The organism is Microbacterium sp. CH-015 (assembly GCF_049707015.1).
GTDB classification, from domain to species: domain Bacteria; phylum Actinomycetota; class Actinomycetes; order Actinomycetales; family Microbacteriaceae; genus Microbacterium; species Microbacterium aurum.
In genome coordinates, this window is record NZ_JBNAFJ010000004.1 from 166785 (window position 1) to 222188 (window position 55404).

At 67.6% G+C, this 55404-nt stretch carries 55 protein-coding genes and 1 pseudogene (2 of these 56 running past the window's edge); 22 read left to right on the top strand and 34 right to left on the bottom strand.

All coding sequences use genetic code 11. The features are described from left to right. Together ACPYN4_RS08655 and ACPYN4_RS08660 are read left to right on the top strand one after the other, a co-directional pair. A protein-coding gene (locus tag ACPYN4_RS08655) for a winged helix-turn-helix domain-containing protein (RefSeq protein ID WP_424446131.1) crosses the window boundary here: on the top strand, positions 1 to 151 show its 3' end. 560 nt of this gene lie to the left of the window's left edge; 151 of the gene's 711 nt are visible here — the last part of the coding sequence; the start codon falls outside the window, past its left edge; its stop codon occupies positions 149 to 151. An 80-nt stretch (positions 152 to 231) separates the two neighbouring features. Beyond that, complete coding sequence (locus ACPYN4_RS08660) at positions 232 to 1194, top strand: DNA-3-methyladenine glycosylase family protein (protein ID WP_424446132.1); 963 nt, start codon at positions 232 to 234, stop codon at positions 1192 to 1194. A gap of 8 nt (positions 1195 to 1202) precedes the next feature. Here ACPYN4_RS08660 and ACPYN4_RS08665 read toward each other — a convergent pair whose 3' ends face one another. The 5 genes from ACPYN4_RS08665 to ACPYN4_RS08685 all read right to left on the bottom strand — a co-directional run bounded on the left by ACPYN4_RS08665 (position 1203) and on the right by ACPYN4_RS08685 (position 5448). Continuing rightward, entirely contained in the window at positions 1203 to 1958 is a 756-nt protein-coding gene (locus ACPYN4_RS08665; RefSeq protein WP_076689469.1) for an ABC transporter ATP-binding protein, read from the bottom strand. Further along, positions 1955 to 3001: an iron chelate uptake ABC transporter family permease subunit gene (locus tag ACPYN4_RS08670; RefSeq protein WP_424446133.1), complete on the bottom strand. Its 1047-nt coding sequence runs from the start codon at positions 2999 to 3001 to the stop codon at positions 1955 to 1957. Before ACPYN4_RS08670 ends, ACPYN4_RS08665 begins: the two co-directional genes overlap by 4 nt. Continuing rightward, entirely contained in the window at positions 2994 to 3983 is a 990-nt protein-coding gene (locus ACPYN4_RS08675) for an ABC transporter permease (RefSeq protein WP_424446187.1), read from the bottom strand. Before ACPYN4_RS08675 ends, ACPYN4_RS08670 begins: the two co-directional genes overlap by 8 nt. Before the next feature lie 14 nt (positions 3984 to 3997). Next, entirely contained in the window at positions 3998 to 4987 is a 990-nt protein-coding gene (locus ACPYN4_RS08680; RefSeq protein ID WP_424446134.1) for a siderophore ABC transporter substrate-binding protein, read from the bottom strand. A 272-nt stretch (positions 4988 to 5259) separates the two neighbouring features. After that, positions 5260 to 5448: a hypothetical protein gene (locus tag ACPYN4_RS08685; protein WP_239281026.1), complete on the bottom strand. Its 189-nt coding sequence runs from the start codon at positions 5446 to 5448 to the stop codon at positions 5260 to 5262. 156 nt (positions 5449 to 5604) lie between these two features. Between ACPYN4_RS08685 and ACPYN4_RS08690 the strand changes: the two genes are divergently transcribed. Then, complete coding sequence (locus ACPYN4_RS08690) at positions 5605 to 6393, top strand: siderophore-interacting protein (RefSeq protein WP_424446135.1); 789 nt, start codon at positions 5605 to 5607, stop codon at positions 6391 to 6393. A 61-nt stretch (positions 6394 to 6454) separates the two neighbouring features. Here ACPYN4_RS08690 and ACPYN4_RS08695 read toward each other — a convergent pair whose 3' ends face one another. After that, complete coding sequence (locus tag ACPYN4_RS08695; protein ID WP_239281029.1) at positions 6455 to 7285, bottom strand: aldo/keto reductase; 831 nt, start codon at positions 7283 to 7285, stop codon at positions 6455 to 6457. A gap of 306 nt (positions 7286 to 7591) precedes the next feature. Here ACPYN4_RS08695 and ACPYN4_RS08700 point away from each other — a divergent pair, with 306 nt between their 5' ends. Continuing rightward, on the top strand, positions 7592 to 8761 hold the full coding sequence (locus ACPYN4_RS08700) for an RtcB family protein (protein WP_281651793.1): 1170 nt from the start codon (positions 7592 to 7594) through the stop codon (positions 8759 to 8761). On the opposite strand, the gene ACPYN4_RS08705 is transcribed toward ACPYN4_RS08700, so the two are convergent. After that, entirely contained in the window at positions 8758 to 9567 is an 810-nt protein-coding gene (locus ACPYN4_RS08705; protein WP_424446136.1) for a Cof-type HAD-IIB family hydrolase, read from the bottom strand. The genes ACPYN4_RS08700 and ACPYN4_RS08705 overlap by 4 nt on opposite strands. A 96-nt stretch (positions 9568 to 9663) precedes the next feature. On the opposite strand from ACPYN4_RS08705, the gene ACPYN4_RS08710 reads away from it, so the two are divergent. The 4 genes from ACPYN4_RS08710 (at position 9664) to pgi (ending at position 14266) form a co-directional block, all read left to right on the top strand. Next, complete coding sequence (locus ACPYN4_RS08710; RefSeq protein WP_315551155.1) at positions 9664 to 10962, top strand: sensor histidine kinase; 1299 nt, start codon at positions 9664 to 9666, stop codon at positions 10960 to 10962. Continuing rightward, positions 10950 to 11633, top strand: a complete 684-nt coding sequence (locus tag ACPYN4_RS08715; protein ID WP_424446137.1) for a LuxR C-terminal-related transcriptional regulator — start codon at positions 10950 to 10952, stop codon at positions 11631 to 11633. The genes ACPYN4_RS08710 and ACPYN4_RS08715 overlap by 13 nt, the downstream gene beginning before the upstream one ends. Next, complete coding sequence (locus tag ACPYN4_RS08720) at positions 11630 to 12508, top strand: hypothetical protein (protein WP_424446138.1); 879 nt, start codon at positions 11630 to 11632, stop codon at positions 12506 to 12508. Before ACPYN4_RS08715 ends, ACPYN4_RS08720 begins: the two co-directional genes overlap by 4 nt. Before the next feature lie 78 nt (positions 12509 to 12586). Continuing rightward, positions 12587 to 14266: a glucose-6-phosphate isomerase gene (gene pgi / locus ACPYN4_RS08725; protein WP_424446139.1), complete on the top strand. Its 1680-nt coding sequence runs from the start codon at positions 12587 to 12589 to the stop codon at positions 14264 to 14266. A 14-nt stretch (positions 14267 to 14280) separates the two neighbouring features. Here the strand turns inward: pgi and ACPYN4_RS08730 are convergent, their stop codons facing one another. After that, positions 14281 to 15375 carry a hypothetical protein gene (locus ACPYN4_RS08730; protein ID WP_281652558.1) on the bottom strand — a complete coding sequence of 365 codons (1095 nt, stop codon included), beginning with the start codon at positions 15373 to 15375 and terminating at the stop codon, positions 14281 to 14283. Positions 15376 to 15466: 91 nt separating this feature from the next. Between ACPYN4_RS08730 and ACPYN4_RS08735 the strand changes: the two genes are divergently transcribed. Then, positions 15467 to 16060: a TetR/AcrR family transcriptional regulator gene (locus ACPYN4_RS08735; protein ID WP_239281036.1), complete on the top strand. Its 594-nt coding sequence runs from the start codon at positions 15467 to 15469 to the stop codon at positions 16058 to 16060. 19 nt (positions 16061 to 16079) lie between these two features. Here ACPYN4_RS08735 and ACPYN4_RS08740 read toward each other — a convergent pair whose 3' ends face one another. After that, entirely contained in the window at positions 16080 to 16658 is a 579-nt protein-coding gene (locus ACPYN4_RS08740) for a helix-turn-helix domain-containing protein (protein ID WP_424446140.1), read from the bottom strand. On the opposite strand from ACPYN4_RS08740, the gene ACPYN4_RS08745 reads away from it, so the two are divergent. Together ACPYN4_RS08745 and ACPYN4_RS08750 are read left to right on the top strand one after the other, a co-directional pair. Further along, complete coding sequence (locus ACPYN4_RS08745; protein WP_281652559.1) at positions 16657 to 17973, top strand: SAM-dependent methyltransferase; 1317 nt, start codon at positions 16657 to 16659, stop codon at positions 17971 to 17973. The two genes, ACPYN4_RS08740 and ACPYN4_RS08745, sit on opposite strands and share 2 nt — an antisense overlap. A gap of 136 nt (positions 17974 to 18109) precedes the next feature. After that, positions 18110 to 19597, top strand: a complete 1488-nt coding sequence (locus tag ACPYN4_RS08750; protein WP_424446141.1) for a lipase maturation factor family protein — start codon at positions 18110 to 18112, stop codon at positions 19595 to 19597. A gap of 69 nt (positions 19598 to 19666) precedes the next feature. On the opposite strand, the gene ACPYN4_RS08755 is transcribed toward ACPYN4_RS08750, so the two are convergent. Together ACPYN4_RS08755 and ACPYN4_RS08760 are read right to left on the bottom strand one after the other, a co-directional pair. Further along, positions 19667 to 20368, bottom strand: a complete 702-nt coding sequence (locus ACPYN4_RS08755; RefSeq protein WP_424446142.1) for a YdeI/OmpD-associated family protein — start codon at positions 20366 to 20368, stop codon at positions 19667 to 19669. Next, positions 20368 to 21102 (bottom strand): NRDE family protein, encoded by a 735-nt coding sequence (locus ACPYN4_RS08760; protein WP_281652562.1) that lies wholly within the window; start codon positions 21100 to 21102, stop codon positions 20368 to 20370. The genes ACPYN4_RS08755 and ACPYN4_RS08760 overlap by 1 nt, the downstream gene beginning before the upstream one ends. 50 nt (positions 21103 to 21152) lie before the next feature. Between ACPYN4_RS08760 and coaBC the strand changes: the two genes are divergently transcribed. Continuing rightward, complete coding sequence (gene coaBC, locus ACPYN4_RS08765) at positions 21153 to 22364, top strand: bifunctional phosphopantothenoylcysteine decarboxylase/phosphopantothenate--cysteine ligase CoaBC (protein ID WP_424446143.1); 1212 nt, start codon at positions 21153 to 21155, stop codon at positions 22362 to 22364. 80 nt (positions 22365 to 22444) lie between these two features. Here coaBC and ACPYN4_RS08770 read toward each other — a convergent pair whose 3' ends face one another. Continuing rightward, positions 22445 to 24574, bottom strand: a complete 2130-nt coding sequence (locus ACPYN4_RS08770) for a glucose PTS transporter subunit IIA (protein WP_424446144.1) — start codon at positions 24572 to 24574, stop codon at positions 22445 to 22447. Between the two features lie 289 nt (positions 24575 to 24863). Between ACPYN4_RS08770 and ACPYN4_RS08775 the strand changes: the two genes are divergently transcribed. Further along, positions 24864 to 25808 carry a lytic transglycosylase domain-containing protein gene (locus tag ACPYN4_RS08775; RefSeq protein ID WP_424446145.1) on the top strand — a complete coding sequence of 315 codons (945 nt, stop codon included), beginning with the start codon at positions 24864 to 24866 and terminating at the stop codon, positions 25806 to 25808. A 189-nt stretch (positions 25809 to 25997) separates the two neighbouring features. Here ACPYN4_RS08775 and ACPYN4_RS08780 read toward each other — a convergent pair whose 3' ends face one another. Continuing rightward, positions 25998 to 26351, bottom strand: a complete 354-nt coding sequence (locus ACPYN4_RS08780; protein WP_315551172.1) for a hypothetical protein — start codon at positions 26349 to 26351, stop codon at positions 25998 to 26000. Between the two features lie 116 nt (positions 26352 to 26467). Between ACPYN4_RS08780 and ACPYN4_RS08785 the strand changes: the two genes are divergently transcribed. After that, positions 26468 to 26725, top strand: coding sequence for a type II toxin-antitoxin system Phd/YefM family antitoxin (locus tag ACPYN4_RS08785; RefSeq protein ID WP_076689429.1), 258 nt, complete (start codon positions 26468 to 26470; stop codon positions 26723 to 26725). After that, entirely contained in the window at positions 26713 to 27105 is a 393-nt protein-coding gene (locus ACPYN4_RS08790; RefSeq protein ID WP_424446146.1) for a type II toxin-antitoxin system VapC family toxin, read from the top strand. Before ACPYN4_RS08785 ends, ACPYN4_RS08790 begins: the two co-directional genes overlap by 13 nt. A gap of 21 nt (positions 27106 to 27126) precedes the next feature. Here the strand turns inward: ACPYN4_RS08790 and ACPYN4_RS08795 are convergent, their stop codons facing one another. Further along, positions 27127 to 27375: a hypothetical protein gene (locus ACPYN4_RS08795; protein ID WP_424446147.1), complete on the bottom strand. Its 249-nt coding sequence runs from the start codon at positions 27373 to 27375 to the stop codon at positions 27127 to 27129. Between the two features lie 630 nt (positions 27376 to 28005). On the opposite strand from ACPYN4_RS08795, the gene ACPYN4_RS08800 reads away from it, so the two are divergent. Further along, complete coding sequence (locus tag ACPYN4_RS08800) at positions 28006 to 29103, top strand: AIR synthase related protein (RefSeq protein ID WP_424446148.1); 1098 nt, start codon at positions 28006 to 28008, stop codon at positions 29101 to 29103. A gap of 193 nt (positions 29104 to 29296) precedes the next feature. On the opposite strand, the gene ACPYN4_RS08805 is transcribed toward ACPYN4_RS08800, so the two are convergent. From ACPYN4_RS08805 to ACPYN4_RS08835, 7 genes are all read right to left on the bottom strand, one after another. After that, complete coding sequence (locus ACPYN4_RS08805) at positions 29297 to 30082, bottom strand: ATP-binding cassette domain-containing protein (RefSeq protein ID WP_424446149.1); 786 nt, start codon at positions 30080 to 30082, stop codon at positions 29297 to 29299. Then, the gene (locus ACPYN4_RS08810; RefSeq protein ID WP_424446150.1) at positions 30079 to 31089 is read right to left on the bottom strand and encodes an ABC transporter permease; all 1011 of its coding nucleotides are present in this window, start codon (positions 31087 to 31089) and stop codon (positions 30079 to 30081) included. Before ACPYN4_RS08810 ends, ACPYN4_RS08805 begins: the two co-directional genes overlap by 4 nt. Next, complete coding sequence (locus ACPYN4_RS08815) at positions 31086 to 32063, bottom strand: carbohydrate kinase family protein (RefSeq protein ID WP_424446151.1); 978 nt, start codon at positions 32061 to 32063, stop codon at positions 31086 to 31088. The genes ACPYN4_RS08810 and ACPYN4_RS08815 overlap by 4 nt, the downstream gene beginning before the upstream one ends. A gap of 5 nt (positions 32064 to 32068) precedes the next feature. After that, positions 32069 to 33073: a hypothetical protein gene (locus ACPYN4_RS08820; RefSeq protein WP_424446152.1), complete on the bottom strand. Its 1005-nt coding sequence runs from the start codon at positions 33071 to 33073 to the stop codon at positions 32069 to 32071. Then, positions 33070 to 34137: an ADP-ribosylglycohydrolase family protein gene (locus ACPYN4_RS08825; RefSeq protein ID WP_424446153.1), complete on the bottom strand. Its 1068-nt coding sequence runs from the start codon at positions 34135 to 34137 to the stop codon at positions 33070 to 33072. The genes ACPYN4_RS08820 and ACPYN4_RS08825 overlap by 4 nt, the downstream gene beginning before the upstream one ends. A 36-nt stretch (positions 34138 to 34173) precedes the next feature. Next, complete coding sequence (locus ACPYN4_RS08830) at positions 34174 to 35166, bottom strand: sugar ABC transporter substrate-binding protein (protein WP_424446154.1); 993 nt, start codon at positions 35164 to 35166, stop codon at positions 34174 to 34176. Positions 35167 to 35271: 105 nt separating this feature from the next. Further along, positions 35272 to 36168 carry a GntR family transcriptional regulator gene (locus tag ACPYN4_RS08835; protein WP_424446155.1) on the bottom strand — a complete coding sequence of 299 codons (897 nt, stop codon included), beginning with the start codon at positions 36166 to 36168 and terminating at the stop codon, positions 35272 to 35274. Positions 36169 to 36281: 113 nt separating this feature from the next. Here ACPYN4_RS08835 and ACPYN4_RS08840 point away from each other — a divergent pair, with 113 nt between their 5' ends. Next, positions 36282 to 37124 (top strand): nitrilase family protein, encoded by an 843-nt coding sequence (locus tag ACPYN4_RS08840; RefSeq protein ID WP_424446156.1) that lies wholly within the window; start codon positions 36282 to 36284, stop codon positions 37122 to 37124. Then, complete coding sequence (locus ACPYN4_RS08845; RefSeq protein ID WP_424446157.1) at positions 37018 to 38205, top strand: M20 family metallopeptidase; 1188 nt, start codon at positions 37018 to 37020, stop codon at positions 38203 to 38205. The genes ACPYN4_RS08840 and ACPYN4_RS08845 overlap by 107 nt, the downstream gene beginning before the upstream one ends. 2 nt (positions 38206 to 38207) lie before the next feature. Here the strand turns inward: ACPYN4_RS08845 and ACPYN4_RS08850 are convergent, their stop codons facing one another. From ACPYN4_RS08850 to ACPYN4_RS08885, 8 genes and pseudogenes are all read right to left on the bottom strand, one after another. Beyond that, positions 38208 to 39209 carry a LacI family DNA-binding transcriptional regulator gene (locus ACPYN4_RS08850; RefSeq protein WP_424446158.1) on the bottom strand — a complete coding sequence of 334 codons (1002 nt, stop codon included), beginning with the start codon at positions 39207 to 39209 and terminating at the stop codon, positions 38208 to 38210. A gap of 9 nt (positions 39210 to 39218) precedes the next feature. Continuing rightward, positions 39219 to 40046, bottom strand: coding sequence for an ABC transporter permease (locus tag ACPYN4_RS08855; protein ID WP_424446159.1), 828 nt, complete (start codon positions 40044 to 40046; stop codon positions 39219 to 39221). Beyond that, positions 40043 to 40840, bottom strand: coding sequence for an ABC transporter ATP-binding protein (locus tag ACPYN4_RS08860; protein WP_424446160.1), 798 nt, complete (start codon positions 40838 to 40840; stop codon positions 40043 to 40045). Before ACPYN4_RS08860 ends, ACPYN4_RS08855 begins: the two co-directional genes overlap by 4 nt. Next, positions 40837 to 41511, bottom strand: a complete 675-nt coding sequence (locus ACPYN4_RS08865; protein WP_424446161.1) for a M24 family metallopeptidase — start codon at positions 41509 to 41511, stop codon at positions 40837 to 40839. Before ACPYN4_RS08865 ends, ACPYN4_RS08860 begins: the two co-directional genes overlap by 4 nt. Next, on the bottom strand, positions 41508 to 42281 hold the full coding sequence (locus tag ACPYN4_RS08870; protein ID WP_424446162.1) for a glutamine amidotransferase: 774 nt from the start codon (positions 42279 to 42281) through the stop codon (positions 41508 to 41510). The genes ACPYN4_RS08865 and ACPYN4_RS08870 overlap by 4 nt, the downstream gene beginning before the upstream one ends. After that, positions 42278 to 43324 (bottom strand): ABC transporter substrate-binding protein, encoded by a 1047-nt coding sequence (locus tag ACPYN4_RS08875; protein ID WP_424446163.1) that lies wholly within the window; start codon positions 43322 to 43324, stop codon positions 42278 to 42280. Before ACPYN4_RS08875 ends, ACPYN4_RS08870 begins: the two co-directional genes overlap by 4 nt. Before the next feature lie 137 nt (positions 43325 to 43461). After that, the gene (locus ACPYN4_RS08880; protein WP_424446164.1) at positions 43462 to 44292 is read right to left on the bottom strand and encodes a ribokinase; all 831 of its coding nucleotides are present in this window, start codon (positions 44290 to 44292) and stop codon (positions 43462 to 43464) included. Between the two features lie 230 nt (positions 44293 to 44522). Continuing rightward, positions 44523 to 45434 (bottom strand): annotated as a pseudogene (locus ACPYN4_RS08885) (IS3 family transposase); the annotation flags it as partial. 252 nt (positions 45435 to 45686) lie between these two features. Between ACPYN4_RS08885 and ACPYN4_RS08890 the strand changes: the two are divergent. After that, on the top strand, positions 45687 to 46733 hold the full coding sequence (locus tag ACPYN4_RS08890; protein WP_424446165.1) for an IS110 family transposase: 1047 nt from the start codon (positions 45687 to 45689) through the stop codon (positions 46731 to 46733). On the opposite strand, the gene ACPYN4_RS08895 is transcribed toward ACPYN4_RS08890, so the two are convergent. The 3 genes from ACPYN4_RS08895 to ACPYN4_RS08905 all read right to left on the bottom strand — a co-directional run bounded on the left by ACPYN4_RS08895 (position 46703) and on the right by ACPYN4_RS08905 (position 50096). Beyond that, positions 46703 to 47044, bottom strand: a complete 342-nt coding sequence (locus ACPYN4_RS08895; protein ID WP_424446166.1) for a transposase — start codon at positions 47042 to 47044, stop codon at positions 46703 to 46705. The two genes, ACPYN4_RS08890 and ACPYN4_RS08895, sit on opposite strands and share 31 nt — an antisense overlap. Positions 47045 to 47274: 230 nt before the next feature. Then, the gene (locus ACPYN4_RS08900) at positions 47275 to 49341 is read right to left on the bottom strand and encodes a hypothetical protein (protein ID WP_424446167.1); all 2067 of its coding nucleotides are present in this window, start codon (positions 49339 to 49341) and stop codon (positions 47275 to 47277) included. Beyond that, the gene (locus ACPYN4_RS08905) at positions 49341 to 50096 is read right to left on the bottom strand and encodes a TnsA-like heteromeric transposase endonuclease subunit (protein ID WP_424446168.1); all 756 of its coding nucleotides are present in this window, start codon (positions 50094 to 50096) and stop codon (positions 49341 to 49343) included. The genes ACPYN4_RS08900 and ACPYN4_RS08905 overlap by 1 nt, the downstream gene beginning before the upstream one ends. Before the next feature lie 503 nt (positions 50097 to 50599). Between ACPYN4_RS08905 and ACPYN4_RS08910 the strand changes: the two genes are divergently transcribed. Together ACPYN4_RS08910 and ACPYN4_RS08915 are read left to right on the top strand one after the other, a co-directional pair. Beyond that, the gene (locus ACPYN4_RS08910) at positions 50600 to 51895 is read left to right on the top strand and encodes a DUF222 domain-containing protein (RefSeq protein WP_424446169.1); all 1296 of its coding nucleotides are present in this window, start codon (positions 50600 to 50602) and stop codon (positions 51893 to 51895) included. Between the two features lie 23 nt (positions 51896 to 51918). Further along, positions 51919 to 52239: a hypothetical protein gene (locus ACPYN4_RS08915; protein WP_424446170.1), complete on the top strand. Its 321-nt coding sequence runs from the start codon at positions 51919 to 51921 to the stop codon at positions 52237 to 52239. 60 nt (positions 52240 to 52299) lie between these two features. On the opposite strand, the gene ACPYN4_RS08920 is transcribed toward ACPYN4_RS08915, so the two are convergent. Next, complete coding sequence (locus ACPYN4_RS08920) at positions 52300 to 54144, bottom strand: DUF2207 family protein (RefSeq protein ID WP_424446171.1); 1845 nt, start codon at positions 54142 to 54144, stop codon at positions 52300 to 52302. 86 nt (positions 54145 to 54230) lie between these two features. Between ACPYN4_RS08920 and ACPYN4_RS08925 the strand changes: the two genes are divergently transcribed. Next, positions 54231 to 54677 carry a MarR family winged helix-turn-helix transcriptional regulator gene (locus tag ACPYN4_RS08925; protein WP_312677967.1) on the top strand — a complete coding sequence of 149 codons (447 nt, stop codon included), beginning with the start codon at positions 54231 to 54233 and terminating at the stop codon, positions 54675 to 54677. 15 nt (positions 54678 to 54692) lie between these two features. Here ACPYN4_RS08925 and ACPYN4_RS08930 read toward each other — a convergent pair whose 3' ends face one another. Further along, positions 54693 to 55404 carry the 3' portion of a DUF2804 domain-containing protein gene (locus ACPYN4_RS08930; protein ID WP_424446172.1) on the bottom strand. 350 nt of this gene lie beyond the right edge of the window, so only the last 712 of its 1062 coding nucleotides appear in the window; its start codon lies off the right edge, out of view — the gene reads right to left on this strand; the stop codon is at positions 54693 to 54695.

The window sequence follows — 55404 nt, forward strand, 5'->3', positions numbered from 1 at the left end:
CATCGACGTGCACGTGCGGCGCCTGCGCGCCAAGCTCGGCCGCTACGAGGACGTCGTGCGCACCGTGCGCGGCATCGGCTACCGGTTCGACCGCCACGCCGACGTCGTCATCCGCTACGGTCACGGCACGCCTTCGCCCGACCGCTTCTGAGGCCACGCGCGGCGTCGTCCCCCCTCCCCACCCCGCGAGGCGGCGGAGGGATGTCGGTGGCGGTCGCTTAGGCTGACGGCATGAAGAGCGGGGTGCGGATGCCGACGCAGACGCGCGATCCGCGCGCCGCGCCCGACCGGCCCCTGGAGACCGAGTACCGACCCCGCGTCGCGATCGACGCCCGCCGGGCGATCGCGTATCAGCAGCGCGGCGCGCACGATCCCTCGCACACCGTGCACGAGGGCATCATCTGGCGGGTGAGCCGCACTCCCGAGGGCGTCGCGACGCTCGCGATCCGCGTCGAGCGCGACCGTGTCCGCGGCGCGGCCTGGGGACCGGGCGCGGATTGGGCACTGCAGCAGCTTCCCCGCCTGTGCGGCGCGGCGGACGATCCCGACGGGTTTGAGGCCGACCGGCATCCGCTCATCGCCGACGTCCACCGCCGCCACCCGGCGCTGCGCATCGGGCGCACCGATCTCGTCTTCGACGCGCTGGTCAGCGCGATCTTCGAGCAGAAGGTGACGGGGCTCCAGGCCTTCGGGGCGTGGCGCATGATCCTGACCTGGTGCGGCGAGCGCGCGCCGGGACCGACGCCGCGGCCCATGTTCGCGCCGCCCGCGGATTGGCGTCTGATACCCAGCTGGACCTGGCATCGCGCCGGGCTCGAGCCGCCGCAGGCGAAGACGATCGTGTCCGCGGCGGCACGGCGCACCTCGATCGAGCGCGCCGCAGCATCCGCGACGGACGGCGATGCACGCGACCGCGTTTTCACGAGCCTGCCGGGCGTCGGCGTCTGGACGAGCGCGGAGACCCGCATCCGCGCCTTCGGCGACGCCGACGCCGTCAGCGTCGGCGACTACCACCTGTGCCATCAGGTCGGGTACGCCCTGACCGGCCGCCGGGTGGACGATGACGGCATGTGCGCGCTGCTCGAGCCGTGGCGCGGTCACCGTCAGCGGGTCATCCGACTGATCGGGCTGAGCGGCGCCGTCGAGCCCCGCCGCGGGCCGCGCCTGGCGCCCGAGGACCACCGGGGCCGCTGACCTGCGACTCAGTAATAGACCGCAAGGCGGCCGCGCGGGCCGTCGACCACCTCGACGGGCGTGTCGAAGATGCCGGTGAGCACATCGCCGCGGATGATCTCGTCGGGCGTCCCGAACGCGACCACCTGCCCGTCTTTCATCGCGCACACCCGGTCGGCGTAGTGGCCCGCGAAGTTGATGTCGTGCAGCACCACGACGATCGTGCGGCCGAGTTCGGCGGCGGCGCGGTGCAGGTGGCGCATCATCTGCACGGCGTGCTGGATGTCGAGGTTGTTCAGCGGCTCGTCCAGCAGCACGTAGTCGGTGTCCTGCGCGAGCACCATCGCGACGTAGGCGCGCTGACGCTGACCGCCGGACAGCTCATCGAGGTAGCGACCCTCGAGTCCCTGCAGCCCCAGGAAATCGATCGAGCGGTCGATGACGGCCTCGTCGGCGAGGGTGAGACGGCCCTGCGAGTGAGGGTAGCGGCCGAAGCCGACGAGCTGACGCACCGTGAGCCGCGTCACGAAGTGGTTCTCCTGCCGGAGCACGGCGACCACCTTCGCGAGCTCCCGCGATTTCGTCGAGGCCACGTCGTGTCCCGCGATCGAGACGGTCCCGGCATCCGCGTCGAGAAGACGGCCGATGATCGTCAGCAGCGTCGACTTGCCGGCGCCGTTCGGGCCGATGAGCGCCGTGATGCCGCCGGCCGGCAGGTCGAGGTCCACCGGGCCGATCGAGACCTCGGTGCTGTAGCGCTTCTCGACGGCGGTGAGCGAGATCACAGGCGCCCCTTTCGCAGGAGGTGGATGAGGAAGAAGGTGCCGCCGACGATCTCGACGATGATGCCGACCGACCCGGCCGCGTAGAAGACGTGCTTGAGCACGAAGTACGCGCCGCCCAGCACGACGAAGCCCACGAGCCACGACATCGCGAACATCCGTCGGTGGTCGTACGTGTCGGCGAGCTGATAGGTGACCATCGCGACGAGGAACCCGAAGAAGGTCATGGGCCCGATGAGCGAGGTCGACACGGCCATGAGGATCGAGACCATCAGCAGCGCGAGGATCGAGTCGCGCCGCTGCGGCGACCCGAGGCCGAGCGCGATGGGGCGGCCGAGGGCGAGGACGTTCAACCGCCGCGCACCCCACCACAGCCCGGCGGCGGCCAGCACCATGAGCGGCACCGCGATGGGCAGGTAGGTGACATCCGCGTTGGCGACGCTGCCGATGAGGCGCGCGGTCAGCAGGTCGAACTCGGTCGGAGTGAGCAGGCGCTGCAGGAAGGTCGAGAACGCCGCGAGCGCGCCGCCGAGGATGATTCCCACGAGCAGCATGATCTGCACGTTCGCGTACCGGCCTGACAGCAGCCAGCCGTAGAGGATGCCGGAGAAGACGAGCATCACGAGGATCTGCAGCAGATAAGGGCCGGCCCCCTGGACCATGAGCGCACCGGCGGCACCGAAGAAGAAGATCGCCGCCGTCGAGATCGCCGTGTACAGCGACTCGAATCCCATGAGCGAGGGCGTCACGATGCGGTTGGCGGTGACCGTCTGGAACGTGATCGTCGCCAGCGACTGGCAGATCGCCACGATCACGATCACGACGACGCTCGACACGCGCAGCTGCGCGATACGCCAGAAGCCGTCGCTGCCCGCGGGGGCGGGGTTGTCCCAGACGAGGATGCCGAGGGCGATCGCCGCCGCGAGGACGGCGAGCGCCGCGAGCGTCACGGTGTAGCGGCGGGCGTGGGCCGCGGTCGGGAAGGCGCCGGTGCGGCGCACCGGTGCAGGCGGCGCAGGCGGCACAGAGGTGAGGATGTCAGGCACGGCGACGCTGCCTCAGCAGAAGGGCGATGAAGACGACGGAGCCGACCATCGCGAGGATGAGTGAGACCGGCACCTCGAACGGCATGTTGATGACTCGGGCGACGATGTCGCACGCCGTGATGAGGGCGATGCCGCCCAGCGCGACCCAGGGGAGGTTGGAGCGCAGGTCGTCGCCGCGGATCAGCGACACCACGTTCGGGACGATCAGGCCCAGGAACGGCAGGTTGCCCACGACGACGGTCACCACACCGGAGGCGAGGGCGATGAGGGCGGTGCCGACGAGGACGATTCGCCGGTAGTCGAGGCCGACGCCGGTGGCGACGTCCTCACCGAGGCCGGCGATCGTGAAGCGATCGGCGGCGATGAAGACGGCCACCACGACGATGAGCACGACCCACAGCGGCTCGTACTGTCCGCGCAGGACCGACGTGAACGAGCCCGTGAACCAGATGGCCATGCTCTGCAGCATGTCGGTCGACAGGGCGATGAAGGTCGAGACGGCGCCGACGACGGCGCCGATCATCATGCCGACGATCGGGACGATGATCGACGAGGTCAGCATGACCCTGCGCAGGAAGAAGAAGAAGAGCATCGTGCCCACGAACGCCATCGCGACGCCGCCGATCATGCGGGCCATGAGCGGTGCCTCGGGGAACAGCAGCATCACCAGCAGCAGACCGAGACCGGCCCACTCGGTGGTGCCGGTCGTCGTGGGCTCGACGAAGCGGTTCTGCGTGAGCAGCTGCATCACGAGGCCGCACATCGCCATCGCGGCACCGGCGAGGATCAGCCCGACGGTGCGCGGGATGCGGGTGATGAGGAACATCTCGCCGCCGTCGGGCGCGCCCCAGATGTCATAGACGCCGACGAACAGCGACAGCGTGACGAGGCCGGCGACGACGACGAGGCCGCCCACCAGCGGCCACGTGAACAGGCGTCCACGTGACCGCCGGCGAACGGCGACGTCGGCAGTCGAGATCATGCGGGTGGTCGCGCTCACGCCTCCAGCGCGTCGGCCAGGTCGTTGAAGAACTGCGTGTAGGTCTGGATGCCCTCGTTGAGGTAGGTGCCCTGCGGCATGTAGACGACGTGGCCGGCCGTGACGGCCGTGACGTTCTTCAGCGCCTCCGAGGTGCCGATCAGGTCATTGGCCGGCGTGTAGGCCTCGTCGGTGTTGGCGCTGACCCCGGCATCCCGGTCCATCACGAGGATCCAGTCGGGGTTGGATGCCGCGATCGCCTCGACCGAGATGTCATCGCCCTGGTGGTCGGTGGAGCCGTCCACCGTGAGCGCGGGCGTGAGGCCGAGGACGTCGAAGACCGGCCCGAGGGTGCGTCCGCTCGTCGGCGCGGCGTAGTTGACCTCGCCGCCCGAGGTGATGACGGCCATGACCGTCTCGGTGCCGTCGTAGGCGGCGGTGACGCGCTCGATCGACTCCTCGAAGTCGGCGACCATCTTCTCCGCCTCGTCCTGCTTGCCGAAGATCTCGCCAAGCACGGTGACCTGGCGCTTCAGCTCCTCATCGAACGCCTCGCCCTCTCGCGGGTCGAGCTCGACGATGGTGGCATCCGGGACGAGGGTCTGGAAGTCGCCGTAGTAGCTCGCGAACCGCTGCCCGTTGATGATGAGGTCGGGGTCGGCGGCGACGACGGCCTCGAGGTCGGGCTCGCCGTGGTTGCCGAGGTTGATGACGTCGGCCCCGTCCTCCTTGTACGACAGGCCCGCCGGGAAGATGTCCAGCGGCGCGGCGACGACCTCGATCCCCCACTCGTCGAGCACGGTGATGGTGCGGTTGTCGGTGGCGACGACGCGCTGCGGCGGCAGCGCGACGGTCTGCTCACCGTGGTTGTCGGTGACGGTCACCGATTCGGGCGCCGCGGTCTCGCTCTCGACGGCGGCCGGGGCGCTGCCGGCGCAGCCGGCGAGGGCGAGCACGCCGGTGACGGCGAACGCGGGGAGGGACAGACGACGGAACGTACTGCTCATGCGTGATTCTCCTGGGTAGGCGCGGCACGCGTGCGCAGCGGAAGTCGCACGCCGCCTCGCTGTCGGCACAGGGTCGCCACGGGCGACCCGACGCAGGTCAGGTTAGCCTAACCTGATCATGCGACGCCACCTCGCGTCGATCGGCTGGCTCATCGCCTACGAATCGTGGCGCGGCCGCACGCCGAACGACGACGTCCCCTGGGACGACGGCGCCCAGCTCTGACCGCACGGTCAGGCTGGGCTCCCCTCGCTGCCGCGATCCCCTCGAGCCGTCAGGGCGCGCTCTCCGGCGGCGCCTCCTCGTCCTCTTCCTGGTTGAAGTTCGACGGCTCGTCGGTGTGACCGGCCGCGACGCCGTCGGGGTCCGGCGGGATCGTTCCGTCCTGGCCGAGGCCCCCGGGCTTGCGGGTCACGTCGGTGTCGGTGCTGTCGGGATCGTCCTGTCCCGTGATGTCGCTCATGTCGCTCTCCCTTCCGGTGCGGGGGCCGGCGACCGTCCGCCGCGCCCCTCCGCTGCGACGCTACGGATCGACGAGGTCGCCACGGAGGGGCTTGACCGGCGCGCGCCGGCGCGGTAACCCGGCGCCCCGGGCGGCGAGTGAGGGTAACCTAAGTTCATGACCTCCCCCACCTCCACGCCCTCGTTCACGCTGTCCCGGGCCGGGCTCGAGCTGCGCTTCCGCCAGGTGCATCTGGCGGCGCGGCAGTGGCTGACCGCGGATTACGTCCGCATCCGGCTCGAGGGAGCGGACCTGCGCGGGTTCACCTCGCTGGGATCGGACGACCACATCCGCGTGTTCTTCCCCGACACCCCGCCCGCGTCGGTCGAGGATCTGCGCGCGGCCCCCAGTCGCGAGTACACGCCGTTGGCGTGGGATGCCGACGAGGGATGGCTCGACCTGGAGTTCGCGATCCACGGCGATCAGGGAGTCGCCGCACCGTGGGCTGCGACCGCGGAGATCGGCGCGATCGCCGACGTCGGCGGGCCCCGCGGATCGATGGTGCTGACCGGACGACCGGATGCCTGGCTGCTCGCGGGCGATGAGACCGCCGTGCCCGCCATGCGGCGTTTCACGCACCTGATGGACGCCGACGCGGTGGGACGCATCCTCGTGGAGGTGGCGGATGCCGACCAGGAGCTGCCCCTCGATGCCCCCGCTGGCGTGGTCGTCGAGCAGGTGCACCGCGGCGGCGCGGCGGCCGGGGCCGCTCTCGCCGCCCGCCTGGATGCGCTGACCGCGACCGACCGTCCGGCCGGTGACGTCTTCGGTTTCGTCGCGGCGGAACAGTCGATCGTCACGCACGGCCGGGCGCTGCTGCTCGAGCGCTGGGGGCTCGACACCGACCACGTCGTCGTCAAGGGCTACTGGAAGCGCGGCACCGACGAGTATCACGCTCCGCACTGAGTCTGCGCCCCGCCCCTACGACCGGGCAATGGTCGTCCGCTCCCGATCGGGCGGGGCGGCCTCACATCTCCTCGTGCGTGTCGGGGTCGCCGTCCCACAGCCGCCCCCGCTGCAGGCCCGTCACGGCGGCGATCTCGTCGAGACTCAGGCCGATGCCGAACACGTCGGCGTTCTCGATCTGACGCGCCGGGTCGGCGGACTTGGGGATGGGCGTCGATCCCAGCAGGGTGTGCCAGCGGAGCACGACCTGGGTGGGGGTGACGCCGTGACGCTCGGCGAGCTCGACGATGACGGGCTCGCTCAGCAGCTCACTGCGGCGCGCGAGGGGGCTCCAACTCTCGGTGCGGATACCGTGCTCGGCGTGGAAGGCGCGCAGCGCCGCCTGCGGGAAGTACGGGTGCAGCTCGACCTGGTTGACGGCCGGGACGACGCCGGTCTCGTCGATGAGGCGCGTCAGCATGGGCTCGGTGAAGTTGGATACGCCGACCGAGCCGACCCGCCCCTCCTCCCGCAGCGCGATCATGGCCCGGAACGTATCGACGTAGCGATCGACGCTGGGGTTCGGCCAGTGGATGAGGTACAGGTCGATGCGGTCGAGGCCCAGCCGCTCGAGCGAGCCCTCGGCGCTGCGGATCGCCTCGTCGTAGCCGTGGTCGCGGCCGGGGATCTTCGTCGTGACGATGAGCTCGTCGCGGATGCCGCTGCGTCGCACCGCTTCGCCGACCTCCGCCTCGTTCTCGTAGTTCACGGCGGAATCGAGCAGCCGGTAGCCGTTCTCGATCGCCGAGACGATGGCGGCGGTGCCGTCCTCGCCGCGCAGGTTGTAGGTGCCGAGCCCGAGTTCGGGGAACGTGGCGCCGTCGTTGAGGGTGACCGTGGGAATCGTGACCATGCCTCCACGCTACGCCGCTCGCGTCGACGGATCTCCGGTTGACCCGGAGCCGGACCGCCACTATCGTGACAAGGCTGCGCCGACCGGCACAGCATCCCTCGGAGGACGACATGACCACGTATCAGCGTGATCTTCTGCAGCCGGAGCTGGGTCAGCCCAGCCTCCGCAATGAGTCGTACCCTCCGGCGCGCGCCGTCTGACACCGTTACCGTCATACGCCCCGCACCGATAAGGTCTGGGGCGTTTCTCGTGCAGCCCTCCCTGCGCGACAGCCCCCCGGGCCGTCACCACGCAAGGAAAGGAACCATGGAGAAGCTCACGAACCGGCTGCTGTCGTGGGCGAGCCTCATCGACGAGAAGACCGTCGAGCAGGCCCGCACCTCGTCACGCATGCCGTTCATCTACCCGCACCTGGCGCTCATGCCCGATGCGCACCTCGGCAAGGGGGCGACCGTCGGCTCGGTCATCCCGACGCTCGGGGCCATCATGCCGGCCGCCGTCGGTGTCGACATCGGCTGCGGCATGATCGCCGTCCGCACGCAGTTCACGAAGGCGCAGCTGCTCGCGCGCGACCTCGTGGCGCTGCGCGAGCAGATCGAGCGAGCGATCCCGCTGTCGGCGGGCCGCGACAACCGCACGATCGTCGCGACCGCCGAGCCGCGCGTCGCCGAGCTGGAGGAGCTCGCCGCCGCGAAGGAGTTCGATCCCGCCCGCTACGCCGGGCGCTGGCGCAACCAGCTGGGGTCGCTCGGGTCGGGCAACCATTTCATCGAGGTGTCCGTCGATGAGACGGATGCCGTGTGGATGTTCCTCCACTCGGGTTCGCGGGGTGTCGGCAACAAGATCGCCACGCACCACATCGCCGTCGCGCAGCGGCTCGCGAAGAAGTGGTGGATCGAGCTGCCCGACCCCGACCTCGCCTACCTCGTGGAGGGCACGGAGGAGTTCCGCCGGTACATCGCCGAGCTGCGCTGGGCGCAGCACTTCGCCCTGCTGAACCGGGAGGAGATGATGGACCGCGTCGCCCGGCAGCTGTCGGAGACGATGGGCGAGGGCGTGCAGGAGCTCGAGCGCATCAACTGTCACCACAACTTCACCGAGAGCGAGAAGCACTTCGGCAAGCAGGTGTGGGTGTCGCGGAAGGGGGCGATTCAGGCGGATGCTGGCAGGCTCGGCCTCATCCCGGGGTCGATGGGCACGGCATCCTACGTCGTGTCCGGTCTCGGCAACCCGCTGTCACTGAACTCCTCGCCGCACGGCGCGGGGCGCGAGTACTCGCGGTCGGCCGCGCGGCGCACGTTCACGCACGCGCAGCTGCGCGAGGCGATGACGGGCATCGAGTTCCGTGACACCGACGCGTTCATCGACGAGATCCCGCAGGCGTACAAGCCGATCGACCGGGTCATGGCCGACGCGGCCGATCTCGTCGAGGTGCGGCACACCCTGCATCAGCTCGTGAATGTGAAGGGCGACTAGCCGATCAGTTCATCGATCGCGGTGAGGACGCCCGCCTCGGCGTTGGAGCCCGCGCGGAACCGCGCGACGGCAGCCACGTCGGGGTGGGCGTCGGCCATCGCGTACGACCAGTCCGCCGCCTGCAGCAGCTGCAGGTCGTTGAGATAGTCGCCGAAGGCGGCGGTCTGGGCGGGCGTGACACCGAGAGCGGCCTGCAGGTTCCGCAGGGCCACACCCTTGTTCACGGTCGTGTTCATGATGTCGACCCAGTGCCGGCCCGACACGACGACCTGATGGCTCTCGCGGAGGTCGGCGAACGCCGGCGCCGTGTGCGCCTCGCCGCCGTCGATGTCGAAGATCGCGAGCTTGAGGATCTGGTCCGACACCGCCAGCAGGTCGGGCACGACCTCGAGCCTCGCATAGTACTTCTCGACCTCGGCCACGAACTGCGGCGCGGTGTCCTCGATGTACGCCGAGCGCTTGCCGCACACCACGAGCCCGGCGCGCAGTGCGCCGTCCGCGACGAGGCCGCGCAACCGGGCGACGACGGCGGCCGCGAAGACCGGATCCATCGCGTCGGAGCTGACCTCGGCATCCCCTCTCACGACGTACGCACCGTTCTCGGCGATGTAGTCGAGCTCGGCGTCGACACCGGCGAACATCCGCTGCAGTGTCGCGAGCTGCCGCCCGCTGGCGGGCGCGAACGCGATCTTCCGCTCCCGCAGTCGCTCGAGCAGCGCCCACAGTCCGTCGGGCATCGACCCGTCGGGCCGGAGCAGCGTGCCGTCCATGTCGACGGCGATGAGGCGGATGTCGGGTACGGTCACCTCCTCATCTTCCCAGGCGCTGCGTAGGGATAACCCGAAGCGCTTCGTCGGGCTGGCTCTGGGGCGGCGCGCGCGGCGCACCCCTACCGTGGAGCCATGACCATCGCCACATCCGCCACCGGCTCCCCGTCGGTCGCCGCGCCGCCGTCGGTCGCGCGCGCCACGCGGCCCCATCTGGCCTCCCACCTCGGCGCGATCGCCCAGCTGGCGGCCGCCGGCCTCGTCGGCTCGCTCCTGTTCGGCGCACTCGCGACGCTGCTGAGCCTCGGCGTGAGCCTGCTGCTGGTGCTCGGCATCGGCATCCTGTTCCTCCTCGCCTTCCTCTATCTGCTGTGGGCGACCTCGTGGCTCGAGCACGAGCGGGTCGAGGGTCTGTACGGTTTCGGCGTTCCCACGCTGCGCGCACGACGCAGCGGCGTCCCCGGGTTCGGCGGCTGGATGCGCACCCTGTGGCAGCAGTTCATCGACGGGCAGATGTGGCGCGGCGTCGCCAGCGCCGCCATCGCGACGGTGCTCGGCCTCGTCGTGCTACCCACCGTCGCGGGGCTCGTCGCCTCGGTCGGCCTCGCGTTCGCTCCGCTGGGGGCCGCCGACACCGTGCGCGTCCCCGGCACCGGCTTCCAGATCGAGGACGGGTGGGCGGTCGGCCTCGGAGTGCTCGGCGTCGTCATCTCGCTCGCCGTGCTTCTCGGCGTCGCGCTGCTGCACGCCGTGCTCACCCGCGCGATCCTCGTCCCCTCGCAGGAGGCGCAGTTCGCCGCGCAGGCGCAGGTCGCCGGCGCGCAGCGGGCGGGCGCCGTGCGCGCGAGCGAGGTCGAGCGCACCCGCATCGAGCGCGACCTGCACGACGGCGTCCAGCCGCGGCTCGTCTCCGTCGCGATGACCCTGGGTCTCGCCCAGCAGAAGATCGACGACGACCCCGCCGCCGCGAAAGCCCTCGTCGACGAGGCGCACACCTCCACGAAGGCGGCGATCACCGAGCTGCGGCAGCTGGCCCGCGGCATCCACGCCTCTGTCCTGGACGATCGTGGGCTGGATGCCGCGCTCAGCGCGCTCGCGGCCCGCTCCCCCATCCCGGTGCAGGTCGACGTGCGCGTCGACGGACGCTGCAGCGCGCAGGCCGAGGCCGCCGTGTACTTCGCGATCGCGGAGTCGCTGACGAACGCGGCGAAGCACTCCCGCGGCTCGGAGGCCCGTGTCGTGGTGCGCCGCCGCGACGACGGGACCCTCTGGGCGCGCGTCGAGGACAACGGCATCGGCGGCGCACGGGTGCTGCCCGGTGGTGGACTGGACGGCATCACCAACCGCATCCTCGCCGCCGGCGGCACCGCCCGCCTGGACAGCCCGGCCGGGGGCCCGACCGCCCTGGAGGTGAGCGTCCCGTGCGCATCCTGATCTGCGAAGACTCCGCCCTGCTGCGCGAAGGACTCGTGCGCGTGCTGGAGGACGCCGGCCACGAGGTCGTCGCCGCCCTGCCCGACGCGTCCGACCTCGACGCCGCCGTCGCCCGGACCGCACCGGAACTGTGCGTCCTCGATGTGCGCCTGCCCCCGACGTTCACCGACGAGGGCATCCGCGCCGCCCTGGCGCTGCGCGCAGCCGACCCGGCTATTCCGGTGCTCGTGCTCAGCCAGTACGTCGAGGAGCGCTACGCGAGCGAGCTGATCACCGGTCAGTCGGCCGCGTTCGGCTACCTGCTGAAGGACCGCGTCGCCGACATCCGCGACTTCCTCGCCTCCATCGAGCGCATCGCGGCCGGCGCCACGGTGCTCGACCCCGAGGTCGTGGCTCAGCTGCTGACCCGCCGGTCCCGCGACAAGCGGATGGCGCGGCTCACCGAGCGGGAGCGCTCGGTGCTCGCGCTCATCGCCGAAGGCAAGAGCAACCAGGCGATCGCCCAGACGCTGTTCGTCAGCGAGGCGAGCGTCGAGAAGCACATCACCTCCCTCTTCCAGAAACTCGACCTCGAGCAGGACGAGCACGGCAACCGCCGGGTGCTCGCTGCGCTCGTCCACCTCGACCACGGCGGCTCCGGCACGGCGCCCCAGAACGGAGCACTCCGATGAGCACGACGACGCCCCTCACCCCGCCGCCGGTGGCGGGCCCACCCACGACGCCCGGCTCGCCCGGGGCGCCTGGTTCGCCCGAGGGGCCCGGCAGGCCGCCGCGGCGCACCACCGCCCGCGTCATCGCCATCCTCGCGATCGTGGTCGGCGGCATCCTCATCCTCGGCACGGTGACGGCGGGCATCTTCTCCGCCGTCCGCGCCGCGACCCTGCGCCCCGAGACGTTCACGGCGGATGCCGCGGGCATCGCCGCGCTCGACATCGACATCTCCGGGGCGTCGCTCACGGTCGAGTACGGCCGCGATGCCGCGCTCACCGTCGACGGCGCCGCGGGCGACTGGCGCTTCGAGCGGGACGGCGACGTGCTGCGCGTGACGAACGAGCGGTCGTGGTGGACGGGCTGGCACTGGGGCGGCACCGATGAGGCTGTGTTGACGCTGCCGTCGGCGCTCCAGCGGACCGCGATCGACGCCGAGTTCGGTGTGAGCGGCGGGGTGCTGCACGCCGACGGGACCTACAAGGACCTGGACATCGAGCTCGCCGCCGGCTCGATCGAGCTGTCGGGCACGGCGCACGACCTCGATGTCGACGCCTCCGCCGGGCGCACCGTCTTCGACCTCGATGACGTCGACACCGCCGACATCATCCTGAGCGCCGGCGCCGTCACCGGCACGCTCACCGGGGAGGCGCCGACCGAGGTGACCGCCGACGTCTCCGCGGGCAGGCTGCAGCTGACCCTGCCCGACACGGCGTACGCCATCGCCTCCGACGTGTCGGCGGGCGAGTTCCGCCACACGCTGACGGAGGATCCCGCCTCGCCGCACCGCGTGAGCGTGCAGGTCTCCGCCGGCGCGGCGATCCTCGACCGCGACTGACCTCCCCTCCCTGCCCTCGCCGACGGCCGCCTCACCTGACGCACGCGCCTCCGGCCGCGGCGCGCTAGCGTGGGTCCCGTGACCACGCCGATCGATGCCACCACCACTTCCGCCTGGGGCGAGCTCACCGCCCGCGCCGACGGGTTCACCCCCGACCTCCGCCGCTGGTTCGCGGACGATCCCGGACGGGTCGAGCGCCTGACGTTCGATCTCGCCGACCTGCGGATCGACCTGTCGAAGAACCTGGTGGACGACGGCATCCTCGCCTCGCTCGTGAAGCTCGCCGACGAGGTGCACCTCACCGAGCGCCGCGACGCGATGTTCCGCGGCGAGCACATCAACACCACCGAGGACCGCGCCGTGCTGCACACCGCGCTCCGCCGCCCGGCGGGCGCCGAGCCGCGCCTGGTCGTGGACGGGCAAGACATCGACGGGGACGTGCAGGGCGTGCTCGACGCGATGACCGCGTTCGCCGAGCGCGTGCGCTCGGGCGAGTGGGTCGGCGTCACCGGCAAGAATGTGCAGACCGTCGTGAACATCGGGATCGGCGGGTCGGACCTCGGCCCCGCCATGATCTCGGCCGCGCTCGAGCCCTACGCGACCGCCGGGATCTCGGCGCGGTTCGTGTCGAACATCGACCCGTTCGACCTGGCGAACAAGACGAAGGATCTCGACCCCGAGACGACGCTCTTCATCGTGGCGTCGAAGACCTTCACGACGCTCGAGACGCTGACGAACGCCCGGCTCGCGCGCGATTGGCTGTGGGCGGGACTCGCGGCATCCGGTGCGATCTCGGGCGATGACGCCGCACGGCAGGATGCCGTGGCGCACCACTTCGTGGCCGTCTCGACGGCCCTGGACAAGGTGGCGGCGTTCGGCATCGACCCCGACAACGCGTTCGGATTCTGGGACTGGGTGGGCGGCCGTTACTCCGTCGGCTCGGCGATCGGGCTGTCGCTCATGATCGAGCTGGGTCCCGACGCGTTCCGCGAGCTGCTCGCCGGCTTCCACGCCGTCGACGAGCACTTCGCCACGACGCCGCTGGAGCGGAACGTCCCGGCGCTGATGGGCCTGCTCAACGTCTGGTACACGAATTTCCTGGGCGCGCAGTCCCACGCGGTGCTCCCCTACGCACAGCAGCTGTCGCGCTTCCCGGCGTACCTGCAGCAGCTCACGATGGAGTCCAACGGCAAGCGGGTGCGGTGGGACGGATCCCCCGTCACCTCCGACACCGGCGAAATCTTCTGGGGCGAGCCCGGCACGAACGGCCAGCACGCCTTCTACCAGCTCATCCACCAGGGCACGCGCCTGATCCCGGCCGACTTCATCGGCTTCGTGAACCCGGCGTATGCGCTCACCGACGACGGACGTGACGTGCACGGGCTGTTCCTGGCGAACTTCCTGGCACAGACGAAGGCGCTCGCGTTCGGCAAGACCGCCGAGGAGGTCGAGGCCGAGGGGACGACGGGCCCGCTCGTCGCGGCACGCACGTTCCCAGGCAACCGCCCCACGACGTCGATCTTCGCGCCGGCGCTGACCCCGCGCGTGCTCGGCGAGCTCATCGCGCTGTACGAGCACCTCACCTTCACGCAGGGCGTGGTGTGGGGCATCAACAGCTTCGACCAGTGGGGTGTCGAGCTGGGCAAGCAGCTCGCCCTGCAGATCGCGCCGGCGATCGAGGGCGACGCGGATGCCGCGGCCGCCCAAGACGCCTCGACGCGCGCGCTGCTGGACTACTACCGCGCGCACCGCGCGTAGCGCCGCGGCGGGCGTCAAGCCGGGACGGCGACCGGATCGTCTTCGTGCGCGGCGAGCGCGTCGGGCTCGGCACCGCCCGCGGTGCGGAAGTGGCCGAGCACCGACAGCAGCAGGCCGCCGACGGTCCACCCCGCCAGCACGAGCCAGGAGAACGAGGCGTCGGCCTGCGGGAAGTACGAGACATCGCGCAGCAGGTTCGCCGCCGCGCCGGGCGGGAACCACTGACCGACCTGACCCCAGATGCCGGGCAGGAACTCCCGGGGCATCGCGGCGCCCGAGATCGGGTTGGCGAACAGCATCATGATGACCGGTCCGACGGCGATGCCGGCGCGGCCGAGCAACGCGACGGCCCCGGTGATGGGCGCGGCGATCGCCGAGAGGGCGAGCGCGATGACGGCGGACTGCACCCAGAAGTCGCCCTGCAGCACGCCGAACCAGCCTGCGAGGATGCCGGTGAGCACAACGCCGCCGACGGCCGAATACACCACGACGGCCAGCACGCGACGCATCGCACCGATGACGGCGATCGCGATCGCGATGCCGCCGATCATGCCGCCCATGACGAGCGGGAACATCGCCGCCGTGAGGCCGGTGCCGCGCGGGTCGGTGTCGGCGAGCGGGACGACGTCGGTGACGGCGACCGTGATGTGATCGGGTGCGGGCGCACCGGCGGCTGCCGCGGCGGCAGCGGCCTGCGCGTTGACCTGCGTCTCGAGCGCGGCACCGACCTGCGTGAGCAGCTGACTCACCGACAGGTTCGCCGCCGACGAGGTCAGCACCTCGGGTGCCGCGCCCGGCGCGTCGCCCAGGACGATCGCCCCGTAGACCTCGCGCTTTTCGATCGCGGTGACCGCGGCATCCCGATCTGCGACGTCATCGAACGCGAAGACGTCGGGCTGCTTCTTGTCGAGGGCATCCGTCACGGCAGTGACGGCCTCGGCGGGGCCGCTCACCGCGACGGGCAGGTCGTGCGGCTCGGCCGTGACGCTTGGCCACGCGAACGCGAGGACGATGACCGCGACGATTGCGGCGAGGCCGACGGAGAGGCCGAGCACGCGGCCGATCGGCGTATGGGGAGTGGGGGTGGGAGTGGGAGTGGATGCGGACATCACGGAACCTCGGAGACTCGGAGATCTGAATAAAAACGAATGCTCGTTCTTTATACTCGGAGTTGGCTAGGCTGTCAACGCGAGGAGGAACATGCCGAAGGTCACGGACGAATACCGCGTCGCCCGGCGCGACGAGATCATCGACGTCGCCATCCGATGCTTTCTGCGCCAGGGCTACGCCCGCACCTCCGTCGCGGACCTCGTCGCCGAGTCAGGCCTGTCGGCGGGCGCGATCTACGGCAACTTTCCCGGGGGCAAGCAGGAGCTGTTCGTGTCGGCCGCCGCCCGCATTCTCACCGCTCGCCGCGATGAACTCGCCGCGCGCGCGGACGATGAGCACCCCCTCAGCCCGGGCGAGATCATGGTGACACTGATCCACGGCATCCGCTCGGAGAACTTCAGCGGCGTGATTCCGCAGCTGTGGGGCGAGGCTGTCGTCGACGACGAGATCCGCGTCCTCGTGGCGGGGGTGTTCGGTCAGCTGCGGCAGACCGTCGCTGACCGGCTCACCGACTGGGCGGCCGCGCATCCCGACCGCACGGGCACCGATCCGGTTGCGTGGGGCACGCGCATGGCGCCCGTCGTCCTGTCAGCGGCTCCCGGCTTCATCCTGCAGCGCGCGCTGCTGCCCGATTTCGACGAGGACGGCTACCTCGACGCCCTGCCCGAGATCTTCGTTCGCTGACGCCTCGACGCGCCATGCGTCAGCCCGCGCTGCGGGTGTGCAGCCGCTCGCCGTCCGGGTTGAAGATGCTGACGATCTCGGCGGACCCCGGACCGACCGCGCTGATCGAGTGCGGCGTGCGCGTGTCGAACTCGGCAGCCTCGCCTGTCTCGAGCACGAGTTCGCGCTCGCCCAGCACGAGCCGCACGCGCCCGCTCAGCACGTAGAACCACTCGAAGCCGTCGTGCACGCGCGCCGCCGGCGCGTCGTCGACCGGCGGGTAGGTCACTTTGTAGGTCGGCACCGGGGAGTAGGTCACTTTGTAGGTCGGCACCGGGGAGTCCTCGCGCGTCAGCGGCGCGACGATGTGACCGTGCCGCCGCATCGCGGGGCGCCGGACGCGGGGGTCCGGCGGCGGAGCGACGAGGTCGTCGATGCGGATGCCGAGCATCCGCGTCAGCGGGACGAGCAGCTCCAGACTCGCCTGCCGTTTGCCGGACTCGAGTCGCGAGAGCGTGCTCGCTGACATTCCCGCCCGGCCAGCGAGATCGTCGAGCGTCCATCCCTTCGCCTGGCGGGCCGCACGCAGTCGCGGCCCGACACGGTCCGTCTCAGTCATGTTGACAGCTTGCCATTCTCGCAAGCTCGTTTGCAATACGCGTCTCACCCGCGCCGACGGAACCCACGACCTCGCGCGCGCCGTCGTGCTCGCGGCCGGTGTCGTCGACGAACTGCCCGCCGTCGCCGGCCTCGCCGACCGCTGGGGACGCGACGTGCTGCACTGCCCGTACTGCCACGGGTTCGAGGTCGCGGGGCGCCGCCTCGGGGTGCTGGCGACGTCGCCGGCCAGCATCCACCAGATCGAGCTCGTCCGGCAGTGGAGCGACGATGTCACGGCCTTCACCGCGGCCGCCGAATCTCTCCCCGACGCGGTCCGGGCGCGGTTGATCGCGCGCGACATCCGCATCGTCACCACCCCGGTCACGGGGGTTGATGTCGTGGACGACGCGCTCGCTGGTGTCGTCACGGCGGACGGCACCCGGCATCCGCTCGACTCACTGTTCACCGCGCCGCTCCCCCGCCTGGCCCTCGGATTCGTCGACGGCCTGGGGCTGGCGCGAACCGACGCGCCCGGCGCACCGCTCGCGGTCGACGCGACCGGCGCGACGAGTCACCCGCGCGTGTGGGCGGCGGGCAACGTCGTGGCGCCGTACGGCAACGTCCCGTTGTCGATGGGCTCCGGGTCGATGGCGGGAGCCGGGGCCAACGCCGGGCTCGTCGCCGAGGATGCCGCGACCGCCGTCGCCGCGCGGCGCGCTGCCCGCAATGCGCACTGGGAGGAGCGCTACGCCGAGGACGACCGCGTCTGGTCGGGCCGGGTCAACGCGACGACCGCCGCCGTCGTGTCGACACTGGCGCCCGGAACGGCCCTCGAGATCGGATGCGGCGAGGGGGCGGATGCCGTGTGGCTCGCCGAGCACGGCTGGACCGTCACCGCGGTGGACGTGTCCGCCTCGGCCGTCGCCCGCGCCGCCGCGGAAGCTCGCGCGCGGGGGCGCGAGATCGACTTCCGTGCAGCGGACGCCGTCGGGGGCCTGCCGCGGGGCGAGTTCGACCTCGTGGTCTCGAGCTTCCTGCACTCGTGGGAGCCGGACTTTCCGCGGATCGAGATCCTCCGCGATGCGCTCACCCGGGTCGCGCGGGGCGGGCGGATGCTGGCGGTGTCGCACGCTGCGCCGCCGCCCTGGGCGCGGGAGCTGCCGGCCGATCATCCGCCGATGCGCACGCCGGCCGAGGAACTCGCGCTGCTCGATCTCGACCCCGACCAGTGGGAGGTCGAGAAGGCCGAGCTGCGGCGCCGCGAGGTGCAGGACCCCGACGGCAACCCCGCACACCTCGACGACGGCATCCTTCTGCTGCGCCGCCTCCGCTGACGCGCAGGCCGGGAAGGTGTGGGCCAGGAAGGTGTGGGCGCAGATGGTCGTCATCCCCCGCGGAAGCGACAATCTGCGCCCACAACCTCGGCCGAAGCGAGCCCCGACGCGGGATGCCGCGGCGTAGGGTGACCGCATGGACGGCTTCGCGGCGGTCGACTTCGAGTTCGCGCGGCAGGTGCTGCAGCGGGGCATCGCCGCTCTGTTCCTCGTCGCCTTCGTCTCGAGCCTGAACCAGTTCCGGCCCCTCCTCGGCGAGCGCGGACTGCTGCCGGCGCCGGAGCTGCTCGCGTGGGCGTCCGAGAACCCGTCGCGCGCGAAGCTGCTGCGGCCGACGCTGTTCCGCCGGACCCGCTACACCGACCGGCGCCTCGTCGCGCTGTGCGCCGCCGGGATCGTCGTCGCGGCGCTGCTCGTCGCCGGCATCCCTCAGCTCGGCCCGCCCTGGCTGCCGATGCTCGCCTTCCTCGCGCTGTGGCTCGGATACATGTCGATCACCTCGATCGGGCAAACCTTCTACGGGTTCGGATGGGAGATGCTGCTGCTCGAGGCGGGGTTTCTCGCGGCCTTCCTCGGGTCCGATTCCCAGCCGCCGCCCACGGCGGTGATCGTGCTGATGTGGTGGCTGGTGTTCCGCCTCGAGTTCGGCGCCGGGATGATCAAGATCCGCGGCGGGCGGGAGTGGCGCGACCTCACGGCGCTGATGTACCACCACGAGACGCAGCCCATGCCCGGCCCCCTCAGCCGCCAGGCGCACCTCCTGCCGACGTGGTTTCACCGCGGCGAAGTCCTGGGCAACCATTTCGCGCAGCTGATCGTGCCGTGGTTCCTGTTCGCGCCGATCCTGGGGCTGTGGATCCCCGGGCCCTGGCCCGCCGTCGTCGGAAACCTCGCGGCGGCGGTCGTCATCGCGACGCAGCTGTGGCTCGTGCTGACGGGCAACTTCGCGTGGCTGAACTGGGCGACGATCGTGCTGGCGTTCTCGGCCGTGTCGGTGCCCGGGTCCGGTGAGCGGATGCCGGATGCCGCGCCGCTCGGCGGCATTCCGCCGTACTGGGTCGTCGTCACCGGTGTCGTCACGCTCGGGTACGTCGTGCTCAGTGTGCCCGCCGCGCGGAACCTCTTCTCGCGCCGTCAACTCATGAACGCGAGCTTCAACCGGTGGCAGCTCGCCAACGCCTACGGTGCGTTCGGCACGGTCACGAAGGAGCGCATCGAGTACGTCGTGGAAGGGACGACGGATGCCGACCCGGACACCGCCGAATGGCGCGAGTACGCGTTCAAGGGCAAGCCGGGCGACCTCCACCGCATCCCGCGGCAGTTCGCGCCGTATCACCTGCGGCTCGACTGGCTGATGTGGTTCCTCCCGCTCGGGCGGTCGCTCGAGGACTGGTTCACCGCGTTCCTCGTGCGCCTCCTCGAAGCGGATGCCGCGACGTTGCGGATGCTGCACCACGACCCGTTCGGCGGCGCGCCGCCCCGGTGGGTGCGGGTCGTCTCGTACCGCTACCGCTTCACGACGAGGGCCGAGCACCGCGTGTCGGGCGCCGTGTGGTTCCGCGACCGCCGACACGTGCTCGTCCAGCCCCTCGGCTTCGGGAACGCCCGCGACCCCGATCGTTGAGCGACCCCGGGGCGTCCCCGCCGGTCGTTGAGCGAGCGAGGAACGAGCGAGACGAAACGCCCAAAACGGTCACGACGGAGTTACGACGTTTCGTCTCGGTTGCTGGCGCTCCCTCGCGGGGCGACCGGAGGCGGCGGCGGCGCGGGCGACCCAGCGGGGCTCGTCGCCGTAGCGCTGCGGCGGGATGAGCCGGCCAGCGGCGCAGTCGGCGACGAGCGTCGCGAGCCGGTCGGCGCGGGTCTGCTCGCGTTTGGCCGAGAGCACCCAGTTGCCGGCCACGCGGCGGTACGACGGTGGCGCTGCTTCCCAGAACGCCTGCGCGGCGGGAACCGCGGCGATCGCCGCGAGCCCGTCGGCGCCGAGTTCACGCCGGGTCTCGTACGAATACCCCGCTACGCTCTTGTCTCTCCGCTCGAACGCCGCGATACCCGCCGGATGCATCCGCCCCTCGGCCAGCAGGCGCTCGACGTGCGCGATGTTGACGGCACTCCAGTTCGACGTCGGCTTGCGGGGCGTCCACCGCTGACGGCGCGCCTCGTCGTCGATCCGGTAGCTGGTGGAGTCGATCCACCCGAAGCAGAGCGCCTCGGGAACGGCGTCCTCCCACGTCAGCCCTCGGTCGGGGTGACCCTTGCGCCGCAGCCCCATCCACAGCTCGGTCGCGGTGGCGTGGTGCTCCTCGAGCCAGGCGCGGAAGGCCGCGGCATCCGCGAAGAAGACCACCTCGACATCGTCACCCATGCCGCCGACGGTAGCAGCGGCATCCGACATCAGCGCAGGGTCAGCCGGTTCCAGCGTCCCGGCTCGTCGAACTCGCCGTACCGCACGTCGGCACCGTCGGAACCGACCGATGCCGCGCACACGAGCAGCGACAGCGTGGGATAGCCGAACGGCCGGTTGTCGCGCACGATCGCACGGTCGTCGACCGATCCGACCGCGCTCGTGCGCTCGAGGACGTCGAGCCAGCCCTCCCACCAGTGCGCGTCATGCGGGTCGGTGTCTCCGAACGCGTCGTGCCACGCCGAGATGCGGGCGGTCGCGGGGTCGTCGACGTCGTCGTGGGCGATCATGTGGATGCCGGGCGCGAGATCGACGGTGCGCACGGTGACGCCGTCCCACATCGTGACGCGGGCGCCGGCGGCGGTGACCTCGACGAGGTTGTAGCCGTGCGTCCGCGGGCGCTCCCCCGCGGAGCCCGCCACCGGGGCCGCCCCGGCGAGCGCGTCGAGGACGACGTGCCCGCGCGAGCCGAGCGTCTCCTCCGGCTCGGTCACGACGTCGGCGCGGTTGAGGATGACGGCGACGCGCCCGGCGGTCGGGTCGGCCGCGAGCCACGCGCCGCCCGCGCGACGATCACGGACACCGATGACACCGGTATGCTCGGGCCACCACTCCCCCAGTGGGTCCCACGTGCGGGCGGGGTCTTCGTCGCGCACGGCGAGCAGGCGCACCGGCTCACCGGTCGCCGCCGGAGACTCGGGAACGTGGACGATGACGGTGCACACGGTGCTCGTGACCTCTCCGCCCGCATCCCGGCGCGTGGGAGGATCGGACCATGTTCGTTGTCGTGGGTGTGACGGGCGGCATCGCCGCGTACAAGACGGTGCAGGTGGTGCGCACCCTCGTGACGAGCGGTCACGAGGTGCACGTCGTACCCACGGCGGAAGCGCTGCGGTTCGTCGGGACGGCCACGTGGGAGGCCGTCAGCAGGAATTCTGTCACGACGAGCGTGCACGACGACGTCGCGCAGGTGCGCCACGTCGCGCTCGGCACCTCCGCCGACCTCGTGATCGTCGCGCCGGCGACCGCGAACACCCTCGCCCGCATGGCGGCGGGCATCGCCGACGACCTGCTCGGCGTGACGCTGCTGGCGACCACCGCGCCGGTCGTCGTCGCGCCCGCGATGCACACCGCGATGTGGGAGCACGCCGCGACGCAGCAGAACATCCAGACCCTGCAGGAGCGCGGCGTGCACATCGTCGGCCCCGCCGACGGTCCGCTCACCGGCGGCGACAGCGGCCCGGGACGCATGGTCGAGCCCGACGAGATCGTCGCGGCAGCGCTCGCAGTCGCCGCCGGCACCGCCGCGCACGGCGACCTCGCCGGCCGACGCGTGGCCGTGTCGACGGGCGGCACGCGTGAGCCCATCGACCCGGTGCGGTTCCTCGGCAACCGCTCCAGCGGACGGCAGGGCGCCGAGATCGCGCTGGCGGCGGCCGACCGGGGCGCCGACGTGACGCTCGTCGCGGCCCACGTGGACGACGGTGTGCTGACGGCGGCGGCGCGGCATCCGCGGATCACGCTGGTGCGCGCGTCGACGGCCGCTGACCTCGAGAGCGCGATGACGGATGCCGCGGCCACTGCCGACGTCGTCGTGATGGTCGCCGCCGTCGCCGACTACCGGGCCGCCGAGGTCGCCGCGCACAAGCTGCGCAAAGAGGACGGTCCCCTGCAGCTCGACCTCGTCGAGAATCCCGACATCCTCGCGGGGCTCGTCGCCGGCCGCCGGCCCGGCCAGATCATCGTCGGGTTCGCCGCCGAGACCGCGTCGGACGACGCCGAGCTGCTCGAGCGCGGCCGCCGCAAACGCGCCCGCAAAGGCGTCGACCTGCTGGCCGTCAACCGCGTCTCGTGGGACGAGGGCTTCGAGGCGGCCGAGAACCGCGCGCTGCTGCTCGACGCCCGAGGTGAGGTCGTGGCGGATGCCGCGGGCACCAAACGCGCCGTCGCCGACGCCGTCTGGGACGCGGTCGCCGCGGCGCGCTGACCCCGTTCGGGGAGCGCAAACGGTTCCCGAAACCCGGTTCGGGGAGCCATTTGCGCTCCCCGAAACGAGAGGACCGGCGATTACGCCTTCCGCTGGATGTCCAGGAGCGGGCTGCCGTGCGTCGTCGGGCCGAGCGCGACCGGGTCGACGGTGTCGAACTGGTCGGCGTTGAGCACGATCACCGGGGTGATGAGCGGGTAGCCGGCCTTCTCGATGACGGCCCTGTCGAAACTCACGAGCGGGGTGCCGACCTCGACGCGGTCCCCGTTTCGGACCTTGACGTCGAAGCCTTCGCCCTTGAGGTTCACCGTGTCGATGCCGACGTGGATGAGGACCTCGGCGCCGTTGTCCAGCTGCAGCCCGAACGCGTGCCCGGTCGGCTGAGCGGCCGCGACGACACCGGCGCCCGGCGAGTAGACGGTGTCGCCCGTCGGCTCGATCGCGACGCCCGGGCCCATCACTCCGCCGGCGAACACCGGATCGGGCACCGTGTCGAGGGCGACGACGGTGCCGTCCAGCGGCGAGGCCACCTGCAGGAGCGCGCCGACCCCGGCATCCGGTCCGGCGACGGCGGTGGCCGTCGCGGCGGCGGGCGCCACGGCGGCGCCTTCACCCGCGACTCCGGCGAGCTCCTGCCCTCCGGCGACGGCGGGGATCGTGTCGCGGGCGGCGCCCGCGGTGGCCGCGCCGGCGACAGCGGTCGCCGCGGCGGGCGCGGCGGCATCCGCCGGATTCTTGTAGCCCGAGAAGATGATGAGCAGCATCGCGACGATGAACGCGCCGGCGACCGCGATGACGTACAGGCCGATCGGGTCGAACGCGGGGATCGTCAGCAGCGACGTGAAGACGAACGCCTGCGTCGTGATTCCGTTCGGAAGGCCCAGGATCAGCGAGCCGACCCCGATGATGAGACCACCGGTGAAGCAGCCGACCAGCATCCGCGGATAGATGCGCTTGTACCGCAGATGGATGCCGTAGAGCGAGGGCTCCGAGATGCCACCGAGCAGACCGGCGGCGAGCGCGCCCGTCGCCGTCTGCTTCATGACCTTGTCCTTCTCGCGCCAGGCGAGGAACAGCACGCCGGCCGTCGCGCCGAAGCACGCGAAGTTCCACGCGCCCATCGGGCCCTGGATGAAGTCGTAGCCGAGCGTCTGGATGTTCAGCAGCATGATCGCGTTGATCGGCCAGTGCAGCCCCAGCGGCACCATGAAGGGGTACGCCAGCGGGATGATGATCGCGAAGATGAACGGTGAGAACGTGTTGATCGCGGCGAGGGCGCTCGCCAGGCCCGCGCCGACGTAGACGCCGATCGGGCCGATGAGGAACGCCGTCAGCGGGATCATGATGAGCATCGCGAGGAACGGTACGAAGATCAGCTGCAGGTTGTCGGGGATGAGCTTCTTCAGCCCCTTGTACAGCGGGCCGAGGACGGCCGCCATGAGCAGCGGTGGGAACACCTGCGACGAGTAGTCGGCGATCGGCATGGGAAGGCCCCACACCTGCACGATCGCGACCTGCGCCTGCTCGAAGCCGAACAGCGCCGTCTTGTCGACCCCGGCGGCGAGACCGGTGAACCCGGGCAGCATGAGCACGGCCATGATCGCGAAGCCCACCCAGGGGTCGGCGCCGATCTTGGCGGAGGCGTTGTAGGCGACCATGAGCGGCAGGAAGACGAACACGCACTGCCACATCAGGTTCACGAACGCCCACGACGGCGGCAGGGTGACACCCGGAGCGTTCCACGCCGGAATCACCTCGAGGGTCGCCATGAGCGCCATGAAGGTGATGAACAGGGATGCGCCGAGCAGCGCACCGAGGATCGGGCGGAACGAGTCGGAGAGGAACTCGAAGAGACTGTCGAGCCAGGCGTTCGTGCCTCGCGGACCCTTCGCGCGCTCGCGGGCCTTGATGTCGGCATCCGACTCGCCGTCGCCACCGCCCGCCGCAGCCCCGGCGGCGCCGGCCATCTCGGGCAGCGCCATGATCTCGTTGTAGACGTTCTGCACGCCGCCGCCGATGACCACCTGGAAGCGGTCGCCGGCCTGCGGCACCGCGCCGAGCACGCCGGGCACGGCTTCGGCGGCCTCTTTGCTGGCCTTGTCGCCGTCGTGGAGCTGGAATCGCAGTCGTGTCGCGCAGTGCGTGAGGCTCGCGATGTTGCCGGGTCCGCCGACCGCGTCGACGATGTCGGATGCGGAATTCGATGCCATGGTTCTGCCCCTCCGGAGTGAACGGATGCCGCCTGGGAACCGCCTGTGTTCTCGACTCTATACCGGCGTGATGACGCGTCGATAGGCCCTCCATCGCGAGGGCGGATGCCGTGTGATCGCGGCTGCGCAGGCTCGTCGCCCACGGCGGCGCGTCCAGGTTCTGTCCAGGTTCTGCGCCGGGGACGTCCAGAAACTGTTGTGAAGCTGTGACCTTCGTGTCCACCCGAGGACGCGCACTGCCGGCCTTCCGTGCTGCTGCGGTGCTGATTCACCCGGAAGTACATCTCTTATGCCCCGTCTCGCACTTCGCTCCGTCACGCCTGCGCTCGTCTGCCTCGGTCTCGTCGCCGGAATTGCCACGACCACCTCGGGGGCCCTCCCCTCCTTCGCCGCCGACGCGGCGCCGGCCGCCCAGCGGGACTCCGCCGCGGCCCAGACGGTGTCGGCACCGCTCAGCGTGATCACCGCGGACGGCCAGACGGCACTGGTGAAGGCGCAGGCGGCGATCGCCGGCGCGAGCAAGGTGTCGATGGACATCACGGCATCCGGTCTCGATGTCGGCACCTCCGACATCGTCGTGGACACCTCCGATCTCAGCGACCTGGTCGACAAGCTCGAGGCGCTGGATGTGACACCGACCCTCATGATTCCCGCGCTGACCGCCGATGCCGTCGCGGAGACCGCCGCGGTGCGCGGCGAGACCGCGGGACTGCGTGCAGCCCTCGACGAGGCGAAGCAGCGCAAGGCCGAGGAGGAGGCCGCCGCGAAGGCTGCCGCCGAAGCCGCCGCCGCTCAGGCCGCCGCCGAGGCTGCCGCTGCTGCGGCCGCCGCTCAGGCGCAGGCCGAGGCCGAGGCGGCCGCCGAGGCGGCCGCCGCTGCGAAGAAGGCGTCGGCCGCGGCATCCGCGCCGGCGGTCAACATCAACGTCGACCCGGGCTCGGCCCAGGGCATCGCGCAGTCGATGATGGCGGCGAACTACGGCTGGGGCGACGACCAGTTCGCGTGCCTCGTGTCGCTGTGGGACAAGGAGTCGGGCTGGCGCGTGAACGCGGCGAACCCGAGCGGCGCCTACGGCATCCCTCAGGCGCTCCCCGGCAGCAAGATGGCGTCCGCCGGCGCCGACTGGCAGACGAACCCCGCGACACAGATCGCGTGGGGCCTCGGCTACATCTCCGGCCGCTACGGCACGCCGTGCGGCGCGTGGGGCCACTCGCAGTCCACCGGCTGGTACTGACCCTCCGCGCGCGCGTCCGCCGCGCCGGGCCCTCTCCCGACCGATCCTGGGAGAAGCCTGAGTTCGGGCGGAAGTGCCGTCACGCGAATGGGCCGCCGCTGACGACGGCTGGTTCTCCGTCCTTCACGGGGAGTTGCTGTATCGCGTCGCCTGACGCGTCGAGCCGACTGCGTCAGCGGCTCCGCTACGTCAGCTGCGGAAGAACGCGTTGGCGCGCTCCGAGAACAGCAGCGCGAGACCGATCACCGGCAGGACCGCCCCGCCGATGCCCTGCCAGATCTGGCCCTGGAACAGCAGCGCGACAGCGCCGAGAAGGTTCAGCACGAAGAGGATCGCCGTCAGAACGCGCGCCCAGTTGCGTCCGCCGAACAGGCCGAGGCTCACGAGGATCGTGATGATGCCGAACACGATGAGGAACGGCCCGGCCCAGATCGACGTGCCGCCGGGAAGGATCGAGAAGATCCCGACGAGGATGTCCCACGCGCCGTTGATCCACGCGATGATCGCGACGAGGGTCACCCCGAAAGGTCGAGTGCCAGCCATCTGCCGTACCTCCTGACTCCGATGCCCCGCGAAGGCCCGCGCGGCTGTGTTCATCTTGGCATCCTCGCCAGCGCGATGCCTGTCAGACGTGTCTGACATCGGGGTATGATCGCGGCATGGCAACCATCACCGCGAGAGACGCTTCCCGAGGGTTCTCCGCGTTGCTCGATCGGATCGAACGCGACGGCGAGGAGTTCACGATCGTCCGCGATGGCCGCGTCGTCGCGCGGATCATGCCTGCTGCCGCCCGAACCGTCGGGAGTTTTCTCCAGCGGCGCGCCGGACACCTGGCTCTCGATGACGACTTCGCCGCCGATGCGGAGAGTGCCCGCGACATACTCACCCCGGACAACGGGGACCCGTGGCGCGACTGATCCTCGACACGAACGCCCTCATCCAGCTCGATCGGCACGGGACCGGCGTCTGGCAGATCGCTGAGTCCGACGACCTCGCGATCGCAGCGATCACCCTCGCCGAACTCCGTCACGGCGTGCTCGCCTCGGATGAGCACCGCCGGTCAGCGCGCGAACGATTCGTCGACGACGTCGAGGAGGCGATCGAGGTACTCTCCTACACGACGTCGACCGCCGAGGAGCACGCCGTGCTGCTCGATCACGTGAGGCAGCACGGGCGCCCACGGCGCGCGCATGACCTCATCATCGCCGCACACGCCCGGCAGTCGGGCCGCCTGCTCATCTCCCGGGATGCCAGAGCACGTTTCGGAGATCTGCCCGGCGTCGAGATTCGCGCGTGACGCGCGGCCGAGGCACTGGGATCACTGTCCGACGCGGTGGGTGAACGAGACCGGCTTGCCGGCTGCTCGTGCGTGGGCGATCTCCCCGCTCGCCGACTCACCGATGTAGCCGCCAGGGTTGACCACGAGAACGCGATCAGCCAGATCGATCTTCGGCAGGTGCAGTGCGTCGAGCACCGCTTTCTGCTCTTCCGACACAACTCCGCCCACCTCGCCTGGCGCGAGGGCGATGATGCCGCCGAGTGTCAACGTGCGATACTCCGCGCGCATCTCATCGACGAACCGGGCGGAGCCGCAGATGCAGACGATTTCAGGTCCGCACCGACGTACGCGTCACGGTTGCACGACTGGTCTGAAATATCGGCGGCACACGTGCACTCGGCGAAAGCGTGCTCGCATTCGGCCTCAATGCGCCCCAATATCCTGATGTCCAGTCGAAGGCTTCAGCATCATCGGGCTCGATGCGAGCAAGGGGCTTCACGTCGACAAGCGCAGCCGATCCGTCGCGGAACCGTACGAAGAAGTCGGGCACAAGCTGCGCGCAGTTCCTGTCCAGTAGATCCACATGTCCGATGTCACCCAGATTGTCGTGACGGCAACCAGCGCACCCGCGAAATTGCGGGATCGTGAACACTCTTTAAGCGCGTCGTTTTGCCAAGAACTTTGCCAGTAGTCGAACCTGAGATTGGCACCTCCGCGTCCCGGCTCGCTTTCGCTCAACAATGAACCGTGTAGAGGTGCGATCCGACGTCAGCTGGCGTCGTCAAGCTTCCGGGGGTCGCACGGTTCGTGGTCGATCCCTGAACCCGGTCGTGGTCGATACAAGAATCCGTTCGCGCCCCAGCTGCTCCTGCTACCGAGCGGGTAATCGATATCATTTCCCGGACGAAGGGATCAGACATGACGGATCGCGAGAGCTATCAGGCCGCCGGCGTGCACTACGACATTCTCGACGCAGGCAAGCGAGCGGCCATCCTCGCCGCCCTCAGCACCTCGTCGTACGCGGCAACCAGGGGGGTGTCAGTTGACGACGACTCCAGGGGGGAGCCAGCCTTCACGTTCCAGATCGGCGGCGTGCACCTCGCCCTCGTCATGGAATGCCTCGGCACCAAATCCTCGATCGCCGCGGACGTGCAGGCGACCCTCGGCGTCGATCACTTCGCGGACGTCGGCTACGACACCGTAAGCGCAATCGTCAACGACGTCTGCAGTGTGGGCGCGCTCCCTTCGGTGGTCAACGCGTACTTCGCCACCGGGACGCCCTCCTGGTACGAAGTGTCCGGGCGCTTCGAGAGTTTGGTCGAGGGGTGGCGGCAGGCGTGCGAGGACAGCGAGGCGGTGTGGGGCGGCGGCGAGTCCCCCATGCTCGGCGGCATCGTCGCCGATGGAGAAATCGACCTTGCCGGCAGCTCCGTAGGTAGCTTCCCGGCCGGGCGCGGCCCTCTTCTGGGCTCGCGCCTAAGCGCCGGCGACGAGATCGTCCTAATCGAGAGCAACGGCCTGCACACCAACGGTGCCTCGTTCGCGCGGCGCACGGCCGAGCGTGCAGGCTACGACGCGACGCTGAGCACGGGCGAAACATTCGGCGAGGCGGTCCTCTCGCGCAGTCACATCTACGCCCGCCTCATCCGGCGCGTCTACGACGCGGGACTGCCTCTCACCTATGCCGCGCACATCACCGGGCACGGCCTGCGCAAGCTCATGCGCCCCGAGCGCGCGTTGCGCTACCGCATCTCGTCATTGCCCCCAGTCCCGGCGCTGTTCAGCTTCATGAGCGACACCCTGGACCTCGACACACGCACCGCATACAGCACGTTCAACATGGGAGCGGGCTTTGCTTTGTACGGCGCTCCGGGCAGCAGCGACGCGCTCATCGAGGCGGCCCAAGCCGTCGGATTCGATGCCTGGAGGGCGGGAGTGGTGGAGGAAGGCCCTCGATCTGTAGTGCTGGAGCCATTGGGAGTGACGTTCGAGTCAAACGACCTGCAACTGCGCTGACGTACTACCGGGCGACGAACGTTTCTCATTCAGAGGACGCTAGGACATGATCGAACGCTGCCAGAGCCGGCCGATCGCGCACATGGTCGAAGAGATGGGCATCTCTCGCGCGACCGCCCCGAAATGGGTCAACCCGATACTTCGACGCGTGAACAAGCTCACCGAGCTGCCAACCAGATCAATCGTTGCCGCGTCACTCGGAGGGGTCAGTGCGGAGCCGCTGTCCGCTGCGGTCGTTCAACATGTCCAGAACAGCGCGTTCTGTGAGCTGCTCGGTGGGTGAATCGAGCACCTTTGTTCCATGCACAAACATGGCGATGCGGTCGCAAACTCTGAAGACGTGATCGATGTTGTGCGAGACGAAAAGGCACGCGATTCCCCGGGACTTGAGCTCCTCCACAAGCTCGAGCACTCGCTCGACCGCGACGACCCCGAGGGCATTCGTCGGCTCGTCGAGGATCACGAGCTTCGCGTTGAAATACACCGCCCGAGCGATGGCGACTCCTTGGCGTTCACCTCCCGAGCAGTACCGCGCTTCCTGGTCGACACCGACTCGTAGCCGGAGATCGTCGAGCATCCGACGCGCTTCCGTGGCCATTCGTCGGTCGTCGAGTGGCTTGATCGGGCCGAACCCACGCCTCAGCTCCTTCCCCAGGAAAAGATTGCGCGCGATAGTCACATCATCAGCCAGCGCCTGCTCCTGATAGACCGTTTCGATACCGGCGTTTCGGGCGTCCGCAGTGCTGCGCAAGGTGACCGGTTCTCCATCTAGCGAGATGGTGCCGGACGTCGGCCTCTCGAAACCGCTGAGGATCTTGATGAGGGTGCTCTTCCCCGCTCCGTTGTCGCCGATGAGGCCGAGCACTTCTCCTCTCGCCAATTCGAGGTCGACTCCTTGGAGTGCGTGGACGTTACCGAAGCTCTTGGTCACGCCTTGGGCACTGATGACTGCCGGCGCCGTGGTGCTTGTCGTGTTCATTTCCGGCCTACTCTCCAACGGTCGAAGCTCATGAAAGCCCATGCAGTGAGGATGACCGCGACCGCGGTGATCACGTTCGTCCAGTACTCAATTACACCCATCATGACCAGGCCGATGCCGATTACTCGCAGGGTAAGGCCGCCGAACAGCGGCCCGAGAACTCCGCCGCGACCACCGTTGAGGCTGACCCCGCCGATGATCGCTCCGGCGAGGGCTGTGAGCATGACGACGTCACCGGATTGCGGGACAGCTTGGTTCGAGTGGGCGACTTGCAAGACCCCGGCGATGCCGCAGAGGACCCCTGACAGGGTGAAGACGAAGACTCGGACTCTCTTGACCGGTACGCCCATCATGCGCACAGCCCGTTCGTTGCTGCCGGTCGCTTGCATCCAGGCCCCTAGCCGCGTCTTGTTCCGCAGGTAGACCAGCACGGCCACGATCACGATGAGCCAAAGCACCTGGTTCGGAATACCGAACGGGTTGCCGGCGAGGATGTCGAGGGTCGGGTCTCCGTCGTCCGGGCGCACCGAGATGCTGGAACCTCCGACGCTCACGAGCATGAGGCCTCGGTATGCCCACATGGTGCCTAGAGTGACGATGAAGGCGGTGACGCCGGTCCCCACAACGAGCAGACCATTGATCATGCCCATCGCCCCGCCCGCTGCGATAGCGATGAGGGCGCAGACCCAGAGTGGCGCCCCCAGGGAACTGTAGGTGCTCCCGAATACGACAGCCGAGACGACATAGATGGACCCGACCGACAGGTCAATCTCTTTGATCAGCAGGACGAAGCCCATGGCAATCGTGATCAGGAGAATCTCGGGCGCGAAGGTAGCTAGAACCGACAGAGTTGCGGGCGACAGCAAGAGACCGTTGGTTGCGACGGTCATCACGATCACAACGAGTACAAGCACGCCGGCGGAAATGGCGGTATTGCTCTGTGGGATGAGACTGCGCCACGTTCTGGAGTTCGATCTCTTCGTAGGTTGACTTGTTGTCACGCTCATCGGTGTTCCTCCATCTCGGCAAGCAGCTGCGCGCTCTGCGTACGAAGCGAGTCGTTCGGTAGTGGTCCGTCGCCCAGAAGAGCAGCGGTGGTGAGGGAAGCGGTGGCGCAGGCGATCGCCACACTGGATGGCAGGTCTCGCGTCGCGCCGACGAGTGCTCCGCCGAAGGCGTCGCCCGCTCCGGTGGTATCGATGACGTCGACTTGCAGCGTTGGGATCGAGTAGACACGGCCATCGTTCGCTTCCCCCCAGTACGCACGGGTGCCGCCAGCGGTGAGCACGACAGCGGCGGGGCCCAACCCCAGGAGACGTCGCACCTGCTCTGGGGGGTCATGATCACCGACCAGAAGGCTTGCGTCGCGGGTGTTGGGCAGTAGCACGTCGACGAGGGGCAGAGACTTCCGCAGCTCAGCCAGTTCGTGCGGCGGTGGCGGCCCGTCAGGCTTCCAGTTCGGGTCCAGCACCGTCCGGCCATGTCGCCGGTGAATCTCGGCCATGAGTTCGGCTGTAGGGGCCTCTTGCAGATCAGGGTGGGCGAAGGACCAGAACCACGAGTACACGTATGCGTCCGTGGCTGATGGCGCGCCTTGGATCCCGTCAGATATCTCCGCGAAAGACCGTTGCCAATCCGGTGGGTACGTGGCGACCATGGTGGCGCCTTGGCTACGGGAGTCCGCCACCGACACGCAGACCATGTGCTGGCCGGTATACCGATGGATCCCGCTCGTTTCGTGGCCCATCGCGGAAAGCTGCGCGATGGTCACATTGCCGAACATGTCGTCGCCCACCCAGTCCAGGTATGACACGCTCCGCCCAAATTGAGCAGCAACCTTTCCTGTGTATGCCGCTCCTCCTGCGCGGATGTCCTGTTTGTACGCAGGGGCGAGCCGCCCCTCCACCAAGCCCGGACCGCTCGGATAGACGACGAGATCAGGATGTAAGAACGGGTTGATGAGCAGCAGGTCGACGGTCATGTCGCTCATCGATGCGTCGAGAAGGCCATGCGACGGTAGGTGTGCCGTCGCCCCCGAATCGCGATGCTCAGAGCGAGTATGTTTTCGGGGTCTGGGACCGACTCCGTGAGACCGACGTCACTGATTGTGATGATGTCAGCGCCGGCCTGCTTCGATCCCCAGGCGATAGCCCGGATGGTGTCGGTATCGGCGCCCTCCTGGGATGACGCGATCCAAAGGTTGCTGAGAGACCCGGCCTCATGGATGGCGCTCACCCAGGAGCCGACGAGCTCCGGAGTTGTTCCCGGCAAGGTCCCGACCGCGGGTATCTCGATGATCTGGGCGCCCGCGCGGGCGAGGGTTGCGATCTCGGTCGGAGTGATGGCCTCTCGCGGCGCAAAACTCCCGAACAATCCCCAACCGTTGGGACGCGCGAAGGCAACAATTGCGTGATCACCGACCTCACGCTTGATGTCACGAATCCGGTCGGCTAGTACGTCCGGTTCTGCCAGCCAATCCATGACCTGGATGATGTCTGCGCCTTGATCCGCGAGAAGTCGAGCGTTCTCGACGGTGGCGACCGCCTTCACGAAGCTGGCTTCCATCTGATCGGGAAAGCTTGTTTCGGTGCCATAGAGCGCGGCAGCGATCGGCCGTCCGACCAGTTCTCGTACCTCCCTCAGCGTCCAACCACGACCGAGGTCAGCCTGAACCTGGGCGAGTATGGTGTCGTCGGGCTCGAGTTGGACCTTGTTTGGCAACCCGGGGAAGTACGGGTTGTGCGGGTCGTAGAGGCCGAGCGCAACGATGTCCGCGCCGAACGCAGCGCAAAGCTCCATGTTGGAAACGCCATCGCATGCGTTGGGGCCACGCACTCGGGCGACGGCGGTAATTGTTCGCCCCTCCGACATGCGGATACCGTCGAGCAGCGCTTGCGGCCCCATGTTCAAGATGGCACGGGGCGTCGCCGTGAGCAGCCGGGGCGATTGGAGTGCGAATCGCCCCACCGGGGCATCCGGGTTTTCGTTCATGCGAGAGACTCCTTCGCCCTTCGACGCGCGATCACGTCCACGAAAAGTGATGCTTCAGCGCGGACATCAATCTGGTTGGCCGCTTCGAGGGTTCGGACCATGTCTGCAGGCAGAGCATCGAACCCTTTGTGGGTGCCGCTGATTGCCCCTGTGATCGCAGCCACGGTGTCGGAGTCGCCACCCAGGTTGACGACCTTGAGGAGGAGGTCGAGCGGATCATCCGGTATTGCGACGAACATCCCGATCGCCATCGGCACTGCCTCAGTTATCGGAAGGCCGTTTCCAAAGATCTCCCCTAACCGGCGGATTCGAACTTCTATCGAGGCGCCGGCTGTCGCGATATCGCAGGCAAGCTCGATGCGTGCTGGGATGGACGGTCCCGGCACCTCGATGGCCTGGCCGCGCGCGATCTCGTTACCGATCCGCGCGGTTGTAACTGCCGCGTGAGCGATGTCCGTTGCCGAACTCGGGCTCATGGCGGCGCTCACCGCTCCCGCGACGGCGGCTGCGCCAGCATACGCAATATCGGAGTTGTGAGTGGTTACACAGATCTTTGCTGCGGTCCGGGCGGCGCGAACTAAATCACCGGGAGAGGCCCATCCAGCTGGCGCGACCTTCATGGCTGCGCCGTTTGACGTCCGAAGGTCGTTCGTCAGTGGGTCCGGGGCTCCAGCTTCGCGGGGAGTGGCTCCGCCGCGAAGCAGGAGGATGGCTTTCCGACTCGATGGCCCAGCAAAGCGCGACAGCAGTTCCGGGTCAGACGCCCACTCGAGGAGCAGTCGGGCGACATTGTCAGGCTCGATTTCACCCGAGCCGGCGGTGAGCTCGCGGAGGATACTCAGAGTGAGGAGTCCATCATCCGTGAGCTCACCGGGCTGTCTGCCATCGGCGAAGGTGCCCTCGGCGGGTGCCAGCAAGGTGGTGACACGTCCGTATCGTTCGCGGACCTGTCGGACCGTCAGTTGTTCGGTGACACTGCCAAGTGCGTCGCCGAGCAGGGCGGCAGCTAGGCCGCCTGCGACCCGATCTTTGTGTGCGCTGGTGTCATCTGTATGTATTGTCACTTCGGGTCCGATCTGGTTGTCGCCGAGGTTCGGCGTCTAGTCGCGAAGCGCTTCGGGAACGACTTCCTCGAGGTTGTCTTTCGTGACCACGATCAGTGGCACGTTCACCGGGGCGGGGACCTCGCCTGTCTTGACCATGTCGACCACGGTGCGAACTGCTTCGTAGGAGGACTCGGTCAGCTCGAGGTTGACTCCGGCCGGCATATAGCCCGTCAAGATTCCGTTCGCGGACGACGGATTCACGACCTGCCCGAACAGCGGAGGTCGCCCGGCGTCGAGGTTTCCCTGCGTCATCGCCGTGTTGGCTGCACCGATCGCAATTGCGCCGGAGGTAGCCAGAGCTGAAACCTCGGGGTTGGCGACGAGGTACGAGAGGATGTTGGAGGACGCCGTTGTTGGATCTCCGGTTACGTCGATGACGTCGACGGTCACGGTCTTCCCCTCGCCTGCCATCTCCTCTTTGAATGCCGCGACAGCGTCAGTAATGTACGTGCCGTCGGGCGCCTCCGCCGGCCAGACCACGGTGTCTCCGTCGTCGACATAGTCCGCCGCGACACTCGCGAGCTCGGCTCCTACGTCGCCCCAATCCGTGAGTGCAACCGCAATCTTTGCCATGTCGGCCTCCGGGAGATCCGGCGCCCCAAGAAGCGCGTACACCGCCACCCCTTGCTCCAACGCGTTCAGAATCGCGTCGTTGGCAACGGTCGGGTCGAAGAATGGCGCGATGATGGCGTCCACACCACGAGCTACCTCTTCGTCAATCATCTGGGCTTGAAGGGCATAGTCACCCTCTGCGTAGCGGTCGACGAACTCAGCTCCCAGCTCCTCTGCCTCTTCACGCATCCGATCCGCACGGTAGGACCAAATCACGTCTGTCGAGGACGATTCGCCGATGAAGGCGATCTTGATTGGCTCCTCCCCCGCCTCGCCAGCAGGGGTGGAGGTTCCACACGCCGTCAGGGCGGACATAGCTAGCAATGCGACTGCGGCTAGGGCGGCAGATCGCAGGGTTTTGATGGGCTGATTCACTCTCGGTTCCTTTCGGCAAAGCTGGACCGCGTCGACGAAGTGACGGCGCGGGGGTACCGCGGTACAGCGTGAAGGTGGTGCGAGGTAGTGGTTTCGAGCGACCCGTCAGCCTTGTGATGGGTCGTGGATGTCCAAGTTCATTGAGTAGCGGTCAGCCCGCGCCCAATAGGTCGTCGACTCGACTGGCGTCCAATCCGCGGTGAATGCAACTCGGTGACGGATGAGCGCCACAGAGCCTGCAGCTAGGTCCAGTTCCGCGGCCTGCGCTCCCGTGAGTGTCCCGGCGCTAATGGTCTCCCTGGCCCCCGTTGGACCGAACCCTCGTGAACTCAGGAACTGGTACAAGGACGATGCGCGGTCGAGGTCATCTCCGAGACCTTCGCCAATTGCCGGGGACAAGAAGTGAATGAACACGACGCATGGCTCCCCATCGACTAGGAACATGCGATGCAAGCGATATGCGACCGATCCCTCGGCAAGTTCCAGCTCACGACAAACGTGGTCTGGCGCCGTCTCAAGGCGAGCGGGCTCAAGCGAGACCGACTCGACAACGTGACCCCGTTCGCGCAACTCGGTGCCGAGACCGATCATCCGGTTAGCGGCTGACAATTCGCGACTCCGCACAACCGAGCCACGGCCCTGGTGTCGAGAGATCAACCCGAGTTGCTCCAAGTCGCGCAACGCGCGCCTGACAGGCGACTGTGAGATTCCGTACTGTCTCTGCAACTCCGCTTCCGATGGCAACCAGCTGCCGACGACGAGTCGGCCTGATGTGATCTGGCGTTGCAGATCGTCACGGAGGGTCGCGTACAGGGAGGAGCCAGTTCTCATACTCAGGATACTAAGTACAAGCTCTTCGGGTTGGCAAGGATGAATTATGAGGAGATCGCCTGAGCGCCCCGTCGAGATCACTAAGCGCACTGGGGTTGCATGATGAGACGACTGACAAGCCGAAGTTGGCCGCGTGAAGGCGTCACCTATGTGCGCCCCTCGCCGATTCATCCGCCTAAGGACATTTTCGATGCCTGATGTTTCATGGTTGTGAATTCATCGATCGTGGATCGAACATCGTGGCAAACTACCGGCAATCGATTACCTAGCCGCGGAGGCCCCTCATGACCCAAATCATCATCGCCGCCGGTCAGGTCGAGCCCGTGTTCGGCGATGTACCCGCCAACATTCGGACCACCTCCGATGTGATCGAGAGTGCAGCTTCATCAGGCGCAAGCCTCGTGGTACTTCCTGAGCTGGTGAGTTCCGGTTACATGATGGGTTCACGCGAAGAGGCGTTCGACCTGGCCGAAGTCCCCGGTCTAGGGCCGGCCACGTCGGCATGGAAGGAACTAGCCGCTCGGCTGGACATCATCGTTGTCGCCGGCTTTCCCGAGCGCGACGGCGCAGCGCTGTACAACGCCAGCATCATGTGCCTCCCAGACGGCACCCACACGGTGTACCGAAAAGTACATCTGTGGGACGAGGAAGCCCTCTACTTCGAACCCGGCAACGTCGGCTTCCCCGTGGTGCGCACGAAGATCGGTCGGGTCGGAATGATGATCTGCTACGACGGCTGGTTCGGCGAAAGCTACCGCTCGCTCGTCTTAGCGGGCGCAGACCTAGTCTGCGTTCCGACGAATTGGGTCCCCATCCCCGGACAGCAGGAAGGGCAACCGGCGATGGCGACGATCCTGTCAATGGCGTCCGCTCACAGCAACGGCGTCGTGATCGCCGCGGCGGACCGTGTGGGTGTCGAGCGAGGCCAGGAGTTCATCGGGCAGAGCCTTATCGTCTCGCACACCGGCTGGCCACTTGCCGGTCCCGCGAGCCCAACCGCTCCCGAGCTGCTCTTGGCAGATGTCGACCTATCTGACGCTCGCCGAAGCCGAGGCTGGGGACAGTTCAACAACCCGGTCAAAGACCGACGGATGGACGCTTACCTCCTTTCGGCATCGCATGACTGAATCCGTAGTCGACCTGACTTCGCAGTTGATCCGCATTGACACCGCAGGGCACAGCGAAGCGGAGGCGATCCGTCTGCTGGCCCCAATACTGGCTCACGCCGGGTTCGACGTCGAAACCGTCCCATGGCTTCCTGAGCGGTCGAGCCTGGTGGCTAAGTGGAATGGCGGCGGCCCATTCGTCCTTTCGGGGCACGTCGACACGGTGCCCTATGGTGGCGCCGAGTGGAGGCACGGCGCGCTGTCCGCGTATCAGGATGGCGCCCGCCTTGTCGGTCGTGGCAGCAGCGACATGAAGGGTGGCGTGGCAGCGATTATTCTCGCCGCTACGGCAGCCGCGCGCCGCAACTCGCGCGGGTTCACCGTGGTCCTAACAGCCGGCGAAGAAACGGGTTGTGGCGGAGCGCAATCTGTTCGCAAAGCCGGACTCATGCAGCCTCCGGCCATTCTCATCATCGGCGAGTCCACTGCGAACGCTGTCCGCCTCGGACACAAGGGCGCGACATGGTTTGAGCTGGCGACGACAGGCTTGTCCGCTCACGGATCGAGGCCTGAGCTCGGCATCAACGCGATTGAACCGCTGGCGGACGCAATCACCGCTCTTCGGGGAGTAGGACCGGGAGCTTTGCACTCTGAGCTCGGCGCTCGCACAATTAGCGTCGGCACCATCAGCGGGGGCAGTCAGACCAACCTGGTACCCGATGACGCACGAATGACTGTTGATGTGCGCCCGGTCCCGGGGGCACCATCGGAGCCGGTGCGCGCGGTGCTAGCAAAGTTCGGTCAAGTCGATACTGTGCTGGAACTGCCCGCGGTGTGGTCGCCCGCGGACTCCTCGGTCACCCGAGCGATAGCGGACGTGGTTAGAGGCGTTACCGGCCGGAGGGATGAGGCCCATGGCGTGTCCTACTTCACCGATGCCGCTGTGCTAGACCCAAGCCTCTGTCGTAGCTATATCGTCGGACCCGGTGATCCCGACCAACCCCACACCACGAACGAATCAGTGTCGGTGGTTCTCCTGGAGCAAGCTGTGTCGATCTACGACGAGCTGCTCGATGCTTGGGATAGGAAGGCTCTTCGCTGAGGTCACGGCGCACTGCCCCGGATGACCAGCTCCACAGGAAGTAGCACGTCAGGCAACTCGTCTTCGTCGCCGTTAATTGCGCGGAGCAGGATATCGATCGCCGTCTCAACGATCTCCGCGACTGGCTGACGGACTGTTGTCAGTGTGGGACGGGAAACCGTCGCGATATTGATGTCATCGAAGCCAGTGATAGCGAGTCGGCTCGGCACGTCGATCGCTAGCTCAGTAGCGGCATCGAGGGCACCTAGAGCCAAGAGGTCGTTGGCGCAAACGATAGCGTCAATGTCCCCGTCGGCGGAAAGGAGCCGTTTCGCCGCCTGGAGCCCAAACTCTCGCGAGAAGTCACCGGATTCCATCCGGCCCAATGCACTCGGATCCATCGAGCGTGCCCACGTCTCGAAACCCTCGCGACGTCTTCCACCGGACCAATTGTCTGTGTCCGCCCCGATGAAGGCCACACGACGCCGATGAGTCGCAACCAGGTGCGAAGTGACGGCCGCGATGCCTGCCGCGTCGTCCACTCCGACAAAGGGGGAACGCACGGACGGCACCCGCTGATCGAACTGTACGACGGGCATCCGCGTCGTCGCGTCGATCAATGCGGCGGCGCTAGCTGATTGAGAGCACGGGCTGATGAGCAGGCCATCAATCTGACGTTCGGCGAGGATGGAGATCCGTTTGGCTTCGTTTTTGGGATCGTCATCGGAGCTGCACAACAGCAACGCAAGATCGTGCTCTTGCAGCACCCGATCCGCGTGTCCCACGAGCTGAGGGAAGAACGGGTTCTCGATTTTGGGGACGACCATTCCTATGGCTCCCGTACGCGAGCGACGCAGGGCGCGCGCGATTGAATGCGGCCGGTAGCCCAGGTTCTCGGCAGTTCGGACGACCACTTCTCGAAGCTCTGGCCGGACAACACGAGCGCCCGAGAGTGCACGCGAAACGGTTGCAACGGACACCCCCGCCGCCTCGGCCACATCCTTGACGGTAGGACGCCTGCTCATCTAGTCAGTCTAGGTCGGAGCATCTTGGTACCGCCGACGTTTCGGCACGACGCTCGTCCGACGCCACGGCGTCGCCGCCGACTCCCAGAGCGAGATCAGAAGGAACGCAAGCAGTCCGATAGAAGCGAGCACGATGATGGCCGCGAAAACGCCAGGGGTGTTGAATCGACCCTGCATCGTGGATAGGTAGACGCCCAGGCCCCCTGTCGTTGATGCGAGCGACTCCGCCAAGATTGCTCCAGTCACGGAGAAGGTCGCAGACATCTTCAACGCTGAGAAGAGGGGCGTCAGTGTCGCGGGTAGTTTGATGACCCGGAATGTTCTCCACCGCGAAGCGCCCATGGCACGGGCAAGGTTGATGCTGTCGGTATCGACTGAACGCAGTCCGTCCAGGACGTTGACGAGGACCGGGAAGAACACGATCATCGCCACGACTACGAGCTTCGGCGCAAGCCCAAACCCGAGCCAGATCACCAATGCCGCCCCAATAGCGACGACTGGGATGGCCTGACTTACGATCATGATCGGGTACAGGAACCTGAACAGGATCTTCGACGACGACATCACGATCGCGAGGATGAACCCAAGGGCCGCCCCGATGATGAATCCGAGTACGAACACTTGCGCGGTCGCCACGATCCCGCGGCTGATCGCGTCCCAGTCGGTGATGATGGCGGCGAAGGCCTCGCCCGGCGAGGGGAGCACGAACTTCGGAATGCCGAAGATCCGGACGGCCAGATCCCATATCAGCACTAGTCCCGCGATGGAGAGGATCGGAGTGACGATGGTCACCCAGCGTCGTGAACTGCTGCGAGGAAGCTCGGCGTTGACGCTCATGGGTTCACTGCTTCCGTGTCCAGGTTGCCGCGAGTTCGCCCGTAGATGAGGTCGAGCGCACGCTTCTTGAGCGACATAAACGCCTCCGTGGTGAGCATGTCGACCCCGCGCGGACGTTCCAGATTCACGTCGAGGATCTCGCTGATCCGGCCCGGCCGCGGCGACATTACGACGACCCTGTCGGCGAGGAAGACGGCTTCATCGATGTCATGAGTGACGAACAGGACGGTAGAACCCGTCTCGGCCCAGACACGCAGCAGCCACTGCTGCATGTCGAGCCGTGTCTGGCTGTCCAACGCTCCGAACGGTTCGTCGAGAAGCATGACGTCTTTGGCGAACGCGAGCGTGCGCATGAGGGCCACGCGTTGGCGCATTCCGCCGCTCATCGCGTGAGGGAAGTGATTGAGGAAGGCTCCCAGCCCATAGTGCCGTGCCAGCTCTGCCGCTTCCTTGCGCTGCTCCGATGTGACGCGTCCGTGCAGGCGTGCACCGAGGGTGATGTTCTCGAGGGCGCTCAGCGAGGGAACTAGCAAGTCCTTCTGCAGCATGTAGCCCACATGACCCGGCTTGCCGGTGGTGTCCTCACCGTCGATTCGCACTGCTCCAGAGGTGGGCGTGAGGATCCCGGAAAGAATGTTGAAGAGGGTTGTCTTCCCGCAGCCGCTAGGGCCAATGACTGAGACGAACTCGCCGCGGCGAATGGTGAGGTTCGTCGGTGCAAGGGCCTCTGTTTCTCCGAAGCGCTGTGAGACGTGGCTCAGCTCGACCTTGGGTGAATGGGTTGTCTCCGTCATGAGATGACTGTCACCTTTGAAGGACCAAACCAGACGACGTCTTCGCGCTTGACTCCATACAGGTGGTTGCCGATGAACGGCTCCACCGCCCAGGCCCCGGTCATTACCGTGGTGTTGTACGCGTCGATGTAGCCGAGGTCATAGGACGAATCCTGAGTCAGGGAGTGGCCGATATTACCCAGGCGGTCAAGCAGCACGAGCCCCGTGGGCTCAAGCGCTGACCGAAACTCGGCATACCAATCGCAGGCGCGCATTCCAGCGCGAGCGGACGCGAGCAACCCCTCGTGGATGCCCTCAACTGCATTCAGCGCCTGCTGCTGCGGAACGTTCCCGCCGCGGATGAGCGTGCGCGTGCAGTCCCCCCACCACCCGTCCTGGGTTATGGGGTGGACATCAATGGTGCCAAGGTCGATGTTCCACAGTGGCCGACTAGAGGGTACGTCCGTCGGAAAACAACTGAGCGTGCCGATGCCGAAACCCACAACCGTCGGAGTCCAAACGCCGATGCCACCAAGTTCAATGACTCGGGCGTCGATTGCGTCGTGGGTCTCCCACTCCGTCATGCCGGGTTGGACAGACTCTGCGAACTCCTCCGCAACCTGGATGGCGAGCCGCTGCGCACGGACGAGACCCTCAGGGGGTTCGTCCGCCAGAGACAGGTCCACGTTCACGCTTCCTCCCTGGTTCCACTGTCAGCAAGCCACCCGATCAGCTGATCCCACAACTGTCCATAGCCGTCCCATGCGATGAAGTCAGCGGGCAGCCAGTGCGGGCCCATATCGGTGGCGACTGCGGCGACTCGCCCCTCGCCGGCCTCCCCCACCACGACGAGCGGGTGATCGCCGGCCGTCGCGACGACCTCAGCGCCCTCACGAGCCGTGAACCGCTGGTATCCGAGAATTGCTGGCCACTCGCCGGCCAGACCAGCCGTGACGTCGTGCGACCCCGCGGATAGAGGACGAACACCCTCCGGCACCTCCTCGCGATCATCGCCAACCTCCATGAGCACGGGAAGGACATCCGCGAGCGGCGTTGATCGATAGTTGGCTTTCGCCTCGATTCCCTGGAAGGAGAGGTATCCGCCGACCATCAGCAACGCCCCGCCGGCCCGTACCCACTCCGCGAGGACACGTAGACGGTTACTCCTCGCCGGCTTGCCCTGGGTGAAGACGGACTGAGTCAGCAACAAGGTGTTCGCGCCGATATCACTGAGCACCACGACGTCATACTTGTCGAGCTCGGCGGCCGTGTAGGGGAAGTCGAGGGAAGCGACATGGTTGGGCTGAAACTCGACCGTCCATCCTCTTTTTTCGAGTGACCGAATGAATGGCCAAGCTCCTTCCTCATAGGAGGTCGTGTGGAAGGTGTCGAATCCTTTCGTGTGGACCGAGGTAGTGCTCCACGATTCACCTGCAAGGAGGATGGTGCGGTTGTGCGTCATTTCGTCAATGCCTCGTTCGTGAAGAGCTCCTCGACGGGAATGGCCTCGTCGATGAGATCGAATTCAACGGAAACGTCCACCAGGTTCTGCCACACATCCGCAGACTGCTCCAGCTTTGCCGCGGTAACTTCCTCGCCCTCGTCGCCGAACAACGCCGCCGTGGCGGCCCATTGCAGCTGCGTGAACTCGAGCGTCTGCGCGTCCGGGTACGTGTCCATGAAGATCTGGATGGCTTCCTCGGGGTTGTTACGCGCGTAGTTGAGACCCTTGATCGTCGCTTCCATGAACGACTGCGCAGACTCGAGGTTGCCGGACAGCCATTCCTCGTTCGCGGCAAGCATCAGGACAGGCGCATCGGGCGCACCGAAATCCTTCGAAAACGCAATCGAGTAGTCCGTGACGCCAAGAGACTCGAGTTCGCTGCCTTCGGCGTTCGTGATGCCGGTGATGACGTCTACCTGGTCTTCGACCAAGAGCGGGACGGTGCTGGAATCTGCGGTGACGAGCGTGACATCGCTAATGGTCTTGCCGACAGAAGCCAACATCATCGAGAGCTGCGCGTTAGACCATGCGTCGTTATAGGTGCCGATGAGCTTGCCCTCGAGATCAGCAGGGTCGATCGGCTCGCTCGTCTTGCTAATGAGACCCCAGTTGTTGCTCGTGCCGTACGCCCCGATCCCCACCACAGGGACGCCCTGAGACCGAGCCGTCACGATATCGACACTCGTTGTGAACGCAATGTCGGCTTCGTCCGTGCCCAGATATTGCATCGTGGCAGCCACGTTCGGCGGTGTCATGATGTCGACATCAAGGCCGGCCTCTTCGTAGAACCCCTGATCCTTCGCCACGACCCAGGGAATCCAGAAGCCATCTGGTACCGGCCACTCCTGCACGAACCTGATCGACGTCAAGGCGTCATCACCCGGTTCATCCGTCTCGGACGAGCACGCGGCAAGTCCGGCAACTACAGCGAAGCTGCCAACTATGGCGGCGACGCGCAGCACTCGGCGGCGGGAGCGGCGGCCGGTCGTGGCTTGTGTCATGGTGATGTCCCTTCAACGGGGCGGCTCGGGAGTCCGTCCGCCGGGTAATCGATTACCCGATTAAAGCAGTCCGATCGAAGCGTGCCAATACGTTTCTGTTTCAAGTTGATTAACTCCGGCGCAGACGCTCCTCTTGACTATTGAGCGCCGATCCGCGAGACGGCGGCGGCGGCAGCATCGGTCGCAAGTCGCATCGCGTGTTCTGTGGTTGCATCTCCGGCGAGAGCAGCCGCGAGCGTTCCGCAATAGGCATCCCCTGCTCCCGTGGTGTCAACCACCTCCACATCGGTGCGCGAAGGGATGTGAAGTCCGTTCCACTCGGAACCGGCCGCTCCTCTCGTGATGAGCATCGAGGGGTGCGAGCCAAACGTCATCCGTAACAGGGCAGCCTCATGCTCGTTGACGATCAACGGATCAGCGCGCCGCAGCACATGATCTTGCACGGGACCAAATGGAGACAGGTTCAGAATGAACCTTGCCCCGGCAGCTTCAGCGCGCTCTGATGCTGCAGCAACGATGGTTAGCGGCACCTCTAGCGACACCACGACAACGTCTGTGACGTCGAGACTATTGAGCGGTTCCAGATCGCTGGAAACTAATGAGGAGTTCGCCCCGGGTGACACCACGATCGCGTTCTCACCTTCACTGTTCACGACCACGATCGCCGAGCCAGTGGGCACATCAGATGTCGCAATAACGGAGTCAGCCGCAACACCAAGCTCCGACAAGCGTTGCCGGTAAGCCAACCCGCCCTCGTCGTCACCGACGCGCCCGATCAAGTGGACCGAACCGGTTTGAACCTTTCCGTCTGGCGCAGACCTGGCCGCGGCCACGGCTTGGTTTGCGCCCTTACCGCCCCAGTGTCTTCGGACGTCACCGCCGGCCACTGTTTCCCCCGGCGCAGGATGCCGATCAACCGTGACGACAAAGTCCAAGTTCAATGAACCGACCACGAACACTCGTCCCATATTGGCTCCCCCCATGACCCGGTGAGCTTCGCAGCGGGTCAACGACGTCCTTGCCCTAGGGGAGGACGGTAATCGATTACCCGATAACCGTAGGGAGCGTCGATCCACCCGTCAAGGCGCCGATCACTAGATCTTCTGAGCGAACGAAGTTCGATGCATGGCTTGGTCGCAGTCGCCAGCACCAAAGCGGCGGACACGGGACTGCTGCACGGATAGGTGACAGTTCCTAGTCACGCCGCCAGTGCGACGGTGGTGTTCATGATGGTCTCGAACTCGATGGGCGTCAAACGGCCGAGGCGGCGTTGACGGCGTCGGCGGTGGTAGGTCCGCTCGATCCAGGTCACTATCGCGATCCGCAGCTGCTCACGGGTGGTCCAGGAGCGGCGGTCGAGGACGTTCTTCTGCAGGAGCGCGAAGAACGATTCCATAGCCGCGTTGTCCCCGCTCGACCCCACTCTTCCCATGCTCCCGACCATGCGGTGACGGTTCAGAGCGCGCAGGAACTTCCTGCTTCGAAACTGAGATCCTCTATCGCTGTGGACGATGCAGCCGGCGACGTCACCGCGCATGGCGACGGCGTTCTCGAGGGCCTGGACCGCCAGCCGGGCCTTCATCCGGGAGTCGATCGAGTAGCCCACGATCCGGCCGGAGAACGCGTCCTTGATCGCGCAGAGGTAGAGCTTGCCTTCAGCGGTCTTGTGCTCCGTGATGTCCACCAGCCAGAGTTCGTTCGGCCCGTCGGCGGTGAACACGTGCCGCACCCGGCCGTGCTCGTCGATCACGGCGCAGAGGTCGTCGTGGACGGACGGGCCGGGCTTGCGACCCTTACCGCGCTTGGGCTTGCCGAACGCGCTGAACCAGCCGTTGCTGGAGGCGATCCGCCACGCGGTGCGATCCGACATCGGCTCGCCCTCATTGCGGGCTTCGTCGGCGAGCAGCCGATGCCCGAACTCGGGGTCATCGCGGTGAGCGTCGAACAGCGCGTTCGCGCGATACGCCTCCACCACCTCACTCGCGGTGATGGGGTCAGCCAGCCACCGGTAGTAGGGCTGGCGAGAGAGCTTGAGCACCCGACACGTCACCGTCACAGGGATCCCTGCTGCGGCGAGCTCTGTCACGAGCGGGTAGAGCTGTAATGGATTCTGGCGGGCCTGCGGCCGGCTGACAGGCTGGGCCTCGGCTCGGTCGTGTGACTCCGGGTAGAACCGACCCGCCGCTCGCGGCGGTGTCTTGAAAAGGACGTGTCCGCGACCGTGCCGCGGCTCGGCCTGCCCGCGCAGATGCCTTGATCAGAAGCCTGTCCGCCCGCAATGGCGTGACTCATTACAGATGTGTCTCTGAGCGACCCCACCCGAGCCAGCCCGCCGAAGTGCTGATATCCCAGAGGAGCTCGCATGACCACAGTCGCCGATCAGTTCGAACACGTCGTCGGCATCGACACTCACGCCCGAACACACACCTACTGCCTCGTCGAGACCCGCACCGGCGGCATCATCGACACGGCCACCTTCCCCACCACTTCTGCCGGCACCAACCGCGCGCTCTCATGGATCGCGCGACGCTCCCAGGGGACGACGACACTCGCGGCCATCGAGGGGACGTCCTCCTACGGCGCGGGCATCGCGGCGGCGTTGGCTGCGAGCGGGTTCGAAGTGACGGAGATCCGACCGGTCGCCAGACCGTCACGCGCCCGCACCGGGAAGTCCGACCCGATCGACGCGGAAGCCGCCGCGAGAAGCGTGATCAGGGAAGACCTCGACAAGCTCGCCCAGCCACGGCGAACCGGGAACCGGACGGCGTTGCGCGTACTCCTGGCTGCCCGCGCGCTCGTCGATCAGCAACGCACCGCGAACCGCAACGCCCTCACCGCCCTTGTCCGCAGCATCGACCTCTCGGTCGACGCCCGCAAGCCGCTCACCGACGCCCAGATCGCGACGATAGCAGCCTGGCGCACGAATCGCGACGACGCGACAACTCGGGTGTTCCGCGAAGAAGCACGGCGACTCGCCAGAGCCGTGCTCGAGCAAACCGAAGTTCTGCGAGAGAACCACCGCCAGCTCGGGCAGCTCACTGAAACGCTGGCGCCGGGGCTGCAGGCAGTCCCCGGAGTCGGAGCCGTGCCCGGCGCGATCCTGGTCGCGGCCTACTCCCACCACGGCCGCGTTCGATCAGAAGCTGCATTTGCCGCCCTCGGCGGCATCGCCCCGCTGCCCGCGTCATCCGGCAACACCACCCGCCACCGCCTCTCCCGGTCCGGCGATCGCCAACTCAACCGCGCTGTCGACGTCGTCGTCCGCACACGCCTGAGCTACGACCCCACCACCCGTGAGTACGCCTCCCGCCGCCGCGCCGAAGGACTCTCCAACCGTGAGATCCGACGCTGCCTGAAACGCTACGTCTGCCGAGCGCTCTACCGTGAACTACGCACCCGCATGACTTGACACGAGGCATAGAAGCGTCCTTTTCCCGGCAGGTTCGCCTGCGACAGATACGCCGCAGCCCGCCGCAACACCTCGTTCTCCTGCTCAAGGAGCCGGTTCCTCTTCTTCAGCTCACGGATCTCCGCCGCTTCCGAGCGGGACTGACCGGGCTTCGCGCCCTCGTCGATGTCGGCGCGGCGGAGCCACTTCTGGAGCGTCATCGGGTGAACACCGAAGTCTTTCGCGATCTGCTCGATCGTCACTCCGGGCTCCCGGTCGCGGGCGACGCGCACGACGTCGTCACGGAACTCGGTGGGATAGGGCTTGGGCACAGCAACATCCTTCCAGGCCGCCCTCCCGGGCAAGCCAAATCAGATGTCACCTATCCGTGCAGCAGTCCCAATCGAGGCGGCTCTGGCAGTACTTGATGCGTTCTTCGCGTGACAGCGAAGCTAGCTGTGCTGGCGCCAGCAAGTCTGGCTCAACCAGCCGCTCCGAGACGAACTCCGACCACCCCTCCTTCGTTTGCCAGTTCGGTTTCGGGACAGCTCCGAGGTCCAGGTCAATCATCAAGTCGGGCCTTCACACCCTTGGTGCTTGCAAAGCCCCCCGCGTCAGCCCACTCAGCCTCGTCTGACTGCACCTCGAGATAACCGTTGCCACCTGTGCGACGGAACCGCGTGTTGGTTGAGCCACCTTCGCCAGCGGCGACTTGCTGCTCGCCTGGTTCGACATACCGCGTGAGTGCCATGGGATCTTCCAACGCCGCTCGGGCCTGCGCAGCAGCACGTGCGTTACTGGGATCGCCGTAACGCCCCTGTCGCAGGCCCTCTTTCAGAGCGATCGATGCGCGGTCGGACGTTCGGTTCGGCGGTGTGTCGGTCGATCTGAGGTGTCTGGACACGTCATCGCGGAACGGCATGTTCGCCGCGCCAGCGACCCAGTTGAGCGGGACGAACTCGTCTCCGAGATCGAGCCACACGGTGTAGATGTTCAGGGGGTCGCGGCGGATAAGCCACGACCTTTTCGAGGCACCGGGCACGGTGGTGACGATGTCGTGAACTCGTGGGGAAGAGTAGCGGCGGTATCCGATGTTGACGCCGTAGGCCTGAAGTTTTCGCGGTTCCGCCGGGAGAAGGCTGATGTACTCCTCGTACCCGAAAGGGACGGGCAGCTCGGGCGCCATCTCGCGCATCATCGTCGCCATCTCCATCGGAGACAGCTTCCGTTTCGGCCGCAGCGGATCTCGCAGACCGTCATGCGGGCGGTGCATCCAGTGCACCGCTATCCAATCGTCCAACAGCTCCTGCACCTGCAGCAATGTTGGGGCGGGGTGGGGCGCGACGTCGTTACCGCGGTGCTCGACGCTGCGGCCGACGTAGCTTCGGAGATACTGAGCGAACTGATCCGCGATGGTCCCGAACATGCGCTCGATGTGCGGTTTACCAGTCGGCGTGTACGGGGCCGAGAAGATGAGCGAGATCCCGAGGCGTTCGCAGGCTTCCCGAAACGCGTTTGACGTGTAGATCTTGCCGTTGTCGGTGGTGATCGTTTCTGGAAACACGAACGGCAGTTCGTTGCGGAAGCGGTCGAGCTCCGATTGATCGATGCCGTGGGGTTCGGCCCACGCGCGCGACACGAGTTCCCGCGTCTGCCGAGCGCTGGCCGGCCGGCGAGCGTAAGGAGTGAGGGCACGAGCCAGAACTGTCACCAGGTCGGACGCCTTGGTTCCACCTGCACGCAGCACCGCTGCGATCGGGTACCGGCTGCTGACCTCGAGCAGAATGGTCAACTCCGGACGCGCGACGCCACCCCGCATCGTCACCTTGCCGTCGTCGAGCATGATCTCCGCGTCGAACGAATTGGTATCGATCTGAACATGCTCGCCGAGTCGTGGAGATTCGTGCTGACGAAACTCGCGCTGCGGGCGGTTTGCGAGCGACATCCGTGTCTTGGCAGAACCCGTCAGGTGCCCGGCCCGAGGCAGTTCGCTGATGATGCGACGCAGAGTTCGCTCGCTCGGTACTCCGAACGGAGCCGAATCGCCGTACCGCTGAGCAACCTCGTAGCGGACATCATCGACTATCCGCCCGATGGTGCCAGTCGCTTCCCAGTTCGCTTTCCAGCACAGTTCGCTGACGATCTCCATCAACCGCGGATCACGTCGCACGTTGCTCGCCACGCGCCGGGCCTTATGGACGAGCCCAAGGGCTCCGTCGGTTCTGAAGGTTTCGAGCTTGCGCCACACTGTTCGGACGTCGACGCTCCCCGCGGGAAGCCTGGGGCCCACAGCGGCAACGATCTCGTCGACCATCGCCCGCGTCGTAGCAGAGTCGCGTTCACCGCGAACGAGATGCGCGTCGAGCCGCCTAAGGTGCGGCAACCAAACCTCGACCACCGCACGCTGAGCGTCAGTGAGACCGTTCAGGATGAGCGCAGTGGAACCCGTGTTCACTCGTGTCGACCTTGCGGGCCATTCGATCGTTGGGTCCATGAGCAGTTCGCTGATGAGCGCGGAGCGAACGAAGTGCTCCTCCACCGCCCGAAGACGCGCGACCGCAGCATCGAGCGCGATCAACTCGAATCTGATGCCCTCCCAGACCAACTCATCCCCGAGCTCCAAGTTCATCACCATCCCCTTCCTGCACAGGTGCCATCCAGATCCATCTCAAGCCGCACCGTGAGGGTCACGTCCAGCGCCCCGTGCCAGATCGCGGCCAGGAGCAGCCCCCTCGCGGGAACGTGAGTGCCCTCCATCACCGGCAGCCATTCTTCGAGCGGCCGAACTTCTCCCGTCCTGGCCGCCAACCTTTCGGCAATGGCCCTCGGGCATCCCCACCGCGCGAACCGGTAGCCGGCGAGGAACCGAAGATTGAGCGCCTGCGTCTCAGTGAGGTTGGAGAAGAGGTAGTAATCGATCTCAAGCGCCGCGCACAGCGCGCTGGTCCGAGCGAAGGTGTCCGCGTCTCGATCCCTGACCTTGCTCCACGGCCTCACGTCTATGAGCGCCATGGAACGATCCGCCCGTTCGACGAGGATGTCTGGAACATGAACCTGCTTAGGCGAAGCCCAACGAATGGCCAGAGGTTGAGTGGCGAGGGCGACGATCGTGGGGTCGCGGTCGAGCGCGGTCAACGCGAGCTTCTCGTAGAGCGACTCGAACCAGTGGTGCCGACCCGTCGTCGCCGCCCAGTAGTAGCCGGCGTAGTTCGGCCGATCCTTATACGAGGCCGACGAGCGAATGGGTCCGATCCTGCTAACGTCGATGTGGGCGAGATCGCCCAGGTCAAGTCGACGCACGACCCCGTCGAGCTTCGCATCGAAACTTCCACGACAGACGGCGTCGAGCGGAAGATCCGCGGGCACGACGGATGTCAGATCCACCGCGTAGCCTCTCGTTCGAAGACGGCGAGCCTGACAACGCCACATAGGTGTGGTGCTCACTCGCGAAGGTAGGGCTGATGTGGCGCGGAGCCGTTGCGCGACGCGCCGCTTACTGACAAGTTCTTGTCAGACCGGTCAGGTTTTTGTCCCTACTGACAGAACGGTTGGCAGTACTGACAGGTTCTTGGCAATCGGACACCACATCGGCGGCGGAAATGAGTCACAAAAAGATAACGACGAGGTCTTGTGGACCGTTATCTGGTCGTTATAGAGTGCTTGCACGGTAGTTGTTTTGCTGTGGCAGCTACCGACATGTGATTGCAGGACACTCTTGGTGCAAGGGACAAGGGCCGGTCGGAAGCCTCTCCGACCGGCCCTTACTCTTGCCCGTGCTTCATCGCTCTCTCCCCAACCGGCAGTCTCGATGCGTTATCCACAGTTTTCCCATTTGACCGGGAAATCGTCGGCCCCCAATGTCGGAACCCCTCGGCAGAATCGAAGGTATGAAAGCCTTCGACGAGTCCGAGCCGCCGCGGTACCGCGAGCGCCTCGCCACGCTTGTCGACGGCCTGGTGGATCGGCGGCGCCAGATCGCGAAACTCCAGGCTGAAGAGGCGGAGCTGCTCCGAGACGCCCAGTGCCTCGCCCTCGAGCGCCTGGACGAGCCGAGCGCGTTCCCCGACCGCTCCGGCGACATTCCGCTCCGCTCGATCGCCGCCGAGATCGGCGCCGCGACGATCCAGTCCGACCGCACCGTGCAGACGCACATGAGCGATGCCGCCATCCTCGTCGAGCGCTTCCCGGCGACGCTGGCGGCGCTCAGCGCCGGACAGATCAGCCGCGCGCACGCCTCCGTCATCACCGACGCTGGCCTCGCCATCGCCGACGACGACGCGCGCGCCGCGTACGAAGTCGCCGTCCTCCCCCTCGCCGCGACCGAGACCGCGGGTCGCCTGCGCCCTGCCGCGCGTCGGCTCGCCGATCAGTTCCAGCCGCTCTCACTCGACGAGCGCCACCGCGCCGCACGTCGTGACCGGCGCCTGTGGACGACCGCGCTCGACGACGGCATGGCAGAGCTCGGTCTCATCGCACCCGCCGACCTCATCCACGGCATCTACGACCGGGCGACGCAGTTTGCCACGTCGATCCTCGACGCCGAGCGGCACCCCGACACCGGCGACCAGCTGAACGGGCTCGAAGCCGACCCCCTGCCCGACCGGCGGAGCCTCGACCAGCTCCGCGCCGATGTCGCGTGCGACCTCCTGCTCACGGGGCAGCCGGCCACCGCCGCACAAGGGAGCGCGTCGCCCGTCCGCGCCCGCATCCAGGTCACCATCCCGGTCCGCTCCCTCATCGTCGAGGACGACGAGCCGGCATACCTCGCCGGCTACGGCCCGATCGACGCCGCGACCGCGCGGTGTCTTGCCGCTGACGCGCCCGGCTGGGATCGGCTGTTCATCGACCCCGACACCAGCGCACTCCAGCTCGTCGACCGCTACCGACCGACCGCGGCTCAACGGCGCATGCTGAAAGCACGCGACGAACACTGCCGATTCCCCGGATGCCGGCAACCCACCGACCGCTGCGACATCGATCACACGATCGCCCGCGCACACGACGGACCCACCACGGTGTGCAACCTCGGCTGCTTCTGCCGACGACATCACATGCTCAAACACCACTCCGCGTGGCGGGTCCGCCAGCGACCGGACGGCGTCCTCGAATGGACCAGCCCCCTCGGCCGTGTCTACGAAGACCGTCCCGCGCGCACGCTCACCTTCGCACCGGCGCCGTTCTGACGGCGGCGGGAGACAATGAACGCATGCCCGACAACGCGCTCTCCGTCACCCTGAACGACACCCCCGACCTGCCGAGTGCCGTGCTGCAGGCGCTGTACCGCATCACCGGGCGCTCCTCGGGAGAACTGCGCCGCAGCATCCTGGCCGGAGAGCCCGTCTACACGGCGGCCCTCTTCGGCAACGACCACATCGACGTCGTCCCGCGACTCGAGAAGACGATCGCCTACCTCGACGAGCTGGGACTGTCGTTCATCCTCCACGCGCACCTCGACGGCGAGCGCGACGAGGTGTCGCGGGAGACGCTGCGGAGCATCCTGGAGGGCACCGGGGGCCACGCCCTCTGAGCACAGGCTCGGGACGTTTCATCTCGTCGCTGCGCTCCTCGCTCAACGACCCAGGGGGCCTCAGACCCCGCCGCCACCGCCACCGCCACCGCCGCCACCGGCCGACCCGCCGCCCGAAGACCCGCCCGTCGACGACGACGATGACGCCGCCGCCGACAGCGACCCGATCCCCGACGAGAACGACGACGCGTCGAACGCGCCCGTGCCGTAATACCAGTACGGGCCGGTCGCGCCGACCGCGGTGTAGAGCACCGCGAGCTGCCGCGACCACTCCTTCTCCTGCCCGAAGACCACCGCGTACGGCAGCAGCTTCTCGTACAGCGCGAGCTTCTGCCGCGGGTCGTCGACGTCCACCGGCACCCGTTCCGCTCCCGACGGCGACTGCAGCATGCGGATGCGGTCGGCTTCGGCCCACGCGATGAACTCCTTCAGCCCGAGCAGATGATCGCGCGTCTCCGCACCCCGCGCGGTCAAGGGCTTCCGCGAACACATCCCGATCACCACGATCGCCACCACGACGGACAGCACCATCACAATGAGCGGCACCACAGCGTTCGTGCCCGCGCCGATCGCGACGAATCCGAGCGCCACCGCCGCCGCGGCGGCCACGACGGCGATCGTGATCGGCCACACCCGCACCGCTGCCGGCACGGGACGCCGCAGCCCGCGCGTCTGCAGCTCGGTCGCCGCCGCCGCGAGAATCCCCTGTGCCACCTTCGACAGCCGCGTGTCCTGCGTGCCGAAGGTGTACTGCTCCCCCGGCACACCCTTCGGGAAGAGTCCGTCGAGCAGCATCCGCCCGTCACCGTCGGCCCGGGAGGCGTCCACGAGCTCCGCCGTGAGCTTCGCCTTGCCCCACATTCCCTTCTTCCCCTCGATGATCCGGATCGAGCCGGCGACCGCCTGCTCCAGCACCTCCGCGGGGATCGCCTTCGTCGCGTGGCCGAGCAGCACCGCACTCTCCAGCGCGTCGATCGCCCGTGGCGGCTCGTACTCCGCGATGATCGTCGGCCGTCCCGGCTCGTCGGCCAGCTGCCGCCGCCGTGCCCGAACCGCGACGACGCCGGCCCCCACCGCTCCCAGACCGGCGAGCGCCTGCATCCATCCGAACGGCGAGGCGAAGTATCCGGTGTCGAACAGCGCGAACGTGTCCGGCGCGAACCCCACCGCCATCGTGAGGGTCTGGTACGGCTGGAGGCCGGTCGCGAGCGCGGTGATGACGGTGGTGCCGTCGGCATCCTGGGTCTGGGTGATCGACGCGCACGGGTCGGTGGCATCCTGTGCACCCTGATAGCACGCCATCCGCCCGGTCAGCTGCGCGGCGAGATCGGGAGCGAGGTGCAGGCGCGCGGTCACCGTTCCGAACGGCTGCGCCCAGCCGACGCCGTTGACATCCCAAGAGAACTCCAGGCCGGTGTCGGGGAAGTTCCACATCACGTTCTCGAGCGTGTACGCGATGACGAAGGTCTGCGGCCCGTGCAGGTAGTCGTCGGCGCGGGAGACCACCGAGAACTCGCCGTCGACGTCCTCGACCTCCGCGGGCCGCGGCGCGCCCTCGCCGTCGGTCACCGACACGAGCTCGGGCCGCAGCGGCTGACCCTTGTAGGTGTCGGGGATCGCCCGACGGATGCCGCGGTTCTGATCGGTCTCGGGGAACACCGCGACGATCCGCTCGACGACCTCGAGCCGGCTCGTGCCGTCATCGGCACGGGTGAGCGTGTAGTCGGCCGTCATCGATTCGAACGTGAAGTCGTCGACGTCAACCGAGACGACGGATGCCGCGGCCGGCACGAGGACCGAGCCTGCGGCCGGCACGGTGACGACGGATGCCGCGGCCGGCGCCCCCGCGAGGAGCACCAGCATCAGCCCGAATACGATCGCCGCCCCGATTCGCTCCCGCCTCATGCTCTTCACCCTAGGTGTGCGCCCGGCCGGGTGTCGCCCGTCGCGCCGGTCCGGATCGCCGCGACAGCGGGGCTACAGTGGCATCCATGACCGATCGCCGCCTCGCCATCGCCGCGTGGGAGAGCCTCTTCCGCGCGCAGCACGAGGTCCTCCACGAGATCAGCGGGGACTTCCGCGAGGACGACCTCACGCAGGCGGAGTACGACGTGCTCCTGACGGTCAGCCGTGGCGACGACCACGCCGCGCGCCTGCGCGATGTGACCGCCAACATGCTCATCAGCCAGCCGAGCGTCTCGCGCCTGGTGGATCGGATGGTCGCGCGCGGGCTTATCAGCAAGTGTCCCGACCCGCAGGACGGTCGTGGCGCGATCGTCCGCGCGACGGAGGACGGGCTGGCCGCCTTCCGCCGGGTCGCGACGGCCCACGGCCGCTCGATCGCGGAGCGGATGTCGGTGCTCACCGACGACGAACTCGCCCAGCTGCGGGCGCTGACGAGCAAGCTCCGCGGCGCCGACGACGCCGGAACCCCGTAACGAGGCCGCCGCCGGTCACCACCGGTTGCGGACGTCCTCGGCGAAGCCCTCGACGCTCTCGAACGCGATGACCTCGGCATCCGTCCGGAACGTGCCCGCCCACGTGCCGAAGCACTGGTCGGTGCGCGACGCGACGACGCCCAGGTTCATCGCCGAACGTTTGTCGTAGAACGGCGTGAAGGTGGCGTCGAGACCCCCGCCGGCGACCTGCCAGGGGCGCAGCGGATCGCCGAGGTCGTACGTCCACTGCACGGGCTCCGAGATCTTGTGCAGCACTCCGGCGACGACGACCCCGTTCTCGGTGGCGCCGGTGCCGTCGGTCCAGCGCCCGCCGACCTGGATCCCGATCGTCCGGCCGTCGGCGAGCACGCCCGATCCGGCGCCCCAGTTCCACGCGATGTCGTACGGCCAGCGTCCGCGCCCGTGGTCCAGCACCGCCCACGATCCGGCGGGGACCTCGTGGCGGATGCCGTCCAGCGTGAGAGTGCCGGATGCCGGCAGCGCGACGTCCTTCACGGTGTACTGGAACAGCCGCGGCGACCACGGCACGACCACCGCGAGGCAGTCGTGGTCGGCGGGGCGGGCCACAGTGATGTCGAACGCCGCCCCGGGGATCTCCGCGTGCAGACGCCACACCTGCCCGCCGTCGGCGGGGGTGACGGTCACGGCGAGGTCCTTCGCGCGGGCGATCGCGATGCCGCCGGCCAGGGTGCCGGGAAGCGCCACG

Coding starts and splice junctions, on each gene's coding strand:
- ACPYN4_RS08700 (WP_281651793.1), top strand. CDS start 7,592: ATGGAGAAGCTCACGAACCGGCTGCTGTCGTGGGCGAGCCTCATCGAC.
- ACPYN4_RS08840 (WP_424446156.1), top strand. CDS start 36,282: ATGACCCAAATCATCATCGCCGCCGGTCAGGTCGAGCCCGTGTTCGGC.
- ACPYN4_RS08795 (WP_424446147.1), bottom strand. CDS start 27,375: ATGCGCGCGGAGTATCGCACGTTGACACTCGGCGGCATCATCGCCCTC.
- ACPYN4_RS08820 (WP_424446152.1), bottom strand. CDS start 33,073: ATGAACGAAAACCCGGATGCCCCGGTGGGGCGATTCGCACTCCAATCG.
- ACPYN4_RS08925 (WP_312677967.1), top strand. CDS start 54,231: ATGACCGATCGCCGCCTCGCCATCGCCGCGTGGGAGAGCCTCTTCCGC.
- ACPYN4_RS08850 (WP_424446158.1), bottom strand. CDS start 39,209: ATGAGCAGGCGTCCTACCGTCAAGGATGTGGCCGAGGCGGCGGGGGTG.
- ACPYN4_RS08805 (WP_424446149.1), bottom strand. CDS start 30,082: ATGAACACGACAAGCACCACGGCGCCGGCAGTCATCAGTGCCCAAGGC.
- ACPYN4_RS08810 (WP_424446150.1), bottom strand. CDS start 31,089: ATGAGCGTGACAACAAGTCAACCTACGAAGAGATCGAACTCCAGAACG.
- ACPYN4_RS08660 (WP_424446132.1), top strand. CDS start 232: ATGAAGAGCGGGGTGCGGATGCCGACGCAGACGCGCGATCCGCGCGCC.
- ACPYN4_RS08815 (WP_424446151.1), bottom strand. CDS start 32,063: ATGACCGTCGACCTGCTGCTCATCAACCCGTTCTTACATCCTGATCTC.
- ACPYN4_RS08745 (WP_281652559.1), top strand. CDS start 16,657: ATGTTGACAGCTTGCCATTCTCGCAAGCTCGTTTGCAATACGCGTCTC.
- ACPYN4_RS08680 (WP_424446134.1), bottom strand. CDS start 4,987: ATGAGCAGTACGTTCCGTCGTCTGTCCCTCCCCGCGTTCGCCGTCACC.
- ACPYN4_RS08785 (WP_076689429.1), top strand. CDS start 26,468: ATGGCAACCATCACCGCGAGAGACGCTTCCCGAGGGTTCTCCGCGTTG.
- ACPYN4_RS08755 (WP_424446142.1), bottom strand. CDS start 20,368: ATGTCGGATGCCGCTGCTACCGTCGGCGGCATGGGTGACGATGTCGAG.
- ACPYN4_RS08770 (WP_424446144.1), bottom strand. CDS start 24,574: ATGGCATCGAATTCCGCATCCGACATCGTCGACGCGGTCGGCGGACCC.
- ACPYN4_RS08730 (WP_281652558.1), bottom strand. CDS start 15,375: ATGTCCGCATCCACTCCCACTCCCACCCCCACTCCCCATACGCCGATC.
- ACPYN4_RS08845 (WP_424446157.1), top strand. CDS start 37,018: ATGTCGACCTATCTGACGCTCGCCGAAGCCGAGGCTGGGGACAGTTCA.
- ACPYN4_RS08780 (WP_315551172.1), bottom strand. CDS start 26,351: ATGGCTGGCACTCGACCTTTCGGGGTGACCCTCGTCGCGATCATCGCG.
- ACPYN4_RS08695 (WP_239281029.1), bottom strand. CDS start 7,285: ATGGTCACGATTCCCACGGTCACCCTCAACGACGGCGCCACGTTCCCC.
- ACPYN4_RS08720 (WP_424446138.1), top strand. CDS start 11,630: ATGAGCACGACGACGCCCCTCACCCCGCCGCCGGTGGCGGGCCCACCC.
- ACPYN4_RS08735 (WP_239281036.1), top strand. CDS start 15,467: ATGCCGAAGGTCACGGACGAATACCGCGTCGCCCGGCGCGACGAGATC.
- ACPYN4_RS08775 (WP_424446145.1), top strand. CDS start 24,864: ATGCCCCGTCTCGCACTTCGCTCCGTCACGCCTGCGCTCGTCTGCCTC.
- ACPYN4_RS08800 (WP_424446148.1), top strand. CDS start 28,006: ATGACGGATCGCGAGAGCTATCAGGCCGCCGGCGTGCACTACGACATT.
- ACPYN4_RS08710 (WP_315551155.1), top strand. CDS start 9,664: ATGACCATCGCCACATCCGCCACCGGCTCCCCGTCGGTCGCCGCGCCG.
- ACPYN4_RS08855 (WP_424446159.1), bottom strand. CDS start 40,046: ATGAGCGTCAACGCCGAGCTTCCTCGCAGCAGTTCACGACGCTGGGTG.
- coaBC (WP_424446143.1), top strand. CDS start 21,153: ATGTTCGTTGTCGTGGGTGTGACGGGCGGCATCGCCGCGTACAAGACG.
- ACPYN4_RS08835 (WP_424446155.1), bottom strand. CDS start 36,168: ATGAATCGGCGAGGGGCGCACATAGGTGACGCCTTCACGCGGCCAACT.
- ACPYN4_RS08750 (WP_424446141.1), top strand. CDS start 18,110: ATGGACGGCTTCGCGGCGGTCGACTTCGAGTTCGCGCGGCAGGTGCTG.
- ACPYN4_RS08880 (WP_424446164.1), bottom strand. CDS start 44,292: ATGGGACGAGTGTTCGTGGTCGGTTCATTGAACTTGGACTTTGTCGTC.
- ACPYN4_RS08690 (WP_424446135.1), top strand. CDS start 5,605: ATGACCTCCCCCACCTCCACGCCCTCGTTCACGCTGTCCCGGGCCGGG.
- ACPYN4_RS08890 (WP_424446165.1), top strand. CDS start 45,687: ATGACCACAGTCGCCGATCAGTTCGAACACGTCGTCGGCATCGACACT.
- ACPYN4_RS08910 (WP_424446169.1), top strand. CDS start 50,600: ATGAAAGCCTTCGACGAGTCCGAGCCGCCGCGGTACCGCGAGCGCCTC.
- ACPYN4_RS08915 (WP_424446170.1), top strand. CDS start 51,919: ATGCCCGACAACGCGCTCTCCGTCACCCTGAACGACACCCCCGACCTG.
- ACPYN4_RS08870 (WP_424446162.1), bottom strand. CDS start 42,281: ATGACGCACAACCGCACCATCCTCCTTGCAGGTGAATCGTGGAGCACT.
- ACPYN4_RS08685 (WP_239281026.1), bottom strand. CDS start 5,448: ATGAGCGACATCACGGGACAGGACGATCCCGACAGCACCGACACCGAC.
- ACPYN4_RS08740 (WP_424446140.1), bottom strand. CDS start 16,658: ATGACTGAGACGGACCGTGTCGGGCCGCGACTGCGTGCGGCCCGCCAG.
- ACPYN4_RS08900 (WP_424446167.1), bottom strand. CDS start 49,341: ATGAACTTGGAGCTCGGGGATGAGTTGGTCTGGGAGGGCATCAGATTC.
- ACPYN4_RS08675 (WP_424446187.1), bottom strand. CDS start 3,983: ATGATCTCGACTGCCGACGTCGCCGTTCGCCGGCGGTCACGTGGACGC.
- ACPYN4_RS08860 (WP_424446160.1), bottom strand. CDS start 40,840: ATGACGGAGACAACCCATTCACCCAAGGTCGAGCTGAGCCACGTCTCA.
- ACPYN4_RS08875 (WP_424446163.1), bottom strand. CDS start 43,324: ATGACACAAGCCACGACCGGCCGCCGCTCCCGCCGCCGAGTGCTGCGC.
- ACPYN4_RS08920 (WP_424446171.1), bottom strand. CDS start 54,144: ATGAGGCGGGAGCGAATCGGGGCGGCGATCGTATTCGGGCTGATGCTG.